Origin of the sequence: Aliidongia dinghuensis, from assembly GCF_014643535.1 — a bacterium.
Taxonomy (GTDB): Bacteria; Pseudomonadota; Alphaproteobacteria; order ATCC43930; family CGMCC-115725; genus Aliidongia; species Aliidongia dinghuensis.
On sequence record NZ_BMJQ01000012.1, the window covers coordinates 166,739 to 222,564 of the forward strand.

Consider the following 55,826-nt stretch of genomic DNA (forward strand, 5'->3'; position numbering starts at 1 on the left):
GGCCAGACCGAGCTCGCCGGCGCCTACACGATCCATCGCAGGGGCGAGGTCGATTTCGACACGGTCGGCGTCGCGTTCGACGAGACGATCGAGGTCGAGATCCGCGAGCCCGACCAGAACGGCGTCGGCGAGATCGTGACGCGCCATCCGAACATGTTCATGGGCTATTGGAACCAGCCGGAGGAGAGTGCAGCGGCGCTGCAATCCGGCTGGATGCCGACCGGCGATGCCGGCTATTGGAACAAGGCGGGCCAACTCGTCGTCATCGACCGCATCAAGGACATCGCGACGACCGCGGGCGGCGACCGTTTCTCGCCGCAGTACATCGAGAACAAGCTCAAGTTCTCGCCCTTCATCGCCGAGGCGGTCGTGCTGGGCCACGGCCGGCCACACCTGGCCGCCATGGTGTGCATCCGCTTCGACATCCTCTCCAAATGGGCGGAGAAGCACCGCATCGCGTTCACGACCTACAGCGATCTCTCGGCCAAGCCGGAGATCCGCAGCATGATCCGGCGCGAGATCGAGGCGATCAACCGCGCGCTGCCGGATGCCCAGCGCATCCGCCGCTTCCTCCTGCTCTACAAGGAGCTCGACGCCGACGACGGGGAACTGACGCGCACGCGCAAGGTCCGGCGCGGCGTCATCGCCGAGAAATATGGCTCGATCATCGAGGCGATCTATCGCGGCGACCCGTCGATCCCGATCGACACGACCATCACCTTTCAGGATGGCACCAAGCAGCGCATCCGCACCACGCTCACGGTCGAGAACCTGGCGCCCGAGCCGGTCTCGACGCTGGCGGCCGAATAGGGGGCCCCATGGACCTTCACCTGCTGCTGCAGCTCTCGATCAACGGGCTCATCGTCGGCACGCTCTATGGCGTCGTCGGCATGTGCTTCGTGCTCATCTACAAGGCGTCGCAGATCGTCAATTTCGCGCAGGGCGAGTTCCTGCTGATCGGCGCCTGGGTGTGCTGGTGGTTGCTCACCAAGTACCACCTGCCGTTCGTCTGGGGCTTCCTGGTGACACTCGCCTTCATGGTCGCCTTCGGCTTCCTGCTGCAGGTGGTGGTGCTCCGGCCCATGATCGGCGAGCCGGTGATCTCGGTCATCATGATGACGATCGGGCTCTCGATCTTCTGCCAGGCGCTGATGAAATGGATCTTCGGCGTCCTGCCGCAGCCCTATCCGCAAGTGTTCGCGGTGAAATCGGTCAATATCTTCGGGCTCGAGGTGCAGACCGTCTATCTGATGGCCATGGCGATCAGCCTCGTCATCATGGTGGGCTTCGCCTGGTTCTTCAAAATGTCGCGCACGGGCCTCGCCATGCGGGCGACCTCGTTCGACCAGCAGGTGGCGCAGTCGCTCGGCATCTCGGTCCGGCAGGTCTTCGCGGTCAGCTGGGCGATCTCGGCCATGGTCTCGGCGGTCGCCGGAGTCGTGGTCGGCGTCGTCAACGGCGTGTCGAGCGCACTCTCGTTCTTCGGCATCAAGGTGTTCCCGGCCGTGATCCTGGGCGGGCTCGATTCGATCGTCGGCTCCGTGCTCGGCGGGCTCGTCATCGGCGTGCTCGAGAACTGGGCGCAGTTCGTCGACAGCCAGTTCCTGAAATGGGGCAATCTCTACGAAGTGGCGCCCTTCTACGTCCTGATCGTCATCCTCATGATCAAGCCGTACGGCCTCTTCGGCAAACGCGACATCGAGCGGGTCTGACGCCATGGCCACTGCGACGCTCCGCCCGTGCGGCGACTTCAAGTCGCGCTATGCGGCCGACCAGACGATCTTTCCGACGGTCTGGTCGCGCAACTTCTGCATCCTGGGCGTCGTGCTGGTCGCGGCGGCCCCGTTCCTTGTCGACCGGTATGTGCTGAACCTGCTGATCCAGATCGGCTATCTCGGCATTGCCGCCTTGGGTCTCAATATCCTGGTGGGCTTCACCGGCCAGATCTCGATCGGCCATGCCGTATTCTTCGGCTTCGGCGGCTTCGCCTCGTGCTTTCTCAACAGCAACGCCGGCATCCCGCCCGTGCTGTCGATCCCACTTGCCGGGGTGATGACGACCGCGGTGGGATTGGTGTTCGGCATTCCGGCGGCACGGCTCAAGGGGCTCTATCTCGCGATCGCGACGCTTGCGGCGCAGTTCATTCTGCTCGACTTCTTCGGCCGGGCCGAATGGTTCACCGGCGGGTCGAACGGCACCGTCGCGGATCCGGTGAGCCTGTTCGGCTTCAAGTTCAACCACGACGAAAGCTACCTCTACGTCGTGCTGTTCTATGTGGTCGTGCTCTACGTCGCGGCCGCGAACCTGATGCGGACGCGCGACGGCCGGGCCCTGGTCGCCGTGCGCGACTATTACCTCGCGGCCGAGATGATGGGCGTGAACCTGACGAAATACCGGACCTTGTCGTTCGGCATCTCGTCCTTCTACGCCGGCATCGGCGGCGCCCTCTATGCGCACTACCTGGGCTTCATGTCGATCGAGGGGCTCGACATCAGCTTCTCGATCCAGTTCCTCGCCATGATCATCATCGGCGGCCTGGGCTCGATCATGGGCACGCTCATGGGCACTGCGTTCATGGTGCTCCTGCCGCAGCTCGTGAATTTCCTCGCCCGCTCCTTGGACGGCAGCGCCATCGACCATGCGCTGGGCCTGCACGAAGGCCTGCCGTTCCTGCGCGAGATGACGATCGGTGCGGCGATCATCCTGTTCCTGATCTTCGAGCCCGACGGGCTCGCCCACCGCTGGAAGCAGATCAAGGCGTACTGGAAGCTCTACCCGTTCAGCTACTGACAAGAACAAAGCACGTCCAAGGGGAGGAAACCGAAGCCATGAAGATGCTGAAACTGACGCTCATGCTGGCCGGTGCCGCGGCACTGGTTCCCTCGCTCGCGCGCGCCGATTATCCGATCGGCCACCTGAACGATTTCTCCGGCGGCACGGCCGACGTCGGCAAGCCCTACGGCCAGGGCGTCGACGATGCGCTCGCCTACATCAACGCCCATGGCGGCATCAACGGCACGAAGCTTGCGGTCGACGCGACCGACTACGGCTACCAGGTGCCGCGCGCGCTCGCCGCCTACAAGAACTGGACCGGGTCCAACAAGGTCGTCGCCATCATGGGCTGGGGCACGGCCGATACCGAGGCGCTGGTCAAGAGCGTGACCGACGACCAGATCCCCTTTGTCTCCGCGTCCTACGCCGGCACCTTGACCGACCCGACCGGCAAGGGCGGCCCGGCGAGCGAGCGGGCGGCACCCTATAACTTCTTCTATGGCCCCTCATATTCGGACTCGGCGCGCGCGCTCGTGCAGTGGGCGGCCGAGGATTGGAAGAAGAAGGGCGGCCAGGGCAAGCCCAAGTGGGTCCACATGGGCGCCAACCATCCCTATCCGAACGCCCCGCGCAAGGCTGAGGAAGAATACGCCAAGGAACTGGGCTTCGAGGTGCTGGACCCGGTCGTCTTCGCTCTCACCCCCGGCGACTACACAGCGCAATGCCTGACGCTCAAGCAGTCGGGCGCCAACTACGCCTATCTCGGCAATACCGGTGCCTCCAACATCGCCGTCTTGAAATCGTGCGAGACGGCCGGCGTCAAGGTGCAGTTCGTCGGCAACGTCTGGGGCATCGACGAGAACTCGCTCAAGGCCGCGGGTTCGGCCGGCAACGGCGTGGTGTTCCCGGTCCGCACCGCCGCCCTCTGGACCGACAACGTGCCGGCGCTGTCGCTGTTCAAGGAGATCGCCAAGAACTCCGACCCGTCGGGCAAGGAATACAAGGCCGTGCATTACCTGGCCGGCGTCTGCGCCGCCTTCTACCTGAAGGAGGCGATGGAATGGGCGGCCGCCAACGGCGGCGTCACCGGTCCGACCATCGCCAAGGGTTTCCAGGCCAAGGCCAACTGGGTCCCGAAGGGTACGGAAGGCGTGTGCAAGCCGTCGACCTGGACCGCCGAGGATCATCGCCCGACCTTGTCGGTCGAGCTCTACCAGACCCAGGTCACGGGCCCGACCGACAGCGGCACGGTGAGCGAGCTCATCGCCAAGGGCACGATGAAGCTCAACAAGGTCGCGACCATCGAGCTGCCGCGCAAGAAGGAATGGATCGGCTACTAGCCGGTCCGGAGCGAGGGACTTGGGGCAGATGAGCGCCGCCACCGCAGAGATGCCGACGATCGCGACCCCGGCCGAGCCGGCGCCGCTCCTGACCGTCAACAACCTGGAGGTCGTCTATAACGACGTCATCCTCGTGCTGCGCGGGCTCAACCTCAAGGTCCCGGAGGGCGAGATCGTGGCCTTGCTCGGTGCCAACGGCGCCGGCAAATCCACGACCTTGAAGGCGATCTCGGGCTTGCTCAAGGCCGAGGACGGCCAGATCACTCGCGGCGATGTCCTGTTCCGGGGCGAGCGCCTGAACGGCCTCGACCCGGACCAGATCGTCCGGCGCGGCATCTTCCAGGTCATGGAGGGGCGGCGCATCGTCGCCGACATGACCGTGCACGAGAACCTGCGGCTCGGCGCCCACACGCGCCGGGACGGCGGGGTGCGCGACGACCTCGACCGGGTCTACGGCTATTTCCCCCGGCTCAAGGAGCGCACGGGGTTGGCGGGCTATCTCTCGGGCGGCGAGCAGCAGATGCTGGCGATCGGCCGGGCGATCATGGCGCGGCCGAAGCTCATCCTGATGGACGAGCCGTCCATGGGCCTGTCGCCGCTCCTGGTCAAGGAAGTGTTCCTGATCATCCGCCGGCTCGCGCGCGATCTGGGGCTCACCATCCTCCTGGTCGAGCAGAACGCGCGGCTCGCCCTCGAGGCGGCGAGCTACGGCTACATCATGGAGCAGGGCAAGATCGTGCTCGACGGCACCGCCGACGCGCTCAAATCGAACGAGGACGTGAAGGAATTCTACCTGGGCCAGGGCGAGGCCCGGAAATCCTTCAAGGGCCTCAAATCCTTCAAGCGGCGCAAGCGTTGGCTTTAGTGAGCTTCGCCTGAGTGAGTTAAGCCTGGCGGCACGACCCTCACCCCAACCCTCTCCCGCAAGCGGGAGAGGGAGGGACCCGCGGCAGCGGGAGGGTGAGGGCGGTGCCGCGGCATCCAGTCCAAGGGTCCGGGACATGACCGAGTATTACGACGCGCTGGAAACCCGGCCGCCGGAGGTGCGGGAGGCGGCTTTGTTCGCGGCCCTGCCGGCGCAGATCGCCCATGCCCAGGCGCGGGCACCCGGCTTCGCCCGGCTCCTGGCCGGCGTCGAGGCGGCGGCGATCACGAGCCGGGCGGCGCTTGCCCAGCTGCCGCTCGTGCGCAAGTCCGACCTCATCGAGGCGCAGAAGGCGATGCGGCCCTTCGCCGGCTTCAACGCGATCGCGCCCGGCCGGCTCGCCCGCATCTTCCAATCGCCGGGACCGATCTACGACCCCGAAGGGCGCGGCACCGACTGGTGGCGGCTCGCCCGCGCGCTCCATGCCGCGGGCTTCCGCCCGGGCGAGCTCATCCACAACACGTTTTCCTATCACATGACCCCGGCCGGCTCGATCTTCGAGACCGGCGCCCATGCCTTGGGCTGCGCCGTGTTCCCGGCCGGCGTTGGCCAGACCGAGCAGCAGGTGCGGGCGATTGCCGACCTCGGACCCGTGGGCTATGCCGGCACCCCGTCGTTCCTGGGCCTGCTCCTCGACAAGGCGCGGGAGATCGGCGTCGCCATCCCGTCGCTGACCAAGGGGCTGGTCTCGGGCGAGGCTTATCCCGAGACGGCGCGTGCCCGTTTCGCCGAGGCCGGCATATCGGTGCTGCAATGCTATGCCACGGCCGACGTCGGCCTCATTGCCTACGAGACGCGGCCGCGCGGCGGACTGGTGCAGGACGAGGGCGTGCTGGTCGAGCTGGTCCGTCCCGGCACCGGCGATCCGGTTGGCGAGGGCGAGGTCGGCGAGGTCGTCGTCACCAGTTTCAATCCGGACTATCCGCTGATCCGCTTCGCGACCGGCGACCTGTCGCAGTTCCTCGACGGGCCGAGCCCGTGCGGCCGGACGAACCGGCGCCTCAAAGGCTGGCTCGGGCGGGCCGACCAGACGACCAAGGTCAAGGGCATGTTCGTCCATCCGAGCCAGGTTGCCGAGATCGTCCGCCGCTATCCGGGCATCGAATGCGCGCGCCTCGTCGTCGAACGCGAGGGGGAGAACGACCGCATGACGCTGGTGTGCGCGCTGGACCCCGGCGCCGCCGAGCCGGCCGTTGCGGCGCTGCAGGAGACGATCCAGGCTGTGACAAAATTGCGAGGCGCGGTACGTTTCGTCGCATCGGGCGGCCTGCCGAATGATGGCAAGGTAATTGACGACACGCGTGCCTAGGCCGACGGCACGTGTTTGCCGCTAATGCGCGCAATCACACTTTCGCCATAATTATGCCCGGCCGGCGCCGCAATTGAATTGTGGACTGTGGGAGCCGCGCCACCGTCGAGACGGCGGTCGCGGCATCAGCGTAGCCTTGCGCATGCCTTCAGTCGGCGCTCGGGCGGCCTTTGGATCCGGACGGATCGGGGCCGCCCGTTTTTCTTCAAGAGGGCCGCAGGGCCCTGAGCGCCGCGCGATCCGCGCGGGCAAGCGTCACGACCCGCGTGAGTTCGCCATACGGCCGCTGGATCAGCCCCTGGAGCGTCGCGAGGCTGCGGCCCAGATGCTCGTCGAGTAGCGCGATCTCGGCCGGGCTCCAGCCGACGAGCCATTCCTCGAGCGATTTTGCCGGCTGCGGCCGGCCCGCCTTGGGCCGCACGGGTGCCGTGGCCTGCAAGCCGGGGCGGGCGATCCGACGGGAGCCCTGGCGCGCGAGCCAGCCGTCGAGCGAGCCCGGCCCGTCCCATTCGGGCCCATCCCATTCGAGCCCACCCGAGTCGAGGCCGTCCCCGTCGAGTGCCGCCGCCAACCCCTCAACCAGGAGCGGGCTCGGCCGCACGGCCTCCGGATCACCGTTGCGCTTCATGCGGCAGCGCGGCCAACTCAGGTGGAGCCGCGTTTCCGCCCGGGTCAGTGCCACATAGAACAGGCGGCGTTCCTCGGCGCGCGCCGCGGCGTCGGTCGCGCGATAGTGCGGCAGCGCGCCCAGGACGAGGCCGGGCAGGAACACGGCCTCGAACTCCAGGCCTTTCGATTCATGGATGGTGCGGAACGCGACGCCGGGCTTGTCACTATCCTCGATCGGGATGCGCTGCCGGCGCAGCGCCGCCCTGACGGTCTCGATCACGGTCTCGGCCGCGGGCCGCGCGCGATAGAGCACGGCGATCCGTTCGGGTGGCAGCTCCTCCTCGTCGACGAGGCGGGCGATGCGCCGCGCAATCCAGCGGCCCTCGGCCTCGGCATCCTCCGCCTCGTGGGCCACGACCTGGCCGGGATTGAGCCAGCCGTCACCGTCCCGGCGCTCGTCGAGGGCGATCGGCCGCGTGCCGCGGCGCCGGTCGCCGGCGATGACCGCACGCGCGAGGCCGGTGATCGCCCGGCCGCAGCGCAGGTTGGTGCCGAGCCGATAGGTCCGGGCGCCGGGGAAATCGCGGCCGAAGCGGCGGATGCGCTCAACCTCGGCATGGCGGAAGCCGAAGATCGCCTGGTCCTCGTCGCCGACCGCCCAGAGGCGCCCGCCGCCCACGAGGAACAGCTGGAAGAACGCGACCTGGGCCGCGGTCACGTCCTGGTATTCGTCGACGAGCAGGTCGGTGAAGCGCCCGAACAGCTTCTGCGCCAGCGCCGGCTCAGCCTGGCAGCGTGCGATCACGCGGTGCTGAATCTCCGCATGGTCGTAAAGCGCTGCCTTGTCCATGGCAGCGCGATAGTCGCCGTAGCAGCGGGCCGCCCGGCGCCACACGTCACCGACGTCGGCCGACTGGGCAAGCCGGCCGATCTCGGCCTCGCCCATCAACCGGGCGCGCAACCCGTCGAAGGCACCCAGCAGGTTGGTGCCGTCCTCGTCGGCATCGAGTGCCGTGCGGCCGAACAGGCGGACCGCGAAGCCCTCGCGGCTTTCGCCCGGCCGTTCCTCGTCCCCACGTCCCTCATTGGCGCGCCGGCGCTCATCGACCAGCAGCCCGAAGTCGGCCGTGACGCCGAACGGACCGGCGGCGGCGCGCAGGATCGCTTGCGCGAACCCGTCGATCGTGCGGACGCGCCGCTCGAGCGCCCGGCGGTCCTGGGTGAAGGTCTCGAGCCGATCCAGCATCTCGGCGGTCGCGCGCCGCGTGAAGGTCACGAGCGCCATGCGATCGGGCTCGGCGCCCGCCTCGCGCCGGTGGAGATAGCGGGCGACGAGCGTGCGCGTCTTGCCGGCGCCGGCGCAGGCGTCGACCAGCGCATGGGCATGCGGTGCCGTCGCGGCGGCGAACTGCTCGTCGGTCAGATCGAGCGCCGGCCGGCCGGCGTAATGGAGGAGCGGCATTCAAACCAGCCGATCATGCAGCTCCTCTTCGCCCCATTGGGGCGGAGAGGGGCTTTTACTCAAGCAGCGAGGCCGCGCTCGAGGCAGCTGGCGAGCCGCTTGGCGAAGGCGACCGGGTCGGGCAGCGCCTCGCCTTCGACGATGCGGGCCTGGTCCAGCAGCAGCCAGGCGGCGTCCTCGAGCGCCGGGCCGGTGCCGAATTGCCCCAGGCGCTCGGCCAGGCGCTGGATCAGCGGGTGGCGCGGATTGACCTCGAGCACCCGCTTCGCCTCCTCGCCCAGCTGCTTGTGCTGCTTCAGCAGGCGCGCCAGGTGCATGTCCATGTCGCCCTCGTCGGCGACCAGGCACACGGCGCTCTCGGTCAGGCGGTCGGTCGAGCGGACGTCCTTGACCGCATCGGCGAGCGTCAGCTTCAGAAGCGCTACGAGCTCGGCCGTGCCCGCCGGCGCCGGCGGCTCGGCCGGCTTCTGGCCGTCCTTGGCCGGACCTTCGATCGCGCTCAGGTCCGCGCCGCCGCGCGTGACGGAGCGGAACTCGTGCTCCTTGTACTTGGCGACCATCGGCAGCCAGAACTCGTCGACCGGGTCGGTCAAGAGCAGCACCTCGACGCCCTTGGCGCGGAAGCCTTCGAGCTGCGGGCTCCTGAGCGCTGCCTCCGGGCTGTCGGCGGTGATCGTATAGATCGCGGTCTGGCCGGGCTTCATGCGGCCGACATAATCCTCGAGGCTGACCAAGCCCTCGGCCGCGGTCGAGCGGAAGCGGGCGAGGCTCAAGAGTGCCTCCCGCTGCTCGAAATCCTCGTAGAGGCCTTCCTTCAGGACCGCGCCGAAATTGTCCCAGAACTTGGCATAGTCGGCCTGGGCGTCGGCTGCCTTCTTGGCGAGCTCGCCCAGGACACGCTTGGTGACGCCCTGGCGGATCTTGGCGATGAGCGGGCTCGCCTGCAGCGTTTCGCGGCTGATGTTGAGCGGCAGGTCCTCGCTGTCGACCACGCCCTTCAGAAAGCGCAGGTACGCCGGGACCAGCTCGGCGCAATCGTCGGTCACGAATACGCGGCGGACATAGAGCCGGACCGAATGCTTGCGCGCCGGGTCGAACAGGTCAAACGGCTTAGCACCCGGCACGAACAGCATGCTCGTGTATTCGATGACGCCTTCGGCCTTGTAGTGCAGCGTCAGCCACGGGTCGTCGAAGGCATGGGCGACCGTGTGATAGAATTCCTTGGCCTGCTCGGCCGTGACCTCGTTCTTGGGCCGTGTCCAGAGCGCCGACGCGCTGTTCAGCGTCTCTTCCTTGCCGTCCTCCTCAAGCAGGATCGGCAGGGCGATATGGTCGGCATAGGTCTTGACCACATGCTTCAGGCGCGGCGCCAGCATGTAGTCCTTCTCTTCTTCCTTGAGATAGAGCGTGATGCGCGTGCCGACCTCGCTCGCGTCCACCGGTGATACGGTGAACGAGCCCTTGCCGTCGGATTCCCATCGATGCGCCTGGCTCTCGCCCGCCTTGAGCGAGACGACCTCGACCTTGTCCGCGACCATGAAGGCGGAATAGAAGCCGACGCCGAACTGGCCGATCAGCGTCATGTCGCGCTTGGAATCCTGGCCCAGGCCCTTCAAGAAGGCCGAGGTGCCGGAGCGGGCGATCGTGCCCAGGTTCTCGATCAGCTCGATCTCGCTCATGCCGATGCCGTTGTCGATGACCGACAGCGTCTTCGCCGCCGGATCGGGCTTCAGCACCACGCGATACTTGCCGTCCGCGGCCCCAAGCGCCGGCTCGGTCAGTGCCAGGTAGCGCCGTCGATCGCAGGCGTCCGACGCGTTCGAGATGAGCTCGCGCAGGAAGACCTTCTTATCGCTGTAGAGCGAGTGGGCGACGATATCGAGCAGCCGGGAGACTTCGGCCTGAAAGCTGCGGGTTTCTGCCATCCTTTGAACCATTAACCAGGTTGCCTAAAACTGGCCCTCATATGTAGGAGGGCCGCCGGGACCGCAAGAGCGGAGAGGCGCCGGCCTGGCAGTCGGCGGGCGGTGCTTGCATTTGTGCATCATCCGCCCGATCTTGCCTGCATGGGATCGACCCTCGAGCACGGGCGGGTCACGGCGGTATTGGGGCCGACCAATACCGGCAAGACCCATCTCGCCATCGAACGCATGCTGGGCCACGCCTCGGGCATGATCGGTTTCCCGTTGCGCCTCCTGGCGCGCGAGAACTACGACCGGATGGTGCGCGCGAAGGGGGCCCGGGCCGTCGCGCTCATCACCGGCGAGGAAAAGATCCTGCCGCCGAACCCGAGCTGGTTCGTCTGCACCGTCGAATCCATGCCTTTGGACCGCTATGTCGATTTCCTTGCGATCGACGAGATCCAGCTCGCGGCCGATCCGGAGCGCGGCCATATCTTCACCGATCGGCTGCTGCATGCGCGCGGCCGGTACGAGACCATGTTCTTGGGCTCCGACACGATCCGGCCGCTCATGCGCAAGCTCGTGCCCGAGGCCGAGGTCATCTCGCGCCCCCGCTTCTCGACCCTGACCTATACCGGCCCGCAGAAGGTGACGCGCCTGCCGCCCCGGAGCGCGGTCGTCGCCTTCTCCGTCTCCGACGTGTTCGAGCTGGCCGAACTGGTGCGGCGCCAGCGCGGCGGCACCGCCGTGGTGTTGGGCGCCTTGAGCCCGCGCGCGCGCAACGCCCAGGTCGCGATGTACCAGGCGGGCGAGGTCGACTACATGGTCGCGACGGACGCGATCGGCATGGGCCTCAACATGGACCTGGACCATGTCGCCTTCGCGCGGCTCATCAAGTTCGACGGGCGCGGGCCTCGGCGCCTGACCGCGCCCGAGATCGCGCAGATCGCCGGCCGCGCCGGACGGCACATGAACGACGGCACGTTCGGCACCACGGCCGAAGTCGGGCCGCTCGACGAGGAGCTGGTCGAGGCGGTCGAGGCCCATCGCTTTGACCCGCTGCAGGCGCTCTGGTGGCGCAATTCTCGCCTCGACTTCCGCTCGGCCGGGCTGCTCTTGAAGAGCCTCGAGGCGCGGCCGCCCTCGCCGGTGCTGCTGCGCGCCGACGCCGGTGACGACCAGCTGGCGCTCGAGGCGCTCGCCCGCCAGGCCGACATCGCCCGCCAAGCGACCAACCCGGGTGCTGTCCGCCTGCTGTGGGAAGTCTGCCAGATCCCCGATTTCCGCAAGGTCATGTCCGAGGATCACGCCCGGCTGCTGGCCCAGGTCTACCGCCACCTGACCGGCCCGGACGAGCGCCTGCCGCCGGACTGGGTGGCAAGCCAGATCACGCGCATCGACCGGCTCGACGGCGACATCGATACGCTGGTGCAGCGCATCGCCCATATCCGCACCTGGACCTACATCACGAACCGCGTCGGCTGGCTTGCCGACGGCGCCCATTGGCAGGAGCGCACGCGCGCGGTCGAGGACAAGCTGTCAGACGCGCTGCACGACCGGCTGACCCAGCGTTTCGTCGATCGCCGCTCCGCCTTCCTGGTGCGCAGCCTTGCCGAGGCGCGCGAACTGCTGGCCAGCGTCAACGACGCGGGCGAGGTCTGGGTCGAGGGCCATTTCGTCGGCGCCATGACGGGCTTCTCGTTCCATCCCGACCCCGCGGCGTCGGGAGAGGGGGTCCGGACGCTGATGGCCGCGGCCAATCGCATGCTGCGCGGCGAGGTGCAGGCGCGCGCGCGCCGGCTGGCTGCGGCCGACGACACCGTCTTTACGCTGGCGCCGGATGGGACGCTCGGCTGGGAAGGCGAGGCGGTCGCACGCCTCGTCGCGGGCGACCAGCCGCTTGCCCCGCGCGTCGAGCTGCGCCCGGTCGATTTCCTCGACGGCGAGCTGCGCGATGCGGTCAAGCGCCGGCTCGAACGTTTCGTCCGCACGGCGATCGAGCATACGCTGGCGCCGATTCACGCGGCGTTGGCGAGCCCGCTGCCGGCCGCCGCGCGCGGGCTCGCGTTCCAGCTGGGCGAGGGGCTGGGTTCGCTCGATGCCGAGCCGGTCCGGCCGCTCGTCGCGGCGCTCGATGCCGACGATCGCAAGGCGCTGGCTCGGCTCGGCATTCGTTTCGGAACAGAAACGATCTATTTCGATCGGCTCCTGAAGCCGGCGGCGGTAGCGTTGCGCGCCCTGCTCTGGGCGATCCACCAGGGCACCGGCCCCTTGGCCGTGCCGCCGCCCGGGCGCCTGTCCGTGGCGCGCGACAACCTGCCTGTCGCCTATTTCGACGCGATCGGCTATCGGCCGGTCGGCCCGCGCGCGATCCGGGCCGACCGGCTGGAGGCGCTCGCCGCGGCCTTGAGGGCCAAGGCGCGCGACGGCCGTTTCGGGCTCGACGGCACGCTTGCGGCCCTCGTCGGCGCCCCGCTCGCCGAGCTGCCGGACGTCGTGACGGCGCTGGGCTATCGCGGCGTGGTCGAGAACGGTGCCGTGAGCTTCCTTGCCAAGCGCCGCGCCGTCCGGCGCAAGGAGGCCCGGTCGAAGGAGGCCCGGTCGCCGGCCCAGAAGCCGACGCCGTCGGCCGATCATCCGTTCGCCAAGCTCGGCGCACTCAGGGGCCACGCTTGACCGACGACGGCGCCACACTCCGCATCGACAAATGGCTGTGGCACGCGCGCTTCGCCAAGACGCGGTCGCTCGCCGCCCGGCTCTGCACCTTGGGCGCGGTCGAGCTCGGCGGCCGACCGGTGGCGAAGCCCAACCAGGCGGTGCGCATCGGCAGCCAGATCACGGTCGTGCATGGCCGCCAGCGTCGCCGGGTCGAGGTGCTGGGCCTGGGCACGCGGCGCGGACCGGCCACCGAGGCGCAGATGCTCTATCGCGAACTCGCCCCGCCAGAGCCGCTCACACGCATCCCGGACGACTGGGAACCGCTGCTGGCCGAGGACGAAAGCTTCCGGGATTAGGGCTTCCGCGCGACGACGCGGCGGATCCGCTTGCCGGACGACTGGCTCACCGGCTCGTCGTCGAACAGGATCGCGGCATCGCCCAGCCCCTCGAATACCTGCGCGGGGTCGACCGCGGCATAAAGGCGGCCGTATTCGTCACGTCGCTCAGCGCCCTCGGTGACGCGCCAGCTGAGATAGAGCGTGCCGCCGGAACGCAGGATGTCGATCAGACGACCGACCGCGGCGGCCACCGTCGCCGGCGCCAGATGCATGATCACGGTTTCGCAGAGCACGTTGGCGAAGCTGGCCGGCGCAATCCCGTCCAGCGCCGGCAGCGCCGCCTTCTCGAACCGCAGCGCCGGGTGCCGCCGCCGCGCCTCGGCGATGAGCCCGTCGGACGCGTCGTAGCCGATCGCGGGAAAGCCGTTCCGGTCGAGCCAAGCCGTGTCGCGTCCCGCGCCGCAGCCGATGTCGGCGGTCGGGCCGGGCCCGAAGAAGCGGTGAAGCAGCGCCTGCATGTCGGCCGGCGCCGGCTGCGCGTTCCATTCCTCGGCGAAGGCGGCGGCGGCGCGGTCGTAAGCCCCCAGCGTTGCGTCATCCATCGGTCGCTTCCAGACGTTCGTAGCCAGGGAGATGGCCGGCGCTGCGCCAGGCCGGCGGCGGCTCGGCCGTCGCCCAATATTCCACGATCTCGCGGATGAGCACACCTTCGACCCGGAACAGCGAGGTCGCGAAAAAGCGCTGCGGCGGGTGCTCGACCCGCACCAGGCTCAGGATCCGCCCGTCGGCGAGCGGAGCCACCTCCTGCACATGGATCGACCAGCCCTCGGGATAGGCCGCGTTGACCGCGATCGCGGCATCGCCGCCGTGGAAGCGTTCGCCGCTGCAGGGCCAGGTCATGACGGCGTCATCGGCGAAGAGCGCCCGTGCCGCCGCCCAGTCGCGCCGCTCGAACCGCTCCCAGAGCGCGCGGACGATGGCGACGGCAGCGTTGTCGGCCGTCATCGCCGGCGAAACACCAGGCTCAGGTTGTTGGCCGGCATTTCGACGATCTCGTCGAGCGCCAGGCCCGCGCCGTCGGCGACCTCGACCACGGCCTCCAGGTCGCGCACGCCCCAGGCCGGGTCCTGCCGGCGCAGGTTCTGGTCGAACGCCTCGTTGCTGGGCGCGGTATGGCGTCCGCCGCGCTTGTAGGGGCCGTAGAGCACGAGGGGTGCTCCCGCCGTCAGCACCCGTGCGGCACCACCCAACAGGCCGACGGCGGCCGCCCAGGGGGCGATATGGATCATGTTGATGGCGATGACCGCGTCGGCCCGGTCGACGGGCCAGTTCGGCTGCGCCGTGTCGAGCGCCACGGGGGCGAGCACGTTCGTGAGGCCGGCCTCCGCCGTCCAGGCGACGATGCTGGCGCGCGCCGCGGCGTCGATGTCGCTCGGCTGCCATGTCCGATCAGGCAGGTGGCGGCCGAAGAAGACCGCGTGCTCGCCTGTGCCGCTTGCGACCTCGAGCACGAGGGCGGCCGGCGGCAGGACACGGGTGAGCAGCGCCAGGATCGGCCCGCGATTGCGCTCGGTGGCTGGCGCGAACCGGCGCGGATCGATCGGCGGATCGGCCCGCGTATCGTCCGGGCGAGTGGGATCGGGCGCGGAGGTCATGGCCCGCCGAGGATAACAGCGGCCGGCCGGGCGACGCCATGCTTGTTGAATGGGTGCGCTGCTCATGCTAGGCACCCGCGTATGTTCGACCGCATCCTCGATCTGCTGATGCCCGGCGACGCGCCGCGAGCCGCGATGGAGGTCCCTGTGGCGGTCGCGGCCCTGCTGGTCGAGGCGGCGCGGATGGACGATCGCTTCGATCCGGCCGAACGGACGGCGATCCGCCGGCTGCTTGGCCAGCGCTTCGACCTCGACGCCGCCGCGATCGACCGGCTGATCGACGCGGCGGAACGGGCGGTCGAGGGATCGAGCGCGCTCTATCGCTTCACCCGGGTCGTGGCCGAACGGTTCGACCCGGCGGCGCGGATCAGCATGATCGAGATGCTGTGGGAAGTGGCCTATGCCGACGGCGTGCTGGACCCGGAGGAGGATGCGCTGATCCGACGGATCGCCGGCCTGATCTTCGTCGAGGATCACGAGCGCGGGGCCGCGCGCCGGCGGGTGCTGGCCCGGCTCGGACAAGGACCGGGCCATGAGCCCGAGGCGGGGCAGAGGCCGGGGCAAGGATCGAAGCGCGGGCCATGGGGCTGAGGCGCTGAATTTTGGACTTGCGGGAAGATCGCCCGCGCTCTTTCAATGCGGGCGGCTGCGGCCGCGGACAGGATCGCGGCCGCGCCGCCGTAACACGGGGAAACAAGATCGATGAGCTACGTCGTCACCGAAGCCTGCATCAAGTGCAAGTACATGGACTGCGTGGAGGTCTGCCCGGTCGATTGCTTCTACGAGGGCGAGACCATGCTGGTCATCAACCCGGACGAATGCATCGATTGCGGCGTGTGCGAGCCGGAATGCCCGGCCGAGGCGATCGTGCCCGACAGCGACGGCCAAGCCGAGAAGTGGCTGCAGCTCAATCGCGATTACTCGGGCAACTGGCCTAATATCACCCGCAAGGGCGAAGCCCCGGCCGACGCCGATGCCTGGAAGGGCGTCGAGGGCAAGTTCGACAAGTTCTTCTCGCCCGAGCCCGGCAAGCGCTGACTTAGGCAAGCGCTGACTTAGGCAAGCGCCGATTTCGGCAAGTTCGGGGCGGAACTCCCGCCGGTAGCGGGGGCGTTCTACCCCGGGCTGCGGCGAAAGGCCGCCTGCGCGGCCGTCTGCTTCATGGTTGCCATGCCGACGCCGTATGGCGTTGGGCTGGTAATTGTCGTGACTTTTGTGTTACTGTTCTTTTCGAACGGAGCATTGAAGACGTCTCGGCACAGTCTGAACTTCCGGGCATCTTCGGTATGCGGCCCGCTCACCCCCATCCGTATGGTCGGATTGCATCCCTCGGTGCTGGCGAGGCATCTTTTTCGCGGGCAGCCGGGGGTTGTGACGAGCGCCTTACCGACCTGGCCACAGGCTTTTGAGAGAATCGGATGTCGGAAAAGTTAGCTTTTGCTGAGGGCGATTTCGTCGTCTACCCGAGTCATGGCGTCGGCAAGATCATGGGCATCGAGGCCCAGGAGATCTCCGGTTATCGGCTGAATGTTTTCGTGGTGCATTTCGACAAGGACCGCATGACGCTCCGCGTTCCGGTCACCAAGGCCAAGGCTTCTGGCCTGCGTCGTCTGTCGACGCAGAAGGAGATGCAGGTGGCCCTGGTCAAGCTCAGGGGCCGGTCGAAGGCGAAACGCACCATGTGGAGCCGGCGCGCCCAGGAGTACGAAGCGAAGATCAACTCCGGCGATCCGGCGTCGATTGCCGAGGTCGTGCGCGACCTCTATCGCAATGCCGGCCAGCCGGACCAGTCCTACAGCGAGCGCCAGATCTATCAGGCGGCGCTTGACCGGTTGGTGCGCGAGTTCGCGGCCGTCGAGGCGATCGACGAGACCACGGCGACCGAACGCCTCGAGGAGATGCTGAACGCCGCCTGACGCCTGACGGACGGATCGGCACCGATCCGTCCGATGCGCCTGGGTGACCAAATGACAAGGCCGGCCTGCGGTCCCCGATTCGTCGGGGGCGCACGCCGGCTTTTGCGTTTGTTCCCGTGTCGTGCCTCTGGCGCGATGTCGGGGGCCCGCGCTAAGCTCGCCCATGATGAGCCAGCCGCGCACCCCGCCCCGTCGTCGTTTCGGTATCCTGGTTGGCCGGCGTCGCGTCTGGGCGATCTCGTCGATTCACGCCGACGTCGGTCGGCTCCGCACCATCCATGGCGCCATCGAACGGCGGCTGCAGCCGGGCGATGCGCTGGTCTATCTCGGCAACATGATCGGCCGCGGCCCCGCCGTGCGCGAGACGATTGCCGAGCTCCTGTCGTTCCGCAGCTTCTTCATCGCCCGGCCCGGCGCCTTCGCAAGCGATCTCGTCTACCTGCGCGGCAGCCAGGAAGAGATGTGGCAGAAGCTCCTGGAGCTGCAGTTCGCGCCCAACCCGGCCGAGGTCTATCGCTGGATGCTCGACCATGGCCTCGCCGCGACGCTCGACGGCTATGGCATCGATCGCCAGCAGGGGCTGACGGCGAGCCGTGACGGGCCGGTCGCCATCACGCGCTGGACGAACGCGGTCAGGAGCGCCGTCAACGGGGCGCCCGGCCACGGCAACCTGCTGACGGCGCTCCGGCGCGCCGCCTACACTGCCGGCAACGAGCTCCTGTTCGTCCATGCCGGCATCGATCCGACCCGGCCCTTGACCGCCCAGCACGACAGTTTCTGGTGGGGCGGCGGTGGCTTCCTCGACCTGACGGAGCCCTACGGCGGCTTCGTCAAGGTCGTGCGCGGCTTCGACCGACATCACGGTGGGCTGCAGCAGGCGCCATTCGCCATCTCCATGGACCGGGGCTGCGGCTTCGGCGGGCCGCTCGCCGCCGCCTGCCTGACGCTCGACGGCCAGGTCGATGAGGCCTACGAGGCCTGAGGGCCGCGATCACCAGTAGATTGCCCAGCGCGAGAGGAGCACATGGCGGCACGGGCGACGCGGTGGCAGATGGCGCTGGGGCAGATGGCGCTGGGGCTGATAGCGCTGACCGGCGGCATCATGCTTGGTCCGGGAACCGCCATCGCCCGTTCACGGACCGTGGCCGATGCACCGCCCGACCTGCCCGAGATCGCCGCCGGCACCGTCGCCTCAGTCGAGGATGGCGCGACGCTGACGCTCGACGATGGCCGCGTGCTGCGCCTCGCTGGCCTGCTGGCGCCTGCACCGCCGCTGGCGCTGGGCCCGGACACCGCTTGGCCCGCGGCTGATGCTGCCCGCCGGGCGCTCGCCGACCAGGTGCTGGGCCAACCGGTCAGCCTGCACGCGGCCGCCGCGGCGCCCGACCGGCACGGCCGGCTCCTGGGCCAGCTGGTGCTCAGCGACGGTACCTGGCTGCAGGCCGCCCTCGTCCGCGCCGGCGCCGACCGGGTCGAGCCCGCCGCCGCAACGGCGCCGCTGGCACCAGCCCTGCTCAAGGCCGAGGCCGATGCCCGGCGCCACCATCGCGGGCTCTGGCGCTTGCGCGCCTATGCCGTGCTGACGCCCGAGCGGCTCGCCGCGCGCGATACCGGCACTTTCGTGCTGGTCGAAGGCCGCGTGCTCAGCGTCGCCGCCACCCACGAGGCGACCTTCCTCGATTTCGCAGCCGACTGGCACCACGGCTTCACCGTGCGTGTGCCGCATGCGGTGCTGGCGAGGGCGCCGGCGTTCGACCCAGCTGCGTTCGAAGGCCGGCGGGTGCGCGTGCGCGGCTGGCTCGTGTGGGAGGGCCGGCCGATCCTCGAGCTTGCCGACCCGACCGCCCTCGAACCGCTCCCCGGCCGGCGCATGGCCACCCAACCCGCGTCAAGGCTTCCCGCTGACGAGCGCTCTGCGCTATAACGAGCTCACGTCTCCGTAGCTCAGCAGGATAGAGCATCGGTTTCCTAAACCGGGGGTCACAGGTTCGAATCCTGTCGGGGACGCCATCGATCCATTTTCGTTGATTTTCAACGGCTTATAGCCGTTGCCCTGACGCCTCTCCCTGACAGTTCCAGGTGGGTCGCGGCATCGACCTGCCTACTTGCCTGCGACACAATAGCGCGGGGTGGATGCCCGCCGGCCAATCGCGCCAGCGGGCGCGCGATCCTCATCCCGATGTCGAGAGCGGAACCCCAGCCGCAGTAAGAAGCGCATTGAGTTCCTTCGGCGATCCCGCGGCGCCCAGCCGCGTCAGGATCTTGCCATCCTCATAGATCCAGATCGACTGGCATTGGTAGCAAAGCAAGAAGTCGTACGTGTGTTCACCGTACAAGACCCTAATGGCGTGGCGCGGGTCGAAACACGCCGCGGCCGACCCGCCGACCCAGTCGCCGATCGCTGACCGAAACGCTTTCACGGCGACTTCCGCGTCTTCGTCGGATAGCGCCGTCTTTCCTAGGACCTGGAAGCCGAGTAGCCCCTGATCGCCCTTCACGCGCGGTGCCCGCGGCTCAAGAGAGTAGAGAATAGGGCTGTTGTGCGCCGTAAGAGCCTGCTCGGCCGCGGCAGGCAAGGCTTGAAACGAGCGGGCGCCAGCATCCTGGCGAGGGGATGGGCCTGCTTGACAGCCGGCCAGCGTCACCATCAGTGCAAGAAGAACCGCGCGACCCGTTCCCAATATGCTCCTCCCCGGATTGCGCATCGATCCAAAGGTTGTATTGGCGTATGCTTATGCGCCTCTGGATGGTATATGCCAGAAGTCCCTGGAGTACACAACGTTGACCAGGATACGGCGGAAGCGCACGCTGAAGCTCTGGCCAAGGATGTCTTGGGTGACGTCGTGACCCGACCTAGACGTAGCACTTGCCCGTCTCGAAACCGCCATCGAGCGCGCATCGCGGAGGTTGCGCTTTGCGAAGGTGGTTCAGCTGCGCTTCGCGCCCTTTGAGGCGAGCAAGGACCGCGGCTTCTTCCTGAGGAGTGGCGGCTATGGCCAGAAGTTTCTCAGGGACACCCTCGAATGCATTGCCCAAGGCCATCCTATCAATCGAAATGGGAATTGATGTCCTGGGCGACCGGCCGAAAAGCAAATTAGATGACCATATTTGATCAATTAATTTCGGGAAAAATAAATAATAAGCACAAGTTTGTTCTTGTATACGGCGCGCTTGACTTTGGATGCGTTTCCTCAATAATATTCATATTGCTTGCCGGAGCGTGGAAGTCCCTATCAGAGATGTTGCTAATTTTCTTTATATTTCTACCTGCGGGGTATCTCTGGGGATGGGGGATGTGGGTTTATCTATATTGGGCAAAACGCGGCATGCGAACCTTGGCCAGCAAGCTGTCCCGATCGAAGAAATAAGTAAGCAATCGACCAAAATCCCAATGAACACAGACTGTTTTTCGATCATGGTTAAAGGCCACGATATTGGCCGGACGCGCACGTTACGGTCGCACCTCAGCTCTTTGCTGATGGGCACTCCGGTATTGTGGCGGTACCTATGTCAACGTGATCCGCATGGCCGATAGCGTTCCCAATCAGAGAGGTCTCTAAGCTCCTGCAGAGCGGCCATCACTTGTTAACAGCCGATACACACTCGCTCTGCCGATCCCGAGCTTTGCCGCGATCTCCGTCGCCCCAACGCCGGCCGCGTGCAGCTCGCGCACCTCATCCGCCTTTGCCCGCGCAGTCGGCTTCCGGCCCTTGTACTTGCCCTCGGCCTTCGCCTTGGCGATGCCCTCGCGCTGCCGTTCCAGCATGATCTCGCGCTCGAACTCGGCGATGCCTCCTAGGACCGTCAGCATCGCCTTGCCGGTTGCTGTGCCTGTGTCGATCCCCAGGTTAAGGATGCGCAGCGCGGCGTTCTTGGCGCGCAGCGACTCGACAATATCGAGCAGGTGAGCAACCGACCGCGCCAACCGGTCGAGCTTGGTGACAACCAGGGTATCGCCCTCGCGGACAAAATCTAGCGCGGCGGCGAGCTGGTCGCGCTGCTTCACGTCGACTGACGAGACCTGCTCGCGGAATAAGCGCGGTGTCATGCTGGCGGACGCAATTGCGCGCTTGGAGCTTGGGCGTCACCATGGACGTAACCGAATATTGAGGAGGCGACCTTGAATTGTGGCTGCTATGTCAGGCAGGGATTGGTCTATCTCCCGACTTGGGCCAAGACAGTGGACGGGGTCTACCTTGCCCAGGAGCCTCTGGCGGTCGTTTCGGTCCGGGATACTCCCGAGCTTGAGCTTGCCTTCAAAGAAAAGTTCCTTCACGGCAACCCCCGGATTCCGCGACCAGATTTCCGGGCCCTGAAGCCGATCTTCGAAACCCATGCCGGCGTAAAGAGCTGGTCGTCTTTCGAACGCGGCGCAGCATCCTGGTCGGTCACCGAAAGGGACGGGATATATGAAATCTGTATCGGCCGTCGCTGTCGGAACGGCGGATGGGAGGACGATCACGAACGGAAGGTGATCTTTCCGCCCGGAACGACCCTTGACGAAGCGTGCCGGCGCATTGTCGAGATTATTCAAGCCGAAGCCGGGGCGATCCGACCCCGCTCGATCCACCCAGGATCGTGAACGCCGGTGGCTCAACCTGTTGCGCGCGTGAACGGTTGCTCCGCGACGGTACTCGGCAGCTGCCAGTTATCCAGAGACAACGATGACTGCACACCGACCGGTCGGCTTGTTCGTCCTTTCGGCCCAGGGAAATTGACAAAGGCCAGTTCGCGCCTTCATCGCCATCGAAACGTAGCTCTGACACGCTTCGATACTGGTCACGTTCGCGGCGATCTCGTGTCGCCTGTTGCCTGAGCGTCCATTGCCCAAGCGGCAGCGTCAGGCCAGCGGCATTTCGCTTCGAAGCAGTGCGGACACTTCGTCGAGTGCGATCGGCCGGCTGAAGAAATAGCCTTGGGCGTGATCGCAGTCGCGCTCGCGCAGCAGCGCGTACTGCGCCTCGGTCTCGACACCTTCCGCGATCACTTCCATGCCGAGGCCGTGCGCCATGGCGATCAGCGTTTCGATCAGACGTACCGAATTGTCGTTGTGGCTCGAGGCGACGAATGTCCGATCGATCTTCAAGATGTCGAACGGGTAGCGCTGCAGATAGGCGAGCGAAGAATAACCCGTGCCGAAATCATCGATCGACAGGCGCACGCCCAGCGCGCACAGCCGGTCGAGATTGGCCGTGATCTCCGCCGTGTCGTCGAGCAGCACGCTTTCCGTGATCTCGAGCTCCAGGCAGCGGGCGGGAAGGTCGTTGCGGCGGAGCGCCTGCTCGACGAAGCCGGCGAAGCCAGGCACCTGGAGCTGGCGCGGCGAGACATTGACCGCGACGCGGGCGAGTGGCGTGTCGCCCAGAAGATGCTCGCGCATCTGGGCGCAGGCCGTCTCGATCACCCAATTGCCGATCCCGGTAATGAGGCCGGTTTCCTCGGCGATCGGCACGAAATCGTCGGGCGTTGCGAGCGCACCGTCCGGCTGACGCCAGCGGATGAGCGCCTCGACCCGCCCGATGCGGCCGGTCGGCAGGTCGACGATCGGCTGGTAATGCAGAACGAATTCGTTGCGCTCGACAGCGCCGCGCAGCCGGGCCTCGACGGCGAGCCTCGCCTGCATCTGCTGATCGATCTCGCGGGTGAAGAACCGATACCCGTTGCCGCCCTGCTCCTTTGCCTTGTACATGGCGACATCGGCATTGCGCAGCAGGGTCTCGCTGTCCTTGCCGTCGCGCGGATAGAGCGTGATGCCGATGCTGGCCGTGACGAAATGCTCCTGGCCATTGATCAGGAAGGGCTGGGCGAAGGCCTCGACGATGCGGCCGGCAATCCGTTGGGCGCCGTCATCCTCTTCGACGGCCGGCAAGACCACGATGAACTCGTCGCCGCCCATGCGGGCGAGCGTATCGGTTTCGCGCACGCAGCCGCTGAGGCGTTCCGTCGTGAGCTTCAGCAACCGATCGCCTGCGGCATGGCCGAGCGTGTCGTTGATGTCCTTGAACCGGTCGAGGTCGATGCACAGCAGGGCCGCCTGGCGCCGGTCGCCGGTCGTCGCGGCGATCGTCTGGCTGAGGCGCTCATGCAGCAACAGGCGGTTGGGCAAGCCGGTCAGGCTATCGTACTGCGCCAGCCGCAGCAGCTGCTGTTCGTAATCGAGCCGCACGCGGATATCCCGCTCGAGCTCGTCCTTGGCCTCGCGCAGATCCTCATAGGCGCGCTTGAGCCCGGTCGACATGTTGTTGAAGGCGCCGACGACGTGATCCAGCTCGTCGTCGATCTTCGGCCTGCGGCGGTTCAGGCGCAGGGGCGGCGACGGCGCGCGGAGATCATATTCATCGACGAAGTCGGCAATCTCGAACAAGTGGCGGGTGATCAGCCGGTGCACGATATAGAGAATGAACAGCGAAACGAGGAACGTCTTTACTCCCTGCGTCAGCAGCAGGACGATCGCGGTATTGCCGAGCCGCCGATAGATTCCTTCCAGCGTCGCCTCGGCACGCAGGACACCGATCGCCCGCGTCTGGCCGCTCTCGGTCCGGGTGAGCGGCACTTCGCGGACAATCACGCCGCGGGCGCGGCTTGATCCGACGGAAACCACGAGCGGCTTCGCTCCCTCGGCCGCGGTCTCGCGCACTTCCAGCGACTGCATGTCCGGCAGGCGCAGGATGCCTTCCAATTGCAGCCGCAATTGACCGACATCGAGATTCCAGAGACTGCCGGCGAGGCTATCGACATAGCCGTTCTCGATCTCGGTAAGGCGGCTCACCACGGTCCGGGTCTCGTGGCGATAGTCGAGATAGAGCTGCAGCCCGGTGGACACGAACGTCACCGCCGAACTGAACAGCACGATGAGCGTGAGCAGCCTGCACGCGACGCCCTGCCGGCGGCGCGCGAAGGGCGACAGAGGGTTCTGGACCAAGGCGCTTCGATGCGGTCCCGCCGACGCTATCCTGTCGTCGGCGACCCGTGCCGCCGTGGCCCTCTTCAGGTCCGCGGTGAAGGTCAAGCTGCCGAGCCATCGCATCCATGGATGGGAAGGGAGGCTCGTGAAGGGTGCGGTGTCTGTCATCGCTCGCTCGCTTCGGTCCCGGAATAGATCTTCGATAAAGGTTCGTCAAAATCGCCGTTTGGTGACTGCGTCGTATTGGACGCGGGTTTTCTGCAATATTGAATATTCGATATTTTGTTACTCAATAATTCTGATCGGATCTCTCGATCAGCGCGCCATATCGCGCGCCGATCGTCAGTTGCGCTGGAAGTATCCGACCAAGTCTGCCCGATCACTTCTCGAAGATCGGCAATATCGCGCAACAAAAATACAATATTGAGTTGACGGTACCGGGCTCCGGTTGACGAAGGGTGAACTATGGGGCGACGGCTTCGCCGATGACTCGCCTTGGTTGCAATGCCGGTGCCGGCCTCTTGCGGCCCGGCTCAACGCCGGCGGTCCGCCGGGGTGCCGCCGACACCCCCGAAGCGCCCCATTGCGGCGAACATCCGATTTGGAAAATTCGATTCGAGTGACCGGCTGCACCATTTTTCATGGATTTTCAACTTTTAGTTGAATAATCGACCGTCAAAGGGCCGCCATCGGCGCTGCTTTTTCAGAGATCCATGGAGATATTGCCGTGATCAGGAAGACAAGCATCTATACGAAGCGCCTCTCCGACGCCGAGCGCGCGATGTTGCTCGACGCAGTCTCCGGAATTATTTATCCGGCGGGCAATTATCGGAAGTACTTGGAGGAGATCGCGGCAGCCAGACGCCGGGTTTCCGGCATCTTCTCCGACCTCATCGCGCGCGATGACCTGAGCCGCTCTTACCCACATTACGTGGGTGCGATCAAGATCGAGAACCTGCCGGTCGACGCGAATCCGCCGATGCCTCCAACCCAAGGTGGTGGCCTCAAGTGGATCGAGAAGCCGAGCTACATTTCCGAGAACGTGCTCGTCCTCGTCGCGTCACTCTTCGGTCATCCCTATTCGATGTTCTGCGAGGGCCGCGGGCTCGTGAACAATCTCGTGCCGACCCGCACGACCTCGACCGAGCTGACCGGCCTCGGTGCCGCGTCTGATCTGCGCTTCCACATCGAGAATGCGGCGCTCCGCTTCCTCACCGGCTATGATTGCTCGCCGAAGGCCCTGTTCCTGACCGGCGTCCGGCAGGACGTGACGCCGCCCTTCACGCGGCTTAGTGATGCCCGGCCGGCGCTCGCCCTGCTGGGGCCAGAGGATCGCAAGGCGCTCGCCACCGCCTCCTACCGGCTGCGCCTGCCCTATCGCTGGCGCGGTTTCCGCGATGGCTACGACGAGCTGATCACCGCACGCGTGCCGCTTATCCGCGCGACGCCGGACGGTCTCCTGGTCAATGCGGTGCTCTACGGCGACATGATCGCCGATTGCGGCACCGCGGCGGGCGAGCGAGCGGTCAGGAATTTCGAGGCGGCGCTTGAAGAGGTGGCGCTGGATGAGGTCGTCCGGCCGGGCGAACTGCTGTGCATCGACAATCGCGTGACGCTCCACGCCCGCACGCCGTTCAAGGCGAGCTTCGACGACGAGGGGCGGGCCTATCGTTGGGCGCAGCGCGTGTTCGTGACCGAGAGACTCGAGAATTTCCGGCGCTGGAACGAGGTCGACGACAATGTCTTCGCGCCGACTTTCGCAGGCGCCCAGCGCGACCTCCAGCAGGTCGGATGATCCGGCCATGGACATCCCCGCGCATCTCGACCAAGTGGGCCTGCTGTTCACAGCCTCGTCGCTGGCGGGGTTCATCGACGCGATCGCCGGTGGCGGCGGGCTGATTACGCTGCCCGCCCTGCTGCTGATGCCGATCGCGCCCATCCAGGCGCTCGCTACCAACAAGCTGCAAGGCAGCTTCGGGACGCTCACCGCCAGCCTTACCATGCTCCGCAGGGGCGTGGTGACGGTCGCGGAGGTGCGCCTGCTGTTCGTCGCGAGCCTGCTCGGCAGCACGCTCGGCGCCGTCCTGCTGCTGCTGATCGATCCGAAGTCGCTCGACCTCCTCGTTCCGGTCGTGCTGGTCGGCGTGGCGCTCTATTTCCTGCTGTCGCCCCGGACCGGAGACGGCGGCAGACCGCCACGGGTCGGGACGACCGTCTACCGATTGCTGGTCGTCCCCGGCATCGGCTTCTATGACGGCATGTTCGGACCCGGTTCCGGTTCGCTCTTTTCGGCCAGCGGCGTGTTCCTGCGCGGACAGAGCCTGCTGCGTGCCACCGCGACGGCAAAGGTGCTGAATTTCGCCGCCAACCTGGCGTCCCTGGTCGTTTTCGTCCTGGGCGACCAGGTGCAATGGGGCGTGGGGGTGGTCATGATCGTCGGCAACATGCTGGGCGCGCGCCTGGGGGCGCTCGCGGCCATCGGCGGCGGCGCCAGGCTGATCCGGCCGATGATCGTTCTCATCTGCCTGGCGATGCTGGTGCGCTATGCATGGCAGAACGGCCTCGTCTGACCCGGGCGTCCCGACAAAGGATCAGCGCTGGCTGCCGTATTTCTCCATGATGCGGTCGATCGTGCCGTCGGCACGCACTTGTTCGATCGCGGCATTGACGGCGGCCATCGTCGCGGCGCTTCCGGCGCCCTTGGCGATGGCGAGATAGTTGGGGTCCTCGATGATCGGCACCGGCAGAATGGTGAACGCCGCCGGGTCGAGGCCGGCCCCTTGGACGGCCAGTCGGAGGCCCGCGGCGCCGGAGCTGATCACCGCCGCGTCGATCCGATCGCGCAGCAGCTTGCCGACCCGCGCCACGGCGTCGGTATCGTCTTCGACGGTGAAGGTCTTGACCGCACTGCTCCAGTCCCCGCCATAGGCAACGCCGCGAAGGGCACCCACGGTCTTGCCGGCCAGATCGTGGACCGAGGTGAACGGAAACTCGTGGCCCATCTTCACCACGACGACGATGCGGTCGTAGACCAGCGGCTCGGAGAAGTCGAACAGCTGCTCGCGCTCCGGCGTCTTGGAAAAATGGGTAATGATGCCATGTCCGGCCCGCGCGTCCTCGACGGCGCGAGGCCAGGGCTCCAGCTTGACATTGACCTGAAATCCGGCGCGCGACAGGACTTCGGTCGCCGCGTCGACCGCGTAGCCGCGCGGCGTCTCGCCATCCTGCCAGGCCTTGGGCGGCAAGCTGTCGGAACCGAGCAGCGTCACGGGCTCGCCCGCGACCGCGGCAGTCCCGAGCAAGCTGGCGCCGAGCAAGCCGGCCCCGAGCAGAATGCACAATGACCACAGGACGATGCCGACCGACGAAAAAATGCGCATCGTGCGCCTCCGTGCCACCCGGTTCAGCATATCAGCTTATGCGTGTACCGCCATGCGCCATGAGGCGGCGCGGCATCAGGCGCGATGATCTGCGCTAGGATCCGCTCAAGGCCCGCCTCGAAGAAAATCCTCGTGCCGTCGTGGTTCCGCGTGGAGGATTGGCGGCGTCGCGCCGTAGAATCGGGCGCATCTCCTCCCGTGCTGCGGCGTTCTCGCGCGGCGCTCCCCGCCCACGACCAGCTTGATCGAGACCGAAGCCGATGATGCAGCTCTTGTTCGGCGTCACGCTCTTCACGGGCGCGGCACTTCTCTTCTGGATCCAGCTCGTCGTGTCGAAGATGCTGCTGCCGGTACTGGGCGGCAGTGCAGCGGTCTGGAACACCTGCATGGTGTTCTTCCAGGTCGCCCTGCTGCTGGGCTACCTCTATGCGCACGGCAGCATCCGCCGGCTCAGCGGCCGATTCATGGTCTTCCTCCATCCGGTCCTGCTCTTGGCCGCCGCTTCGTTGCTGCCGGTCTCCGTCGCCGGGCTCGGCGACCCGCCTGATGATGCCAACCCGATCCCGTGGCTGCTGCGCGCGCTCGTCATCACGGTGGGGCCGCCGTTCGTGGTGCTGGCCGGGACGGCGCCGCTGCTGCAGGCCTGGTTCGCGCGGCTCGGCACACGGTCGTCGCGCGATCCCTACTTCCTTTATGCCGCGAGCAATCTCGGCAGCCTCGTGGCCCTCGCGTCATATCCGACGCTCATCGAGCCGCATCTCTCTCTGGTCGATCAGAACCGCGGCTGGACCGCAGCCTATCTGCTGTTGACCGTGCTCACCGCGCTCTCAGCCGGTGTCGTCTGGCACAAGGAACGTGTCCAGCCCGCCGCCGGCGTTAAGCCGACCGACGTCGACTCGACCGTAACCGAGGCCGCGCCCGGGACGGTGCCGGCACTCCTCCGGCTGCGCTGGATCGTGCTTGCCTTCGTGCCGTCGAGCCTGCTCCTGGGCGTCACGACGCATCTCACGACCGACGTCGCGGCGGCGCCGCTGTTCTGGGTCATTCCGCTGATGCTCTATCTTTTGAGCTTCGTGCTGGCGTTTCAGCGGGTCGTGGCACTGCCGGAGTGGCTGACGAGCCAGGCGCAGGCGCTGTTGATGGTGGCGCTTGCGGTGACGCTCCTCACCCAGCAGAGCGGCGAGGCCATGCCGCTCTTCGTCCTGCATCTCGCGGCCTTCTTCGTGACGGCATTGCTCTGTCATCAGGAAGTGGCCCGTCTGCGGCCACCGGTCGCGCAATTGACCGAATTCTATCTCCTGGTGTCGGTCGGCGGGGCGCTCGGCGGCATCTTCAATGCGCTTCTGGCGCCCGTCGTCTTCACCGGCGTCGCCGAATATCCGCTGGTATTGGTGCTGGCCTGCCTGCTGCGGCCTGGTCTCCGGCTGCGGCGTGACTGGCTCTGGCAGGCGGCGGGCGACGCGCTGCTGCCGGTGGCGCTGCTGCTGTTCGTGGTGGGCGTGCCGCGCTACACCGGGCTCGACTGGACGGACGGCAACAGCACGATAACGCTCATTCTCGTGATCCTGCTGGCGCTCGTCGTCTTCGGCTTTGCGGCGCGGCCGATCCGCTTCGGCCTCGGCATCGCGGCGCTGCTCCTCGGAAGCACGCTCGGCGCGGACAGCGATCAGCTGCTGAAGCACGTGCGCAATTTCTACGGCGTGCTCAAGGTCGTGGCGCAAGAGCAGCCGCCGCTGCACGTGCTGTTCCACGGCACCACGACGCACGGCGCCCAGAGCCTGGACCCGGCCCGCCGCCTGCAGCCCTTGAGCTACTATCATCCGGACGGGCCGCTGGGTCAGCTGTTCGATACGGTCGGCGGCAGCTCGGTCACCGCGAATGTCGCGGTCGTGGGCCTCGGCACCGGTACCGTCGCCTGCTACGCCCATACGGGCGAACATTGGACCTTCTTCGAGATCAACCCGGCGGTGGTTTCGATCGCCCGCGACCCGTCGCTCTTCACGTTCGTCAAGGATTGTCCCGCCGCGCCCGCGATCGTGCTGGGTGATGCGCGCCGGTCGCTGGCGGCGGCGCCCGACGGCGCCTACGGCATGATCATCCTCGACGCCTTCACCTCGGACGCGATCCCGATCCATCTGATGACGCGCGAGGCGGTGCGGCTCTATCTCGCCAAGCTCAGGCCGGGCGGGCTCATCGTGTTCCATATCTCCAACCGCTATCTCGATCTGGCGCCGGTGCTGGCCGACATCGCGGGCTCGCTCGGCCTCGCCGCGCGCCACTGGTCCGACGAGGACAGCACCGACGACGCCGACGACGACGCGGCGTCCGCTTCGTCCGGCGAGGCCTCGACGGACGAGAAGGACGCGTCCGAATGGGTCGTCGTCGCGCGGGCGCCGCAGGACCTGGCCGCCATCGCGGACGACAATCGGTGGCAGGCGCTCAAGCCGGCCGCCGGCCGGCGCGTCTGGACCGACGATTACTCCGACCTAATCGGAGCGCTCGCCCATTGACCCCGCCGGTTCTGTGCTAGGCTCGCCCTGTAATTTTCGATCGGGAGGAGAGCCAAGATGTCCAAGGGTCTGCGCAAGGGATTGACGAGCTACGGCGACGCGGGGTTCTCGCTGTTCCTGCGCAAGGCGTTCATCAAGGCCATGGGCTATTCCGACGATGCGCTCGACCGGCCGATCGTCGGCATCACCAATACCTACAGCGACTACAATCCGTGCCACGGCAATGTGCCCGTGCTGATCGAGGCGGTGAAGCGCGGCGTCATGCTGGCGGGCGGCATGCCGATGGTGTTCCCGACCATCTCGATCCACGAGAGCTTCGCGCACCCGACCTCGATGTTCCTGCGCAACCTCATGGCGATCGACACGGAGGAGATGATCCGCGCCCAGCCGATGGACGCGGTCGTGGTCATCGGCGGCTGCGACAAGACACTGCCGGCGCAGATCATGGCGGCGGCAAGCGTCGACCTGCCGACGGTCGTGGTGCCGGTCGGGCCGATGGTCGTCGGCCATCACAAGGGCGAGGAGCTTGGTGCCTGCACCGATTGCCGGCGGCTGTGGAGCGCCTATCGCGCCGGCGAGATCGACGAGGCCGAGATCGATACGGTGAACGGGCGCCTGGCCCCCTCGGTCGGCACCTGCATGGTCATGGGCACGGCCAGCACCATGGCCTGCGTGACCGAGACGCTGGGCCTCTCCCTGCCGATGAGCGCCACCATTCCGGCGCCCCATGCCGAGCGCGTGCGGCTCGCCGAGGCAAGCGGCAAGCGTGCCGCCGAAATGGCCGTCACGGGCGGGCCGAAGCCCAGCGAGCTCCTGACCCCGGCCGCGTTCCGCAACGCCGCGACCGTTCTGCAGGCGATCGGCGGCTCGACCAACGGCTTGATCCATCTGACGGCGATCGCCGGCCGCGTTGGCCATGCGCTCGATTTCGCCGAGTTCGATCGGCTCGGCCGCGAGGTGCCAGTGCTGATCGACCTGAAGCCCTCGGGCCAGCATTACATGGAGCATTTCCACCATGCCGGCGGCCTGCCGCGCCTCTTGGCACAGCTGGGCGACCGGATCGATCTCGACTGCCGGACCGTCGCCGGCGGCACGCTGCGCGAAGTGGCCGCCGCGGCCGAGATCGTGCCGGGCCAGGACGTGATCCGCTCGGTCCAGGACCCGATCAAGCCCGAGGGCTCGATGGCGGTGCTGACCGGCAACCTGGCGCCGCGCGGTGCGCTCATCAAGCATGCGGCCGCCTCGCCTCGGCTCCTGCAGCATACCGGCCGCGCGGTGGTGTTCGACTCGGTCGAGGACCTGGCGGCGCGCATCGACGCGCCCGATCTCGACGTCGGGCCCGACGACGTGCTGGTCCTGCGCAATACCGGCCCCAAGGGTGCGCCCGGCATGCCCGAGGCCGGCTACCTGCCGATCCCGAAGAAGCTCGGCCGCCAGGGCGTCAAGGACATGGTGCGCATCTCCGATGCCCGCATGAGCGGCACGGCATTCGGCACGATCGTGCTGCACGTGACGCCGGAATCGGCGGTTGGCGGACCGCTGGCGCTCGTGCAAACCGGCGATCAGATCCGGCTCGACGTCGCGGCCCGGCGCATCGACCTGCTGGTCGACGAGGCCGAGCTGGAGCGGCGCCGGGCGGCCCTGCCGGCAACGGCCAAGCCCGACTGGGCGCGGCGCGGCTATGCCCGGCTGTTCCACGACAGCGTGCTGCAGGCCGACGCGGGCTGCGACTTCGACTTCCTGGTTGACCGCGACGGGGCTGAGGAGCCGGCTTAGGCAGCCGCCCCCGACCGGCGCGCCTCGCCCGGCCTGATGCCGAAGCGGCGCTGGAAGGCGCGGCTGAACGTGCTCTCCGACTGATAGCCGACCTCGGCCGCGATCGCGGCGAGGGTCGCGGTGCCGGCCAGGAGCTTGTGCCGGGCGAGGCCGAGCCGGAGCTCGGTCAGGACGGCGAGCGGCGCCATGCCGGCAGTCTTCTGAAACAGGCGCACCAGGGTCGCGCGCGAGGCGCCCGCATGGGCCGCAAGCTCGTCGAGCGCCCAGTCGTGCGCCGGCGCCTCGAGCATGGCGGCGAGCGCCCGCGCCGACTGGCGCTGGCCCAGGAGCGCCAGCAGGCCCGGATGAGCGGGCTCGCGCGCCAGATAGGTGCGCAGCACCATGACCAGGAGCGCGCTCGCGAGATCGGTCGCAATCGCGACGGCACCCGGGCGTGCTCCATCGAGCTCATCGCGGATCGCCGCCATCAGCTGCCGCAGCTGGTCGCTGTCCGGATCCTGCCGGGCGCGCAGCACGATGACCGGCGGCAGGGTCGCCAGGATCAGGTTCTGGTGCGCCTGCTCGAACATCAGCCGGCCGCACACGATTTCCGTGTCGGGCTCGTCCTCGACATTCGTCTTGAGCAGGATCGCACCGGTATGGCCGAGCCGGAGTGCGGCCGCCCGCTGGAGGCTTGCTGGCGTCGTCGGGCCGCGTAGCGAGTGGGCGCCGCCATGAGGCAGCACGGCGACATCGCCGGCCTCGAGCGGGATCGGTGCGAGGCCGGCCACCTCGATCCCGCAGCTTCCGCGCGCCACCAGATGGAACGGTGCCCAGCCGCCGGTCGAGATCTCGTGCGGCGAGGCCCATTGCGCGCCGAACCGGCACAGGCTTTCGAGCTCCGGCCGGACGCGCAGCAGCGGCGCGAGCCCGCTCAAGGCATCGGGCGATCCGGACGGCGTCATGTCGGATAGCGCTCCTCCTGCGCAAGATCGATCCGTTGGGCCATTTCGCTGATCCTTGCTGCCATCGGGCGTGACGAGGCTCGGCCTTACCTTCTGTGCATCGGCCGCTGGGCCAGGCCAAGCGGTTCTGAGAACAGGAGATTTAAGATGTCCATGCTCGATTGGAACACCTATCGCCAGCAGCTGACCGTCAAGGTCGGCGAGATCGCCAAGCTCAGCCCGGACACGATCAAGGGCTATCAGGCACTGAGCGCCGCCGGCCAGAAGACCGACTTGCTCGGCGCCAAGACGCGGGAGCTGATCTCGCTCGCGGTTGCGGTCGCGATCCGCTGCGACGGCTGTATCACGGTGCACACCAAGGCGGCGATCGACCAGGGGGCGACCCGCGAGGAGATCGCCGAGGCCTTGGGGGTCGCGACCGCGATCAATGCCGGCGCCGGCATCGTCTATTCGGCCCGCGTGCTCGACGCCTACGCCCAGGCGACCAACGCCTGAACCCGCTCTCCCAACCCGTGCTTGCGAAAGGAGTCTGGATCATGCGCTCCCTTGTCGACACTGTGCTGGCCCGTCTCGGGGCCAGCGACCGCCTGGGCCTCGCCCTCATGCGCGTTGCCGTCGCGGTCATCTTCCTGTGGATCGGCGCCTTGAAGTTCGTGCCGTACGAGGCCGACAGCATCACGCCGTTCGTCGCCAACAACCCGGTCATGTCGCTGTTCTACAAGCATCCCGACCAGTATCGGGCGCATCTGACCCGCGAGGGCCAGCTGGTGCCGGCCGAGCGCGCCTGGCAGACCGAGAACAACACCTACGGCTTCTCCACCGGCTTGGGCGTCGTTGAACTGACCATCGGTACGCTGGTGCTGCTTGACCCGATCTCGGTGCCGCTGGGCTTCCTGGGCGCGCTCTTGGCGTTCCTGACGCCGTTCGTCACGCTCTCGTTCCTGGTGACGACGCCCGAAGCCTGGGTCCCGGCGCTGGGCGACGCGGAGCATGGCTTCCCCTATCTCTCCGGCGCCGGCCGGCTGGTGCTGAAGGATACGGCGATCCTGGCGGGCGGCCTGCTCATCCTGGCGGACTCGGCCCGCTCGCTCAGGCGGAAGCTCGCCGCCCGGTCACAGAAGCGAGGGGCGGTCGAGACGAAAGGGGTGACGGTGGCAGCCGAATGATCTTGGCCGTTCCCCTCGATCCCCAAAAAACCATTCGAGCGCCCTTCCGATCGGGAGGGCGCTCGAACGTGTCGAACGACGTCGTCCGGGCCGCCGTCCACTTCTGCGAGAGGTGGCGACCGTTTCTACTTGGACCGTCCTGCTCAGTGCGTTTGCAGTGCCGCTACAGCCAGAAGTGGCACCAGAAGAGCGAGGGTGAACAGGCCGCAGAGCGCCGAAATGCGCTCAAACCACGTCCATTTTTTCCAGTCTGATTGAAGATCCTGCATGATAAACACTCGCAGAACTCTCTGAATGTTCTCGCAATACCGGCCCTTCATCGAAAGTGTCGTGTACAGCTTTCAGAATGATGGTGGCGGCATTGAGAGTGCATCAGGAATGGTTCAGATATTGCTAACAGCATAGAAAGCCGGTCGATTTTTCAGAAATTATTATCCGATATTTGTTTCGTATTTTAGATTCTGTTGTATGGCATTTTATCGATCGAGGAGCCGTGCCGATCTGCCGCACCAGATCGCGCTGGAACAGCGGGCATCGGATCTGAGTTAATGGGTCAAAGAGGCCCGCCGGAGCACCACCATGGGTTCGCCGAGGATTCTCGTACGCCGGGATCCGCGCGTCGATCTGTTGCGCGGCATCGCGCTGCTGACGATCTTCGTCGATCACGTGCCGGGCAACCTACTCGGGTATCTGACGTTCCGTAATTTCGGGTTCAGCGACGCGGCCGAGCTGTTCGTCGTGCTCGCCGGCTTTTCCTCGATGATGGCCTACGGCAGCTGTTTCGAGCGCGACGGCACCATGCCGGGGCTGCGCCGGATCGGCGCCCGCTGCCTCAGGCTCTACCTGGTCCAGATGGGGCTTCTGGTCGCGACGCTCGGCATCGTCTGGGCTTGGGGGCGGCGCTTCGGGCTCGACATCTCGCCGATCCAGCCGATTCTCGACCGCGGCATGCGCAGCGGCATGACCCACGGGCTGATCCTCGAGGCGCTGCCGGCCTATCTCGACATCCTGCCGCTCTATATCGTGCTGATCGGCGTGTTCCCCGTCGTCTATCTGCTGATGCGCAGGAACCCGATCGCCGCCCTCGGCCTGTCCGCCGGCTTGTGGCTGCTGACCAATCTCCACCCCGCGCTCAACCTGCCCAACACGGTCTATCAGCGGCGCTGGTTCCTCGATCCGTTCGCCTGGCAGTTCCTGTTCGCGATCGGCATCGGGCTCGCCATGGTGATGCGCCGGCGCGACGGCCGCCTGCCGACCGTTCCGGGCCTCAGCGCCGCCGCCTGGGCCTACCTGCTGTTCGCGCTGCTGGTCGCCGCCCCCTGGCACACCTGGGGCCTGTGGGACGTCCAGTTCATCGCGGTGCCGCTGACCGACAAGACCGTGCTGGCACCGTTCCGGCTCATCAACATCTTGGCCGTCCTCTATCTGGCGCTCACCTCGGGCTGGTTCCGGGCTTTGGCCGAGCGGCCGCTGGTGAAGCCGGTCATCGCCTGCGGCAAGCATTCGCTCGAGGTGTTCGCCGTCGGCACGCTTCTGTCGCTGATTGGGCGCCTGTCGTTCGAGACCTTCGGCACGCCGCTCTGGCTGCAGATCGCGGTGAACGGCATCGGCTTCCTGGTGTTGTTCCGGCTCGGCCGCCTGCTCGAGGCCGGCCGGACCGCATCTCGGCCCGCCCAGCCGGTTTCCCGTATCCATCTCAGCCACTGAAACCCTGGCCACTTCGGCCCCCAGCCACATCGGCCCCAACCACTTCGGCAATGCAATTTTAAGCAAAGCCGGGCATGCTGGGCCCATGACGTTCCTCCCAAGCCTTGGCGGCGGTCGGGTGGTCGAAGGATCCCGGACCCGCCGCCATTTTGTTGCCCCCGTCCTCGCCCTCGTGGCCGCGACGGCGATCGGTACCAGCGCAAGTCGCCCGGCGGCGGCCGACGCCATCCGGCTCGCGACCTCGCCGCTGGCGCAGCCGGCAGCCGCCTTGCCGCATGTCGCGGCCCGTCTCGCCCATCGCGCGCCGATCACCATCGTCGCGTTCGGCTCCTCCTCGACCGAGGGCATCGGCGCCAGCTCGCCGAGCCATGCCTATCCGGCACGGCTCGAGGCGGACCTGGCGGCCCTGGTGCCGGCGGGCGAGGCCGTCACCGTGGTCAATCGCGGCATCGGCGGCGAGGATGCCGACGACATGCTGGCCCGCCTGCAGAAGGACGTGATCCAGCGCAAGCCCGACCTGGTCATCTGGCAGACCGGCACGAACGATCCGCTCCGCAAGGTGCCGCTCGACCGGTTCGAGACGCTGACCCGCGACGGCATCGCCCGCATGCGGGCGGCCGGCATCGATGTCGTGCTGATGGAGCCGCAGGATTGCCGGATGATGCGCGCGACGCCCGGCGCCTTTGCGTTTCGTGACGCGGTCCGCCGCATCGGCGCGGACACGGCGGTGCCCGTCGTGCGCCGCTACGACCTGATGCATCGCTGGCTTGCCGAGGGCAAGGTGACCGAGACGCAGCTCATGGCGGGCGACGGCCTGCACATGGCGGACGCGGGCTATGAGCAGCTGGCGGCCGAGGTCGCGCGCGAGCTCCTGGCCGATGCCCGCCGTCCGGCCGCCGCCGCGGCGCAGGCCCCTGACGAGGCGAGACGCGCAACGTTGCAGCCGTGATTCAAACCTACGCCTGGGTGGCGCTCGGCGGCGCCATCGGCAGCATGGCCCGTTTCTGGATGGCGAACGTGGTCGCGGTCCTGACCGGGCCGGCCTTTCCCTGGGGCACGCTCGGCATCAACATCATCGGCTCGTTCGTGATCGGCCTCGTCGCGTCGCTGACCGGGCCGGACGGAAGCTACGACGTGCCGTCGGACGCGCGCATCTTCCTGATGGTCGGGATCTGCGGCGGCTTCACCACCTTCTCGTCCTTCAGCCTGCAGACCCTGGTGCTGCTGCAGGCCGGCGAATTCCTGCGTGCCGGCGGCTACATCCTGGGCTCGGTGGCGCTGTGCCTGATCTTCGTCTGGGTCGGCTACGTGCTGGGCATCACCCGCTGATGGCTTGACCCGGCGGCGGGGATGCCCGCTGCCAGGTCTTGCGTCGTCAGGCGGCGCGGATCTGGTCGAGGAATCCCGCGACGTCGCCCTTCAAGACATCGGCCTCGGTGCCCATGGCGTGGGCCGCTTCGCCGACCTCGCCCGCGACGGTGCTCGCCTGGTCGACCGAGGCGGAGACGCCGTTGATGCTGGCCGAGATCTGGTCGGCCGCACGCGCCACCTCCTGGACATTGCGGGCGATCTCGCTCGTGGCCGCCCCCTGCTCCTCGACCGCGGCCGCGATGCCGGCGGTGATGCCGCCCATCTCGCGGATCACTTCCGAAATCGCGCGCACGCCCTCGACCGCGTCATGGGTCATGCCCTGGATCTGGCTGATCTGCTGGGTGATGTCCTCGGTCGCCCGCGCCGTCTGGTTGGCAAGGCTTTTCACCTCCGAGGCCACGACGGCGAAGCCCTTGCCGGCCTCGCCGGCCCGCGCCGCCTCGATCGTGGCGTTCAAGGCCAGCAAGTTGGTCTGGCTCGCGATGCTGCTGATCAGCGTCACGATCTCGCCGATCTTCTGGCTGGCCGCCGCCAGGCCGGCGATCGTCGTGTCGGTCTTGCCGGCCTTGTCCATGGCGTCGTTCGAGATCGCGGTCGACTGGCTCATCTGCCGGCTGATCTCGGCGATCGAGCTCGACAGTTGCTCGGCCGCGGCCGCGACCGTGTTGACGCCGGCCGAGGCCTCGTGCGCCGCGGAGGCGACCGTCCCGGTCTCGGCGGCCGAGCGGCCGGCGGCCGTCGTCATCGCCTCCGACGAGGCCATGAGCCGCGCCGTCGCCTGGCCGACCGCGGCCAGGCTGGCACCGACCTGGCCGTCGAAACTGCGGCACAGCGTCTCGATCGCCGCGGCGCGCCGGGATGCTGCCGCCTGCTCCTCGATCCGGGCCGCGACGGCAAGCTCGTGCTGGCGGCCGTTCTCGCGCAGCAGGATGAGCGCCTGCTGCATGCGGCCGATCTCATCATCGCGCGTCTTTTCCGGGATCTCGACCGCGAAATCCTGCTGGGCCAGCCGGTCGATGGTTGCGGTCAGCTCAAGGATCGGCCCGCTCACCCGCCGACGCACGATCACGAACCCGGCCGCCGCCAGCCCGACCGCAACCAGCAGCAACAGCCCGTCCAGCACCAGGGTGCGCGTCGCCAGTCCAGCCTCGGGATCCGCCCGCGCCACCATCTGGTCGAGCGCCACGTTCAGCACGTCGACCGCATAGCCCGTGTATTCGGTGTTGAGCCTGCGCAGATCATCGATCGGCATGGTCGCTTTCTGCCCGGCGGCAAGCGCATCGACCAGCGCCTTCTGGCCGTCGTAAATCGAGCCGGAGAAATTGCCGTTCGCCTTGGTCACGGCCACGACCAGTGCCGGCGGCGCATCCTTGCGCGCCGCGGCCTCGGTTACGACGACCCAGGCGGCCGATGCGCGCGCCGTGTCCTGGTACCAGGCGAGCGCGTCGGCCGGCGACAGGCTCTGGTTCGAGGCCACCGCCGATTGCGTCAGCAGCGCTGCCAGACCGAGATTGAGCCGGGTCGCCCAGGCGGCGCGCTTGACCGACAGATAGTGGTCGACCACCGGATCGACCAGCTTCAAGGACGCCTCGAGCGGATCGCTGGCGCCGAGAATGCCGTCGAGCAGGGCCTGCGTGATTTTCGGCCAATCCTGCACGAGCTGGGCATCCCGCGCGGATTTCGGCTGATGGATCGCGGCGTCGACCTTGGGCCGCAAGGCGGCCACGGCGTCGTGGCTTGAGACGAGCCGGGCGATCGGGTCGGCAAGCTCGGGCAGGGCCAGGTCCTGCAGCGCCTTGAGACCGTCGGCATAGCCTTGCTCGGTCGCGGCGCGCAGCTTGGCGATATCGGCCTCGGTCGTGCTGCTGACCGGGGCATCGCCAAGCAAGCCGCTGATCTCAGCGCCGCGCTCGTTGCGCATATTGATGAGCGCCTTGAACAGATGCCGGGAAGTGAGGCTCGCCGTTTCGACCCGATGGGCGTTGGCGCTCCGCTCGACCGCATCCGAGAGCGCCACGGCGCTCGCGATGACCAGCAGCAATCCCATGGTGCCGATGACGAGGCCAAGGATCGTGCGGATCGACAGATTGTTGAGGCGGAACATAAGGGTGCTCCCTGTGGGGCGGTTTTTGCTTGGGCCGGATCGCATTCTTGCGCCGGGCTGTCGTGGCCACGGGCGTCGTTGCGGCGATTGTTGCTTGCCTTGGTTAGGGAATCGTAACGGCCGGGCACAAACCACGTGCCTTATGGGCAATCTTCATGCTGCGAATGATATTGAAAATCATTCGCAATATCGCTTAGTCTCGCTCGACCTGGAACTACGGGAGACGATGATGTCCGGACACACCCCTCACCATCCGACGAGCCTCAGCGAACTCGAGCTTGCCGAGCGGCTGGTCGTCTGGTCGTTCCGGCGCTGGGTGTCCGGCACGGAGAATTGGGCGCTGGTCGAGCGCGAATTCCGGCGGCAATTCGCGGATACGGCCGCCCAGGGCGCGCTCCGCTCATTCGCCATGTTCGTCGAGGCGCTGCGCTGCCACGCGCGCCGGGTCATCCGGTATCACCAGCCCGGCTGCCCCTGTCTCGGTTCCGACGAGGTCTGCGTCCTGACCCTGGTGACGGCGACCCAGGCCGGCGACATGAATCTCGCGACCGCGACCGGCCGCTGGCTGGTCCGGCCCGAAGGCCTGGACCGGCTGGTCGAAGCAGCGGCGGCGCTCGGCCGCGCGATGGCGTGCCAGGATCTCCTTCTGCCGCGCCGCCTGGGCGACGACGTGCGGCCGGTGCGCCCGGCCGTGCCGTTCGACGGCACGATCACAATTCACTAAGCGCGCCTATCCCGCGAGGCAGGTGAGCCCGCCGTCGACCGGCAGGCAGACGCCGGTGATGTAGCGTGCCTCGTCGGAGGCGAGGAAGAGTGCCGCGCGCGCCACGTCCCAGGCGTCGCCCATGCGGCCCATCGGGCTCCTGGCGTTGCGCGCGGCGATCATCGCCTCGGTATCGGCATAGCTGCCGGCGATCTGGCGATGGATGAGCGGCGTGTCCATGAGCCCGGGCATGATCGCGTTCACCCGGATATTGTCCTTGGCGTAACGGATGGCGAGCGCGCGGGTCAGGTGGTTCAAGCCGGCCTTGGACGCCGAATAGGAATAATAATGGTAGTCGTTGATATGGATTGCGGCGGTCGACGAGATGTTGACGATGGCGCCGCCGCCCTGCTGCAGCATCGCCGGCACGACCGCCTTGGACGCCAGCATCGCGCCGGTCAGGTTGATGTCCATCACCCGCTGCCAGCGTTCCTTGGTGATGTCCTCGAGCTCGCCGATGTCGGTGATGCCGACGTTGTTGTGCAGCACGTCGATCCGGCCGAAGCGGGCGAGCGTCTCGGCGACGATCGCCTGGATCTGGGCCTCGTCGGTGACGTCGCCGGCGAGCGCCAGCGCCTCGCCGCCCTCGCTCGCGACGATCTTGGCGGTTTCCGCTGCCGCCTCCGCCCGCACGTCGACTGCGACCAGCTTCGCTCCTTCGCGGGCATAGAGCACGGCGGCGGCCTTGCCGTTGCCCCAGCCCGGGCCGGACGAGCCGGCGCCGAGCACCAGGGCGACCTTGTCGCGCATCCGCAAAGCCATGGCGTCCCCCTGTTTGACTATTTGATTAGAGACGGATTCACGGATTGAGTGGATCGCTGCGCGATTCCACTCAATCCGATCCGGCTCTAGGCGACGCGGTCGCCCTTCTTGACCTGGACCGTGCGATTGTCGACTCCCGGCAGCATCTTGGCCGGATCGCGCGTCACGACCAGGTCGATCACCGTCGGCCCGCGCTCGGCGAGGCCCACCTCCAGCGCCGGACCCAGGTCGCCCGGCCGCTCGACGCGGATGCCGCGCACGCCCAGCGCGTCCGCGACCCGGGCATAGTTGGTCTCGGCCAGATCGGACGCGTGATAGGCGCCGCTGCCGTACATCAGGTGCTGCAGCGCCTTGACGTAGCCGGAGGCCGCATTGTTGACGACGATGATGGTGAAGGTGAGCCCGAGCCGGCGGGCGGTCTCCAGCTCGCCCAGCATCATGTTGAAGCCGCCGTCGCCGGTCAGGCTGACGACGGGCCGGCCGGGGGCGGCAAGCGCCGCGCCGATGGCACCGGGCAGGCCATAGCCGATCGAGGCGAAGCCGCGGTCCGGCACGAAGCCGCGGCCGGGCCGCTTGGTGTCGAACAACAGGCCGCCCCAGTGCGCCGCGAAGCCGCCGTCGGCGATCAGGATGCCGTCGGGGGCCAAGCGCTGATTGAGCTCGCCCATCAGCCGGCCCATGGAGACCGGCACCTCGTCGGACGTGTATTTGCCGACGACGCCGGCCTTCCAGGCAGCATGGCGGCGCGCCACCTCGACGGCATAGGGCATCTGGCGCTGGCGGATGTCGCCGGCCTGGGGCGCAAGCAGCCGGTGCAGCTCCGCGATCGTCTCGCGCACGTCGCCCCAGAGCGCCAGTTCCGGCTCGTTGGTCCGGCCGAACTCCTCGGGCAGCAGGTCCAGATGCACGATGCGGGCGCCCTTGGGCGGCACGGTGAAACGCTTGGTCGCGATCTCGCCGAGCTTGCAGCCCACGACGAACACCAGGTCGGCCTCGGCGATAAGCGCGTTGGCGATCCGGTCGTAGCGGCCGAACAGGCCGGCACTCAACGGATCGGTGCAGGCGATCGCCCCTTTGCCGGTCATGGTATGGGCGACCGGCAGGTTGAGCGCATGGGCGAACGCCGCAAGTGTGTCGGCCGCTTGACTCAAATGCACGCCACCGCCCGCCAGCAGGATCGGCCGCCGGGCCGCGGCCAGCAGGCCTGCCGCCCGCTCGACCGAGGCGACATCCGGCCGGCAGCGCACCGCCGGCGCCGCCTCGGTTGCAGGGTCGCCCGAGAACGCATCGGGCTCGAAGCCGTAGGTCGCATGGCACACGTCCTCCGGCACGTCGACCACGACCGGGCCCGGCCGGCCGGAGGTCGCGACACGGAACGCCCGGCGCATCAGCTCCGGGATGCGCTCGATCTGCTCGACCCGGATCACCTCCTTGGCGGCGGGCCTGAGGATGTCGATCTGGCGCGATTCCTGGGTCATGTTCTTCCAGGAATGGCCGCGATGGCTGTCGCCGACGAGCACGACCATCGGCGTGCCGGCGTTCAAGGCCTCGACCAGGCCGGTGACGAGGTTGGTGGCGCCAGGCCCGAGCGTCGCGTCGGCGAGGCCGACCCGGCCGGTGAGCTTGGCATAAGCGTCGGCGGCAAAGACCGCGGCGCGCTCGTCGTTGATCAGGTGATGCTCGAGCGAGAGGCGCCTGGCCGCGTCGTAGAACGGCAGCAGCTGGAAGCCACCCATGCCGAACATCGGGCCGCCGTGGAAGGCCTGGATCATGCGGGCAAGCGCTTCGCCACCGGTCATCTCGTTCGGGGTCATTTCATTCGTTGGCATCTAGCTTCTCCCGACCATGTCCCGAACGGCCTCGACGATCGCCGGGGCCGTGACGCGCACCGCATTCTCGAGCGGCGGCGCATAGGCGATGAGCGTGCGCGGCGCGCCCAGGCGGCGGACTGGCGCCTTGAGCCGCTGCCCGAGGTGCTCCGCGATGGTCGCCGCGACCTCGGCGCCGAAGCCCGCAACCGCGACGGCCTCGTGGGCGACCAGCAGGCGGCCGGTCTTCTCCACGCTCTCGAGCACGCGCGCCTTGTCCCAGGGCCAGAGCGTGCGCAGGTCGATGAGCTCGACCTCGATGCCCTCACCCGCGAGCTTGCGCGCCGCCTCGACCGCGACATGGACCTGGGCCGACCAGCTGACGATCGTCACGTCCCGGCCGGGCCGGATCACCCGCGCCTCGCCGAACGGCACCAGGTGCTCGCCGTCCGGCACCTCGTCCGTCAGGCCCCACAGGTTCTTATGCTCCATGAACACGACCGGGTCGTCGGACCGGATCGCGGTCTTCAGCAACCCCTTGACGTCGGCCGGGGTCGACGGGCAGGCGACGACCAGGCCCGGCACATGGGCGTACCAGGCCTCGAGCGACTGGGAATGCTGGGCGGCGGACGAGCGCCACATGCCGATCGGCTCGCGCACGACCAGCGGCACGCGGGTCTGGCCGCCGAACATGAAGCGCGCCTTGGCGGCCTGGTTCACGAGTTCGTCCATGGCGCAGAGCGCGAAGTCGGCAAAGCGCATCTCGACGACCGGCCGTGTGCCCATCATCGCGGCTCCGACCGCTGCCCCCAGGATCGCCGCCTCCGAGATCGGCGCGTCCGAGATGCGCTCCGGCCCGAATTCCTCGACCAGGCCCCGGTACTGGCCGAACACGCCGCCGCGGCCCAGGTCCTCGCCGACGGCCCAGACCAGGGGGTCGCGGCGCATCTCCTCGGCAAGCGCCGCGCGGCCGGCCTCCATATAGGTCGCAGTCGCCATCAGAACGCCTCCCGGCGGGGATCGCCCGCATCCTGCACGTCGGTGAAGGCCGTCTCGGCCGGCGGGAACGGGGCGGCGAGCGCCTTGCCGTAGGCCGCACGCATCTCCTCGATCGCGGCCCTCGCGTCGGCGGCGAGTTCTTCGCTCAGCACGCCGGCGGCGCCCAGGATCTCGGCGGCGCGCCCGATCGGCTCGCCGCGGCGGCGGGCGGCGACCTCGTCGGCCGAGCGATATGTGGCGGCATCGGCGCCGGTATGGCCGGTCAGGCGATATGTCCGGGCATGGAGGAAGCGTGGGCCCTCGCCGGCACGGATCGCGCGGACCGCCTCTGCCGTCGCCGCGTCGACCGCCAGCACGTCGTTGCCGTCGAGCTCGAATGTGGGAAGCCCGAGCGCCCGGGCGCGGGCACCGGCGCCGGCACCTGCGGTCATCGTGTGGGTCCGGGTCGTGGCAGCGAAGCCGTTGTCCTCGCACACGAACAGCACCGGCAGCTTGAACACGGCGGCCCAGTTCAACCCCTCGAGGAACGGCCCGCGATTGATGGCGCCGTCGCCGAACAGGCAGCAGACGACATGCGGCTCGCGCTTCAGCTTGATCGCATGGGCGGCACCGGCGGCGATCACGATATTGGCCGCGACAACGCCGTTGGCACCCAGCATGCCGACCGAGAAGTCGGCGATATGCATGGAGCCGCCCTTGCCGCCGCAATTGCCGCCGACCCGGCCCAGGAGCTCGCACATCATCGCGGTGCTGTCGGCACCCTTGCCCAGCGTGTGGCCATGGCCGCGATGGGTCGACAGCAGGATGTCGCTCGGCGCCAGGTTCGCGGTGACGCCGGCCGCCACCGCCTCCTGCCCGATCGAGGGATGGATGGCGCCGAGGACGACCTTGTCGTCCAGGCCGCGCAGCGCCTGCTCCTCGAAGGCGCGGATGCGCCACATCATGCGGTGATGGGCGCGCAGGCGTTTGATGTCGAGATTGTCGCCGGGCGACGGACCGGTCATCGGAGCTGATCTCCCATCGAGGGGCTATGGACGAGACTGCCGGAAGTGGCGTCGAGGGCGAGCGGCGGCAGGCGGCGTTCGAGTTCCTCCGCCTCCGCGTGCAGCAGCGCCACAAGTTCGGCGCGCCGGTCGGGCGTCATGCGGTCGCGGATCGCGGCGAGGCTGAGCGCGAACAGCGGCCGGCCGTCGGCGTCGTGCACGGCGACCGCGACGGCGTTCATCGCCGGCACGATCAGCCCGTCGTTGAAGGCGTGGCCGTCGGCCCGGGTACGTTCGACCAGCCGCAGGATCGCGTCGGCGGTGAAGCCGCTGAAATCCTTAAGCCAGTCGGCGTTGCGCACCAGGATCAGGCGGATTTCCGCATCCGGCAATGCTGCAAGCAAGGCCAGGCTGCCGGCGCCGACGCCCAAGGGCCGACGGTCGCCGACGTCGAGCGTGAGCGTGCGGATCGGAAAGGCGCCGACCGCCCGGCCGATGCAGATGGCGGCAAGGCCCTCGCGCACGGAGGCAAAGCTCGTGTCGCCGGTCGCGGCGGCGAGACGGGCGAGCGCGCCGTCGGCCAGCTGCGCGACATCCTGCTGCAGTGCTGCGCGGCCCAAGGTGGCGACGACGGCGCCCAGGCGATAATGTTTGGTCGGCAGGTCCTGGCAGGCGAAGCCGACATCGGTCAGCGCGGCCAGCAGCCGATGGGTCGTCGCCGGGCCGAATCCGGTCGCCTTCGCGATGTCGGTCAGGCTCAAGCCGCCGGCGCCCTGGCCGGCCAGCACGCGCAGCAGTGCCGCGATCCGATCGACGGTCTTGACGGCCGTTTCCGGCACCGAGCCCCCTCCCGTTCCAGATTAGCCGGGTCTTCTCGCCTGCTTTTCCAAAATCGCCTATTATCTAGGTCGAATTTTGGAAAGAAGGTCAATCCCCGGGGACCGAGCCATGGTCGATGTCGTTGTCGCACCCACCGTGACCAAGCTCGGACCGGAGGCGTCGGGCGCGGTGCTGGTGACCGGATCGCACGGCGGGCTCTATCCGGGCCGGCTCGCGGTTGCGGCAGGCGTGCGCGCGGCGATCTTTCATGACGCGGGCCTGGGGCGCGACGAGGCCGGCGTCGGCTCGCTCACCCTGCTCGATGGGCTCGGCATCGCCGCAGCGGCCGTATCGCACCTGAGCGCGCGCATCGGCGACACCGACGACATGCTGGCGCGCGGCCGGATCAGCCGCGCGAATGGCGCGGCCCAAGCGCTGGGCGTTGTGGCCGGCATGGCGTGTGTCGCCGCCGCGGACCTGCTGAAGGCGGCGGCGCACTCTCGCCACACGATCGCGAAGGGCAGCGAGGTACGCCTCGTGCTGGTCCGGCCGCGGCGGCCGATCGTGCTGATCGATTCCGCGGCCATGGTCGATCCGGTCGCCGACGTGGGTGCCATCGTCGTGACCGGCTCGCACGGCGGGCTTGTCGGCGGCGTGCCCGCCATGGCGCTCCGGGTCGAGGGTTTCGCCGGCATCTACAACGATGCCGGCATCGGCATCGACGAGGCTGGTGTCGGCCGGCTGCCGGCGCTCGACGCCCGCGGCATCGTCGGCCTGACGGTCTCGGCATCCTCCGCTCGGATCGGCGAGGCGCGCTCGACCTTCGAGGATGGCGTCATCTCGCGCGCCAACCGCACCGCTGCGGCGTTGGGTGCCGCGCCGGGCCTGCCGCTCAAGCCGCTGCTCGAAGCCTGGGCCGGTGGTCACAGTTAATAATTCGATATTTCTCGAAAAGTCGTTGACTCATCTGGCGCGCGATGATATTTCGATAATCGATGGAATATGGAAATCAGCTGATGAATGCGAAGCAGGTGATTGCGGCGCTCGGCGCCTTGGCCCATGACACACGCCTCGCCGCGTTCCGGCTGTTGGTCGAGCGTGGGCCCGATGGCCTGCCGGCGGGCATGCTCGCCGACGCGCTGGGCGTGCCGCCCTCGTCGCTCACCTTCCACCTGCAGCAGCTCGTCCATGCCGGGCTCATCACGCAGCGACGGTCGGGGCGCCAGCTGATCTATGCGACCGATTTCGCGGTCATGAACGGCCTCATGGCCTATTTGACCGAGAATTGCTGCGGCAACGCCGACACTTCGACCCCCGTCTGCTGCCCGCCCGCCGCCGCGGCGGCCGACCCTACCGACAGGAGATCCGCATGAAGCGCCTGCACGTCCATCTGGGCGTCGAGAATCTCGACAGCTCGATCCGGTTCTACACCGCGCTGTTCGCAGCGGAGCCGACCGTGCGCAAGCCCGACTATGCGAAATGGCTGCTCGATGATCCGCGCGTCAATTTCGCGATCTCCGCGGGCCACGGTGCCGCCGGCATCCAGCATCTCGGCATCCAGGTCGAGGATGCCGACGAACTGACCGAAGTCTACGGCCGGCTGAAGCAGGCGGACGGGCCGGTGCTCGAGGAAGGCGCCACGGTCTGCTGCTACGCCCGGTCGGAAAAATCCTGGATCTCCGATCCGCAGGGGCTGGCATGGGAGACGTTCCTGACGCACGGCGACAGCACGGTCTACGGCGGCGGCCTGCCGGCGCCGGGCGGCAAGACCGACACGGCCGCGCCGCGGGCGCAGACCGCGTGCTGCGGTCCGGCCTCCGCGGCATGATCCACCGGGCTGCAGTCGTCGAATTCATCGCCACCGGCTTCCTGCTGGTCGCGATCGTCGGCTCGGGCATCATGGCTGAACGGCTGAGCGCCGGCAGCGTCGGGCTCGCCCTGCTGGCGAATGCGCTCGCGACCGGCGGGGCGCTTGCGGCACTCATCCTGGCGTTCGGGCCGGCATCGGGCGCACATATGAACCCGATCGTGACACTCGCGGCCGCGGCGACGGCCGACCTCGACTGGCGGGCCGTGCCGGCCTATCTGCTGGCGCAAGTGGCCGGTGCCGTTGGCGGCGTCTGGCTCGCCCATGTCATGTTCGACCTGCCCGTCTGGCAATTCTCGACCCATGGGCGGACCGGCACCGGGCAATGGGTCGCGGAAGCCGTCGCAACGTTCGGGCTGCTGATGGTGATCTGGGGTTGTCGCGCCCATCGCGCACCGGTCACGGCCATCGCCGTGGCCGGCTATATCACGGGCGCCTATTGGTTCACCGCGTCGACGGCCTTCGCCAATCCGGCCGTGACCTTCGCCCGCATGCTGACCGACAGCTTCGCCGGGATCCGTCCCGCCGACGCGCCCGGCTTTCTCGCCGGCCAGACAGCCGGGCTGCTGCTGGCTTTGCCGCTGCTGCGCGGCGGCTGGCTCGAGCCTCGAAGGACCGAACCATGAGCGTCACGATCTATCACAATCCCGACTGCGGGACCTCGCGCAACACGCTCGCCATGATCCGCAGCACGGGCGTTGAGCCGCGCGTCATCGAATACCTGAAGACACCGCCGAGCCGGGATGAGATCCGGCAGCTGGTCCAGGCCATGGGCGTGCCGCTCGTGACCGTCATGCGCCGTAAGGGCACGCCGTTCGACGAACTCGGGTTGGGCGCCGACGGGCTCCCGGAGGACGCACTGCTCGACGCCATCGCCGCCCATCCGATCCTGCTCAACCGGCCGATCGTCGCGACGCCGCTGGGCGTGAAGCTGTGCCGGCCGTCGGAGCTGGTGTTCGACTTGCTCGACGGGCCGCGTCCCGCCGTCTTCGTGAAGGAAGACGGCGAACGCGTCGTGCCCTCCGCTTAGCCTTCTTCGAGGGTGAAGCCGATCTTGAGCGTCACCTGGTAATGGGCGACCGCGCCGTCCTCGACGCCGCCGCGAATTTGCACGACCTCGAACCAGCGCACGTTGCGGATGGTCGTGGAGGCGCGGGCGATGGCGTTCTGGATCGCGTCGGAGATGCTCTCCGACGAGGAACCGACAAGCTCGACCAGCTTATAGATGTTCTCGGTCATGGTGTGCGCTTCCTTCCATGGACGCGGGGCCGCCCGGGCTCGCTTGGAGATGAAGCGGGGGCGGCTCAGCGGGACGCTGAAGGCGAGAAGACGCGGATGCTCAAGCGGTGCGACAGCGCCTGTCACGAGTGGCGCCCGGAAAGTGTAACGCGGATCTCGATCGATTGACATGGGGGCGGCTGGGCGCCGCCGGTGGTTAGTCCCGTCCGAGGATCGAGTCGAGCCGCCGCTTGAGATCGGCAGGCGACACCGGCTTCACCAGATAGCCGTTGACGGCGTGTTCCTTGGCGAACTCCACGACATTCTGGTGCGCGTCGCCGGTCAGGAACACGATGGGCGTCTGGCGGATTGCTGGCAATTTCGATTCTCGCACCGCCCTGAGGAACGCGCGGCCGTCGACCGGCTCCATATGCACGTCGCAGAACACGATATCGGGCCGCGTCCGCATGACCTCGAGCAGACCGCTTTGGCCGTCCGCCGCCTCGACGACCGACCGGACGCCGACCTGCAGCAGCATCCGCTTGATGAGCGATCGCGTGTGCGGGTTGTCCTCGACGATGAGTGCCGTGGCGGCTTCGTAGCTGGTCATGTTTCCCTCATCAGGCGACGCGGAGCAGCGCGGTTGCCTCGCGCAGTTCGGCTTCCGTCGGCGACAGCAGGTCGGCGAGCACGGCAGCGGTCTCGGCATCGCTCGCGTCGATGCAATCCTGCACGTCGCCGGCGATTCGGCCGAGACGCACGGCGCCGATCGAGCGCGCGGCGCCTTTGAGCGCATGGGCAGCGTCGCGCGCCCCCGCCATGTTGCCGGCGCCGAGCGCGGCGGTGATCTCGCTCACCATGCCGGGCACGTCGTCGAGGAAGCCCGCAAGGAAGCGTCTCGCCTCATCGTCGAACGCACCGAACGCTTCGGCCAGCCGGTCCACGTCCAGGATCTGCGGATCGATCAGCGCCGCCGCGGCGCGCTCCGGTGTCGGTGCCGCCGGCTGGAGCGCGGTTTCGATCGACCGGCGCAGCGGTTGGGCCTGGGGCAGGAAGCGCTCGAGCGCGGCCGCGAGCGCCTTGGTGTCGATCGGCTTCGTCAGATAGCCGTCCATGCCGCTGTCGAGGCACTGCTGCTCGGTCCCGGTAAGCGCGTCGGCGGTGAGCGCGATGATCGGCAGACGGGGTGCCGCCGAATTCTCTGCCTCGGCACTGCGGATCGCCGCAGTAAGCTGGAACCCGTCCATCTCCGGCATATGGAAGTCGGTCAAGAGCAGACCATACCGCTGGCGGCGCCATTGCTCGAGCGCGAGGCGGCCATGCTCGACGACATCGTGGGCGTAGCCGAGCTTCGCCAGGATGCGGCTGATCACGACCTGATTGGTCCGATTGTCTTCGGCGACCAGGATTAATGCGCCGGCAGCGAGCGCTTCGGCCCGCGACGGCGGCTGCCAAGCGGCGATCGACTTGTCCGAACCCGCCGCTGCCAATGTCGCCCGGCCGAGGGCTGCCGCGATGATGCTCCAGAGTGCCTGCCGCCGCAGAGGGCTGACGGCGGTCGCGAACAGGTCGGCGCGGTCCGTGTCGTCGAGCGTCGCGATCAAGCCGCGCGGCGCCACGAGTACGATCTTTGCGTCGCCGCAGGCGGGATCGGTGTGTATGGCCGCTGCCAGCGCAAGTGCGCGTTCGCTGTCGGCGCCGGCATGGACGAGCACGATCGGCGCTGCCGGTCCACTGACCGTCCGGCGGGCAAGCCCGGCCGGCACGGCGGTGGGCTCGTCGGTCCAAGCGACGTCGACGATACCGGCCGCCGCAAGCTGACGCCCGAGCGCCGCTCGGGCCCGGACCGGGAAATCGACCCCGACGACGCCGGCATCGGCGATCGCGACCGGCGGCGTCGCGACGCCCGGTTCGGCTATCGCGAGCGGCAGCTCGAACCAGAAGATCGAGCCAGTGCCGAGGATCGAGTCGACCCCGATCGCCCCGCCCATCATCCCGGTCAGGCGATGGCAGATCGACAGGCCGAGCCCGGTACCGCCGAAGCGCCGGGCGGTCGAGGCGTCGGCCTGGACGAAGGGCTGGAACAGCCGGGCGGCCTGCTCCTCGGTCAAGCCGATGCCGGTGTCGATGACCTCGAAGCGCACCGTCCGATTGGCGGCTCGGGTCTCGGTCGGCCGAACGACGAGCGCCACGCCGCCGCGCTTGGTGAACTTGACGGCATTGCCGATCAGGTTGAGCAGGATCTGGCGCAGCCGGGTGGGGTCGCCGGTCAGCCGATCGGGGATTGCGGGGTCGAGATCGACGACCAGTTCGAGCCCCTTCTCCTCGGTCCGGGTCGCGATCAGCTCGCCGATGCCCTCGACCATGTCCGACAGTGAAAAGCCGACATGCTCGATCTCGAGCTTGCCGGCCTCGATCTTCGAGAAATCGAGAATGTCGTTGATGATGGTGAGGAGCGCCGAGGCCGAGGTGTGGATCACTTGGGCCATGCCGCGCTGGTCGACCGTGAGCTGGCTCTGCTCCAGGAGCTCGGCCATCGCCATGACGCCGTTCATCGGTGTCCGGATCTCGTGGCTCATCATGGCGAGGAACGAGGATTTCGCCTTGGTCGCGGCCTCCGCCTCGTCCTTGGCGCGGCGCAGCTCGGCTTCGGCCTGCTGGCGCCGGGTGATGTCGCGGACGATGCCGGTCAGGTGGAAGCGCCCGTCGCTCTGCCAGCGGGCGAGCGACAGCTCGACCGGAATCTCGCGGCCGCCGCTGTCGCGCACGCTCGTGCGAAACGCATGCCCGATGAGATCCGGCAACTCGCCGGCGATGAGGCGTTCCAGGAACAGCGCGCCGCCGCCGGGCGTCCCGGCCGAGGCGAAGTCGACGAAATTGCGGCCGACGAGCGGCCCGCCGTCGGGGTCGAACATGCGCTGGGCAGCGGGGTTGGCAAGGATGATCCGCCCGGCGTCGTCGAGCGTCACCATCGCGTCGGCGGCGGAGCTGGTTACGGCCTGCATGCGCGCTTCGTTCTCGGCGAGCCGGCGCGCGTCGGCTTCGGCCCGCTCCTTGGCGTGAGCCAGAGCGCGCTCGGCCACGAGTTTCTCGCGCAACCCGTCGCGCAAGATGACGATCGCCCGCTGCAGCTTGGCGATCTCGTCGGCACTGCCGGTCTGCGACGGCTCGACCGCGAGATCACCCTGGGCCAGTGCTACGACATTGTCGGTCGCCCGGGTCAGCGGCCGGAGCAGCCGTCGGTTGATCAGCAGCAGGGCCGCTGCGGCCGCTACCGCGAGCGAGACGAGCGAGCTTGTCGCCATGGCGAAATTGAACAGGGCGCCATGTCGCTGGACGGTCAGGCTGTCCCGCACCAGGCCCAGCTCCAGATCGCGCGCCGTCGGTATCGTCGCCATGAGCGGGATGTAGAAGCGGTTGAAGTCGGCGACGCTCACGCTCGCCGCTCCGCCGCTCTGTCGTGCGTAGATCTGGTTCTCGATGAAGCCGAAGCCGTCGTGGAAATATTTCTGGTCGATCGCCCGATAGGCCTCGGCGAATTGGATGGGCAGATCGTCGACGAAGGCGAAGCCGTGCAGCAGGTCGCTCAATTCCCGGATGCGGCCGAGCGTCGTGGTGAGCGCGCGGTATTCGTCGTCGGTGACCGTGTGGCCGGTGACAATGGTCGGGATGAAATAGGAGCCGAGCCGCCCGGCCTGTTCGCGCAGCTCCGAGGCGAGGTCCGCCGCCACGAGATGCTGGAACACGCCCGGATCGATGCCGGAAAGCGCCAGCTCGCCACGCTGTGCCAGCGGCAGCAGCAGGTCGACCGCGCCGAACATCACGGCGGTCGTGCGTCTGATCCGCGCGGCCGAGCGATCGGCGAGCGGCAAGGCCGCGATGTCGTCGACGCCCGCGCGCGCCGCACTGAGCACGGCCGGCACCCGTTCGACAAGCTGGCGCAGATCCGGATCGTCGGCGGGCCGGCTCCGCTTGAACAGGGCGACGGCCGATGCCAGCGCCCGGTCGGACGCGGTACGCGCCTCGGCCAGATCATGGACCGACTGCGCCGGCAGCGGCGGGTCGGCTCCCATCAGTGCATTGGCGGGCCCGCGCTCACGGCCGATGGCATCGATCGCGGCCAGCACGGCCGCATGGCGCTCGAGCGATTCGACGGCATGCTTCGACTGGGCGACCGCGGCATATTCCTTGCCGATGATCGCGATCGACAGGATCATCGGCACCAGTATTGAAACGAGAATGAGCGCCTTGATCAGCGTGTAGATCTTGATGCGCATCACACGAAACCCCGCCAATATCGGGATTTGCAATAAATCTAGACGATCCGGCGCGTCCGACTACGCGTTCTCAAGTCTTTGATCACAGGCGGCGAGATCGGTCAAATCAATTGCGCTCTTAGGTTGCGGGCGGCATTGCTCGCGCGAGCGGACGGCGATGCCGTCCGGCATCGGGGGTGCTCAGAGCGGCGTCAAGGCCCCGAACGGCACGATCGGCAGCACGATATGCGACGGGTGTGCGGGATCGAGGTGGACCCGGTTGATGGCGACGCGCTTGAGGCGCCCGGTGCCTTCCGGCGCGCCCGTGTTCGGGTTGACGTCGTATTTCGGGAAGTTGCTCGACGAGATGTCGAGCCGGATGCGGTGGCCGCGCCGGAACAGGTTCGCCGTCGCGAACGGCTCGATCGTGATCTCGTAGACCCGGCCCGGCTCCATGAGCGTCGGCGCCTCGAACGAATCCCGGTAGCGGCAACGCAGGATGCCGTCGCTGAGGTTCATGGCGAATCCCAAGGGGTCGTCCGGCGTCGGCGGATGCACGTCGATGAGCTTCGCCGTGAAATCCGTGTCGGGCGCATCGGACGAGACGAAGAGCTTGACCGTGATCGGCCCGATCACCGCCAGGTCCTCCTCGAGCGGCGCCGTCTCGAACACCAGCACGTCGGCGCGCGCCGCGAGCGGCAGGCCGGGGCGCCTGCAGCCGAAGAAGCGCGCGTCCTCACGCTGGTCGAAGGCGCCGCCCTCGAACACTGGCTTGCCCGAGGTCAAGGCGCCGCCGATCGTCGGTACCGGGTCGGCCGGGTCGAATGGATAGGCGATCGGCTCAGAAGCTGCCGGCGGCGCCGGGTCGAGCCGGCCGTCGCCATGCAGGTGATAAGCGACGAAGTGCGTCTGCGGCAGCGGCCAATCCTCGGCTGCGATCCAGCGGCCGCCATGGTCGAGCCGGCCTTCCTTTGTGCGCCGGCCGCTGCCGCCGCCCATCAGGAACAGCCGCACGGCCGGCTCGCGGTCGACGCCGTTGTCGATCCTTTTCAGCCAGTGGTCGAACCAGCGGCGGCGGAAGGCGCGCCAATTCTCCGCGACATTGCCGTCGAACGGTGCCGCCGGGCCGAACTCGACGTCGCCCGCGTGGCTGAGGTTGCGGTCGCCGTGCAGCCACGGCCCCATGATGAGGCGCACGGCCGAGCGCTTCCTGGCCTTGAGAGCGATGTAGTTGCCGGTCGCGGTCGGGACGTAGGCGTCGTACCAGCTCGACATATGAACCTGCGGCACGTCGGCGAATTGGTCGTAGAAGCCTTCGGCATAGATGCCGAGCCGGCGCCAGAAATCGTCAAACGTGCCGTGGGTCCATTGCTCGAACAGATAGGCTTCGTATTCCGGCACATGAGCGATCGGCGAATGGCCGGGCCGCCAGGGCATGGCGGCGAACCAGGCGCGGATGTCCTCGGCCTCGAGCGCCGCCTTGACGAGCGGGTCGGCGAGCGCCTGCGGGCTCTCCTTCGCCTGGTTGAAGGCCCAGGTCGCCTGCTTCAGCTCGAAGGCGCCGCCCTGCCGGATGCCGCAGCGATAGGCGTTCGAGAAGCCGCCGGAATCGAGCACCATGGATGCCAGCGCCGGCGGCGCCAGGCAGGCGAGGGCTGCCTGGGTATGAGCGGCGTACGAGAGCCCCATGGTCGCGACCCGGCCGTCGCACCAGGGCTGGCGCTGGATCCAGTCGACCGTGTCGGCGCCGTCCTCGCCCTCGCTCAAGTATTTCGTGAAATGACCGCCGGAGCCGTACCGGCCGCGGCAGTCCTGATAGACGACGATATAGCCGTGGCGGACGAAGTCGGCTGCGACCTCAGCGCGGGAGAGCGGCTGGGTCTCGCCCCGATCCAGCTCGGAGCGCGAGGGTTCCGACTTGCCGTAGGGCGTGCGTTCCAGGATGACCGGAAAGGCGCCGGCGACAGGCTGGCCGTCCCGCGCCGGCCGGTGGATGTCGAGCGCCAGCGCGACCCCGTCGCTGAGCACCATGCGGACGTCGCTGTCCACGATGCTGTCGAATGGTGGGGTGGCGAACGGTGGGGTGGCGAACGGCGGGCTGGGCTCGGTCATCGCGAGATCCCGCTCAGCCGGTCGGCAGGAACTGATAGAGCCAGGTCTCGGTCAAGGCGGTCCCCTCGTGGCGCAGGTAGCAGCGCAGGTCGATCGGCTCGGTCCCCCCGTCGACGGCGAGATCGAAGGTCAGCCGCCAGGTCTTCGTGCCGACCACCGGCAAGGCATTGGGGTTGACGATCTTGCCGCGCGACGCGGTCACGACCGGCTCGACACCGTCGAGCCGGGTCAGCGGCTCGAGCGGGGGGCCGGCAAAATCGACGACGAACTTCTTGGCTGCAGGCGGGCGCGGCCGCCCGGGCACGCCGCCGACGCCAACCCGGGTCGCGATGACACGGCCGGCCTCCGGCGGATGCGGCTCGTCGGCGAGCCAATATTGCTGATAGGCGAAGCGCAGCACGGCGCCGGCCTTGATCGGGCCCTTCGGCACCCAGAAGGCGACGATATTGTCGTTGGTCTCGTCGCTGGTCGGCAGCTCGACCAGCTGGACCGCGCCCTCGCCCCAGGGCGCCAGCGGCTCGACCCAGACGCTCGGGCGCCGGTTATAGAACACGGCATCGTCCTGGTAGCGCTGGAAGTCGCGCTCGCGCTGCAGCAGGCCGAAGCCGCGCGGGTCCTTGTCCATGAAGGCGCTAACACGCGTGCTGGCCGGGTCGTTGAGCGGCCGCCAGATCCGCTCGCCGGCACCGGTCGCGAGCGCCAGGCCGTCGCTGTCGTGGATCTCCGGCCGCCAGTCGATGCCTTGGGTGCGGTTGTGCTTGCCGTACCAGAACATGCTGGTGAGCGGCGCGATACCCAGGCGCTGGATCTCCTTGCGGATGAACAGCACGCTCTCGATCTTCAGCACCGGCCGCGTGTCGCTCGACACCGCTATCCGGAACGCGCCCGAAAGGCTCGGCCCATCGAGCAGCGCGTGAATCAGAGCGTCGCCGCCCGGTGCCGCCGGCTCGGCGATCCAGAAGCTGGTGAAGCGGGGAAACTCCTCGTGTGCCGACGCCGTGTTGACCGCGACGCCGCGCGCCGACAGGCCGTATTGGTCGAGCTCGCCGGCGCTGCGGAAATAGCTCGCGCCCACGAACGACAGGAAATCCGTCCGCCCCCCCGGATGCATCAGGCGGAAGCCCGAGAAGCCGATGTCGTCGGGCAGCTTGCGCGCGAATTCGGCCGCGCCGAACTCGAACAGGCTCGGGCTGTACAGCACCTCGCGTGCCGTCGTGCCGGTCACCTGATAGATGCGGACCGGCGCCTTCGAGAATTTGCCGGGATGGGACAGCTGGACCGGAAAGGGCGCGCCCGATCCGGCCGGCCACAGCGCCCGGTCGGCACGGAAGCGGATCTGCTGGGCCGCGTCATAGTCGATCCGATCGAGGATCTCGGCGTGCCGGATCACCGGCGGCTGATACGAATGACCGGCCAGCGCCTTGGCCTGTGCCACGACCCGGTCGAAATCGAACGGCTGGCTCGGCCCGAGCTTGATCGGGGCGTCGGCGGC

The 55,826-nt window shown here is 67.8% G+C and carries 51 protein-coding genes and 1 tRNA gene (2 of these 52 running past the window's edge); 30 read left to right on the forward strand and 22 right to left on the reverse strand.

The annotated features are described in order from the left end of the window. From IEY58_RS22350 to IEY58_RS22375, 6 genes are all read left to right on the forward strand, one after another. Positions 1-810, forward strand: the 3' portion of a protein-coding gene (locus IEY58_RS22350) for a long-chain fatty acid--CoA ligase (protein WP_189049934.1). It extends 1,134 nt beyond the left edge of the window; 810 of the gene's 1,944 nt are visible here — the last part of the coding sequence; the start codon falls outside the window, past its left edge; its stop codon occupies positions 808-810. 8 nt (positions 811-818) lie between these two features. Next, the gene (locus tag IEY58_RS22355) at positions 819-1,712 is read left to right on the forward strand and encodes a branched-chain amino acid ABC transporter permease (protein WP_189049936.1); all 894 of its coding nucleotides are present in this window, start codon (positions 819-821) and stop codon (positions 1,710-1,712) included. A 4-nt stretch (positions 1,713-1,716) separates the two neighbouring features. Further along, positions 1,717-2,790, forward strand: coding sequence for a branched-chain amino acid ABC transporter permease (locus IEY58_RS22360; RefSeq protein ID WP_189049938.1), 1,074 nt, complete (start codon positions 1,717-1,719; stop codon positions 2,788-2,790). A 38-nt stretch (positions 2,791-2,828) separates the two neighbouring features. Beyond that, positions 2,829-4,112: an ABC transporter substrate-binding protein gene (locus IEY58_RS22365; RefSeq protein ID WP_407648425.1), complete on the forward strand. Its 1,284-nt coding sequence runs from the start codon at positions 2,829-2,831 to the stop codon at positions 4,110-4,112. Between the two features lie 28 nt (positions 4,113-4,140). Beyond that, positions 4,141-4,977, forward strand: a complete 837-nt coding sequence (locus IEY58_RS22370) for an ABC transporter ATP-binding protein (RefSeq protein WP_189049940.1) — start codon at positions 4,141-4,143, stop codon at positions 4,975-4,977. 136 nt (positions 4,978-5,113) lie between these two features. Further along, the gene (locus IEY58_RS22375) at positions 5,114-6,346 is read left to right on the forward strand and encodes a phenylacetate--CoA ligase family protein (RefSeq protein WP_189049942.1); all 1,233 of its coding nucleotides are present in this window, start codon (positions 5,114-5,116) and stop codon (positions 6,344-6,346) included. A 205-nt stretch (positions 6,347-6,551) separates the two neighbouring features. Here the strand turns inward: IEY58_RS22375 and IEY58_RS22380 are convergent, their stop codons facing one another. Next, a complete protein-coding gene (locus IEY58_RS22380) occupies positions 6,552-8,417 on the reverse strand; it encodes a UvrD-helicase domain-containing protein (RefSeq protein ID WP_189049944.1) in 1,866 nt (621 codons plus the stop codon). Positions 8,418-8,476: 59 nt separating this feature from the next. Continuing rightward, a complete protein-coding gene (gene htpG / locus IEY58_RS22385; RefSeq protein WP_189049946.1) occupies positions 8,477-10,342 on the reverse strand; it encodes a molecular chaperone HtpG in 1,866 nt (621 codons plus the stop codon). A 141-nt stretch (positions 10,343-10,483) separates the two neighbouring features. Between htpG and IEY58_RS22390 the strand changes: the two genes are divergently transcribed. Both IEY58_RS22390 and IEY58_RS22395 read left to right on the forward strand, forming a co-directional pair. Then, on the forward strand, positions 10,484-12,994 hold the full coding sequence (locus IEY58_RS22390) for a helicase-related protein (protein WP_189049948.1): 2,511 nt from the start codon (positions 10,484-10,486) through the stop codon (positions 12,992-12,994). Next, positions 12,991-13,332 (forward strand): RNA-binding S4 domain-containing protein, encoded by a 342-nt coding sequence (locus IEY58_RS22395; protein ID WP_189049950.1) that lies wholly within the window; start codon positions 12,991-12,993, stop codon positions 13,330-13,332. Before IEY58_RS22390 ends, IEY58_RS22395 begins: the two co-directional genes overlap by 4 nt. On the opposite strand, the gene IEY58_RS22400 is transcribed toward IEY58_RS22395, so the two are convergent. The 3 genes from IEY58_RS22400 to IEY58_RS22410 are packed head-to-tail and all read right to left on the reverse strand — an operon-like array spanning position 13,329 to position 14,969. Next, positions 13,329-13,916, reverse strand: coding sequence for a class I SAM-dependent methyltransferase (locus IEY58_RS22400; RefSeq protein ID WP_189049952.1), 588 nt, complete (start codon positions 13,914-13,916; stop codon positions 13,329-13,331). The genes IEY58_RS22395 and IEY58_RS22400 overlap by 4 nt on opposite strands. After that, positions 13,909-14,319: a nuclear transport factor 2 family protein gene (locus IEY58_RS22405; RefSeq protein ID WP_189049953.1), complete on the reverse strand. Its 411-nt coding sequence runs from the start codon at positions 14,317-14,319 to the stop codon at positions 13,909-13,911. The genes IEY58_RS22400 and IEY58_RS22405 overlap by 8 nt, the downstream gene beginning before the upstream one ends. Beyond that, the gene (locus IEY58_RS22410; protein ID WP_189049955.1) at positions 14,316-14,969 is read right to left on the reverse strand and encodes a DUF938 domain-containing protein; all 654 of its coding nucleotides are present in this window, start codon (positions 14,967-14,969) and stop codon (positions 14,316-14,318) included. Before IEY58_RS22410 ends, IEY58_RS22405 begins: the two co-directional genes overlap by 4 nt. 81 nt (positions 14,970-15,050) lie before the next feature. On the opposite strand from IEY58_RS22410, the gene IEY58_RS22415 reads away from it, so the two are divergent. The 6 genes from IEY58_RS22415 (at position 15,051) to IEY58_RS22440 (ending at position 18,895) form a co-directional block, all read left to right on the forward strand. Continuing rightward, positions 15,051-15,560, forward strand: a complete 510-nt coding sequence (locus IEY58_RS22415) for a tellurite resistance TerB family protein (protein ID WP_189049957.1) — start codon at positions 15,051-15,053, stop codon at positions 15,558-15,560. 111 nt (positions 15,561-15,671) lie between these two features. Beyond that, positions 15,672-16,007, forward strand: a complete 336-nt coding sequence (fdxA, locus tag IEY58_RS22420; protein WP_189049959.1) for a ferredoxin FdxA — start codon at positions 15,672-15,674, stop codon at positions 16,005-16,007. 380 nt (positions 16,008-16,387) lie between these two features. Beyond that, positions 16,388-16,885, forward strand: a complete 498-nt coding sequence (locus tag IEY58_RS22425; protein ID WP_189049961.1) for a CarD family transcriptional regulator — start codon at positions 16,388-16,390, stop codon at positions 16,883-16,885. Between the two features lie 163 nt (positions 16,886-17,048). Further along, the gene (locus tag IEY58_RS22430; protein WP_229743877.1) at positions 17,049-17,867 is read left to right on the forward strand and encodes a hypothetical protein; all 819 of its coding nucleotides are present in this window, start codon (positions 17,049-17,051) and stop codon (positions 17,865-17,867) included. 42 nt (positions 17,868-17,909) lie between these two features. Next, positions 17,910-18,809: a thermonuclease family protein gene (locus IEY58_RS22435; RefSeq protein ID WP_189049963.1), complete on the forward strand. Its 900-nt coding sequence runs from the start codon at positions 17,910-17,912 to the stop codon at positions 18,807-18,809. Positions 18,810-18,818: 9 nt separating this feature from the next. Further along, positions 18,819-18,895, forward strand: a tRNA-Arg gene (locus tag IEY58_RS22440). A gap of 161 nt (positions 18,896-19,056) precedes the next feature. Here IEY58_RS22440 and IEY58_RS34445 read toward each other — a convergent pair. After that, complete coding sequence (locus tag IEY58_RS34445) at positions 19,057-19,533, reverse strand: hypothetical protein (protein ID WP_229743878.1); 477 nt, start codon at positions 19,531-19,533, stop codon at positions 19,057-19,059. Positions 19,534-20,441: 908 nt separating this feature from the next. Continuing rightward, positions 20,442-20,933, reverse strand: coding sequence for a recombinase family protein (locus IEY58_RS22450; RefSeq protein ID WP_189049965.1), 492 nt, complete (start codon positions 20,931-20,933; stop codon positions 20,442-20,444). Positions 20,934-21,035: 102 nt separating this feature from the next. Between IEY58_RS22450 and IEY58_RS22455 the strand changes: the two genes are divergently transcribed. Next, positions 21,036-21,467: a hypothetical protein gene (locus IEY58_RS22455; RefSeq protein ID WP_189049967.1), complete on the forward strand. Its 432-nt coding sequence runs from the start codon at positions 21,036-21,038 to the stop codon at positions 21,465-21,467. Positions 21,468-21,725: 258 nt separating this feature from the next. On the opposite strand, the gene IEY58_RS22460 is transcribed toward IEY58_RS22455, so the two are convergent. Beyond that, positions 21,726-23,807 carry a putative bifunctional diguanylate cyclase/phosphodiesterase gene (locus tag IEY58_RS22460; RefSeq protein ID WP_189049969.1) on the reverse strand — a complete coding sequence of 694 codons (2,082 nt, stop codon included), beginning with the start codon at positions 23,805-23,807 and terminating at the stop codon, positions 21,726-21,728. A gap of 709 nt (positions 23,808-24,516) precedes the next feature. On the opposite strand from IEY58_RS22460, the gene IEY58_RS22465 reads away from it, so the two are divergent. Both IEY58_RS22465 and IEY58_RS22470 read left to right on the forward strand, forming a co-directional pair. Next, on the forward strand, positions 24,517-25,584 hold the full coding sequence (locus IEY58_RS22465; RefSeq protein WP_189049971.1) for a TauD/TfdA family dioxygenase: 1,068 nt from the start codon (positions 24,517-24,519) through the stop codon (positions 25,582-25,584). Between the two features lie 7 nt (positions 25,585-25,591). Next, entirely contained in the window at positions 25,592-26,359 is a 768-nt protein-coding gene (locus IEY58_RS22470; RefSeq protein ID WP_189049973.1) for a TSUP family transporter, read from the forward strand. A 21-nt stretch (positions 26,360-26,380) separates the two neighbouring features. On the opposite strand, the gene IEY58_RS22475 is transcribed toward IEY58_RS22470, so the two are convergent. Then, positions 26,381-27,169 carry a substrate-binding periplasmic protein gene (locus tag IEY58_RS22475; RefSeq protein ID WP_189049975.1) on the reverse strand — a complete coding sequence of 263 codons (789 nt, stop codon included), beginning with the start codon at positions 27,167-27,169 and terminating at the stop codon, positions 26,381-26,383. 260 nt (positions 27,170-27,429) lie between these two features. Here IEY58_RS22475 and IEY58_RS22480 point away from each other — a divergent pair, with 260 nt between their 5' ends. Together IEY58_RS22480 and IEY58_RS22485 are read left to right on the forward strand one after the other, a co-directional pair. Continuing rightward, complete coding sequence (locus tag IEY58_RS22480; protein ID WP_189049977.1) at positions 27,430-29,679, forward strand: spermidine synthase; 2,250 nt, start codon at positions 27,430-27,432, stop codon at positions 29,677-29,679. Between the two features lie 57 nt (positions 29,680-29,736). Next, positions 29,737-31,455 carry an IlvD/Edd family dehydratase gene (locus IEY58_RS22485; RefSeq protein WP_189049979.1) on the forward strand — a complete coding sequence of 573 codons (1,719 nt, stop codon included), beginning with the start codon at positions 29,737-29,739 and terminating at the stop codon, positions 31,453-31,455. Here the strand turns inward: IEY58_RS22485 and IEY58_RS22490 are convergent. Beyond that, a complete protein-coding gene (locus IEY58_RS22490; protein WP_189049981.1) occupies positions 31,452-32,399 on the reverse strand; it encodes an AraC family transcriptional regulator in 948 nt (315 codons plus the stop codon). The genes IEY58_RS22485 and IEY58_RS22490 overlap by 4 nt on opposite strands. 147 nt (positions 32,400-32,546) lie before the next feature. Between IEY58_RS22490 and IEY58_RS22495 the strand changes: the two genes are divergently transcribed. Both IEY58_RS22495 and rclC read left to right on the forward strand, forming a co-directional pair. Then, entirely contained in the window at positions 32,547-32,894 is a 348-nt protein-coding gene (locus tag IEY58_RS22495) for a carboxymuconolactone decarboxylase family protein (protein ID WP_456057527.1), read from the forward strand. A 41-nt stretch (positions 32,895-32,935) separates the two neighbouring features. Beyond that, positions 32,936-33,565, forward strand: coding sequence for a reactive chlorine resistance membrane protein RclC (gene rclC, locus IEY58_RS22500; protein WP_189049983.1), 630 nt, complete (start codon positions 32,936-32,938; stop codon positions 33,563-33,565). A 143-nt stretch (positions 33,566-33,708) separates the two neighbouring features. Here rclC and IEY58_RS34670 read toward each other — a convergent pair whose 3' ends face one another. Next, positions 33,709-33,834, reverse strand: a complete 126-nt coding sequence (locus tag IEY58_RS34670; RefSeq protein WP_268237591.1) for a hypothetical protein — start codon at positions 33,832-33,834, stop codon at positions 33,709-33,711. Between the two features lie 310 nt (positions 33,835-34,144). On the opposite strand from IEY58_RS34670, the gene IEY58_RS22505 reads away from it, so the two are divergent. From IEY58_RS22505 to crcB, 3 genes are all read left to right on the forward strand, one after another. Beyond that, complete coding sequence (locus IEY58_RS22505; protein ID WP_189049985.1) at positions 34,145-35,272, forward strand: OpgC family protein; 1,128 nt, start codon at positions 34,145-34,147, stop codon at positions 35,270-35,272. Positions 35,273-35,357: 85 nt separating this feature from the next. After that, the gene (locus tag IEY58_RS22510) at positions 35,358-36,221 is read left to right on the forward strand and encodes an SGNH/GDSL hydrolase family protein (RefSeq protein WP_189049987.1); all 864 of its coding nucleotides are present in this window, start codon (positions 35,358-35,360) and stop codon (positions 36,219-36,221) included. After that, complete coding sequence (crcB, locus tag IEY58_RS22515) at positions 36,221-36,601, forward strand: fluoride efflux transporter CrcB (protein WP_189050110.1); 381 nt, start codon at positions 36,221-36,223, stop codon at positions 36,599-36,601. Before IEY58_RS22510 ends, crcB begins: the two co-directional genes overlap by 1 nt. Positions 36,602-36,647: 46 nt before the next feature. Here the strand turns inward: crcB and IEY58_RS22520 are convergent, their stop codons facing one another. Beyond that, positions 36,648-38,747 carry a methyl-accepting chemotaxis protein gene (locus IEY58_RS22520; protein ID WP_189049989.1) on the reverse strand — a complete coding sequence of 700 codons (2,100 nt, stop codon included), beginning with the start codon at positions 38,745-38,747 and terminating at the stop codon, positions 36,648-36,650. 229 nt (positions 38,748-38,976) lie between these two features. On the opposite strand from IEY58_RS22520, the gene IEY58_RS22525 reads away from it, so the two are divergent. Continuing rightward, positions 38,977-39,471 carry a hypothetical protein gene (locus IEY58_RS22525; RefSeq protein ID WP_189049991.1) on the forward strand — a complete coding sequence of 165 codons (495 nt, stop codon included), beginning with the start codon at positions 38,977-38,979 and terminating at the stop codon, positions 39,469-39,471. 6 nt (positions 39,472-39,477) lie between these two features. Here the strand turns inward: IEY58_RS22525 and IEY58_RS22530 are convergent, their stop codons facing one another. From IEY58_RS22530 to IEY58_RS22550, 5 genes are all read right to left on the reverse strand, one after another. After that, a complete protein-coding gene (locus IEY58_RS22530) occupies positions 39,478-40,272 on the reverse strand; it encodes an SDR family NAD(P)-dependent oxidoreductase (protein ID WP_189049993.1) in 795 nt (264 codons plus the stop codon). Between the two features lie 86 nt (positions 40,273-40,358). Further along, entirely contained in the window at positions 40,359-42,101 is a 1,743-nt protein-coding gene (locus tag IEY58_RS22535) for a thiamine pyrophosphate-binding protein (RefSeq protein WP_229743879.1), read from the reverse strand. Next, positions 42,102-43,079 carry an alpha-ketoacid dehydrogenase subunit beta gene (locus tag IEY58_RS22540; protein WP_189049995.1) on the reverse strand — a complete coding sequence of 326 codons (978 nt, stop codon included), beginning with the start codon at positions 43,077-43,079 and terminating at the stop codon, positions 42,102-42,104. Next, positions 43,079-44,083: a thiamine pyrophosphate-dependent dehydrogenase E1 component subunit alpha gene (locus IEY58_RS22545; protein ID WP_229743880.1), complete on the reverse strand. Its 1,005-nt coding sequence runs from the start codon at positions 44,081-44,083 to the stop codon at positions 43,079-43,081. The genes IEY58_RS22540 and IEY58_RS22545 overlap by 1 nt, the downstream gene beginning before the upstream one ends. Beyond that, on the reverse strand, positions 44,080-44,901 hold the full coding sequence (locus IEY58_RS22550; RefSeq protein ID WP_189049997.1) for an IclR family transcriptional regulator: 822 nt from the start codon (positions 44,899-44,901) through the stop codon (positions 44,080-44,082). Before IEY58_RS22550 ends, IEY58_RS22545 begins: the two co-directional genes overlap by 4 nt. A gap of 109 nt (positions 44,902-45,010) precedes the next feature. On the opposite strand from IEY58_RS22550, the gene IEY58_RS22555 reads away from it, so the two are divergent. The 5 genes from IEY58_RS22555 (at position 45,011) to arsC (ending at position 47,778) form a co-directional block, all read left to right on the forward strand. Further along, a complete protein-coding gene (locus IEY58_RS22555) occupies positions 45,011-45,814 on the forward strand; it encodes a hypothetical protein (RefSeq protein ID WP_189049999.1) in 804 nt (267 codons plus the stop codon). An 83-nt stretch (positions 45,815-45,897) separates the two neighbouring features. Further along, the gene (locus IEY58_RS22560; RefSeq protein ID WP_189050001.1) at positions 45,898-46,254 is read left to right on the forward strand and encodes an ArsR/SmtB family transcription factor; all 357 of its coding nucleotides are present in this window, start codon (positions 45,898-45,900) and stop codon (positions 46,252-46,254) included. Then, complete coding sequence (locus IEY58_RS22565) at positions 46,251-46,709, forward strand: ArsI/CadI family heavy metal resistance metalloenzyme (protein ID WP_189050003.1); 459 nt, start codon at positions 46,251-46,253, stop codon at positions 46,707-46,709. The genes IEY58_RS22560 and IEY58_RS22565 overlap by 4 nt, the downstream gene beginning before the upstream one ends. After that, positions 46,682-47,374, forward strand: a complete 693-nt coding sequence (locus tag IEY58_RS22570) for an aquaporin (protein ID WP_229743882.1) — start codon at positions 46,682-46,684, stop codon at positions 47,372-47,374. Before IEY58_RS22565 ends, IEY58_RS22570 begins: the two co-directional genes overlap by 28 nt. Beyond that, positions 47,371-47,778 carry an arsenate reductase (glutaredoxin) gene (arsC, locus tag IEY58_RS22575; RefSeq protein ID WP_189050004.1) on the forward strand — a complete coding sequence of 136 codons (408 nt, stop codon included), beginning with the start codon at positions 47,371-47,373 and terminating at the stop codon, positions 47,776-47,778. Before IEY58_RS22570 ends, arsC begins: the two co-directional genes overlap by 4 nt. On the opposite strand, the gene IEY58_RS22580 is transcribed toward arsC, so the two are convergent. The 5 genes from IEY58_RS22580 to IEY58_RS22600 all read right to left on the reverse strand — a co-directional run. Next, positions 47,775-47,987 carry a dodecin gene (locus tag IEY58_RS22580; RefSeq protein WP_189050006.1) on the reverse strand — a complete coding sequence of 71 codons (213 nt, stop codon included), beginning with the start codon at positions 47,985-47,987 and terminating at the stop codon, positions 47,775-47,777. The two genes, arsC and IEY58_RS22580, sit on opposite strands and share 4 nt — an antisense overlap. Positions 47,988-48,183: 196 nt before the next feature. Then, the gene (locus tag IEY58_RS22585) at positions 48,184-48,576 is read right to left on the reverse strand and encodes a response regulator (RefSeq protein ID WP_189050008.1); all 393 of its coding nucleotides are present in this window, start codon (positions 48,574-48,576) and stop codon (positions 48,184-48,186) included. 10 nt (positions 48,577-48,586) lie between these two features. Continuing rightward, positions 48,587-52,243, reverse strand: a complete 3,657-nt coding sequence (locus IEY58_RS22590) for a hybrid sensor histidine kinase/response regulator (protein ID WP_189050010.1) — start codon at positions 52,241-52,243, stop codon at positions 48,587-48,589. A gap of 180 nt (positions 52,244-52,423) precedes the next feature. Next, positions 52,424-54,334, reverse strand: a complete 1,911-nt coding sequence (locus tag IEY58_RS22595; protein WP_189050012.1) for a CocE/NonD family hydrolase — start codon at positions 54,332-54,334, stop codon at positions 52,424-52,426. A gap of 13 nt (positions 54,335-54,347) precedes the next feature. Further along, on the reverse strand, positions 54,348-55,826 hold the 3' portion of the coding sequence (locus IEY58_RS22600) for a glucan biosynthesis protein (RefSeq protein ID WP_189050014.1). Its footprint extends 93 nt past the window's final position; only the last 1,479 of its 1,572 coding nucleotides appear in the window; its start codon lies beyond the right edge, outside the window — the gene reads right to left on this strand; its stop codon occupies positions 54,348-54,350.

Excerpts from the sequence above, each read along its gene's own strand:
- IEY58_RS22355 (WP_189049936.1), top strand. The coding sequence starts at position 819 with ATGGACCTTCACCTGCTGCTGCAGCTCTCGATCAACGGGCTCATCGTC.
- IEY58_RS22360 (WP_189049938.1), top strand. The coding sequence starts at position 1,717 with ATGGCCACTGCGACGCTCCGCCCGTGCGGCGACTTCAAGTCGCGCTAT.
- IEY58_RS22365 (WP_407648425.1), top strand. The coding sequence starts at position 2,829 with ATGAAGATGCTGAAACTGACGCTCATGCTGGCCGGTGCCGCGGCACTG.
- IEY58_RS22370 (WP_189049940.1), top strand. The coding sequence starts at position 4,141 with ATGAGCGCCGCCACCGCAGAGATGCCGACGATCGCGACCCCGGCCGAG.
- IEY58_RS22375 (WP_189049942.1), top strand. The coding sequence starts at position 5,114 with ATGACCGAGTATTACGACGCGCTGGAAACCCGGCCGCCGGAGGTGCGG.
- IEY58_RS22380 (WP_189049944.1), bottom strand. The coding sequence starts at position 8,417 with ATGCCGCTCCTCCATTACGCCGGCCGGCCGGCGCTCGATCTGACCGAC.
- htpG (WP_189049946.1), bottom strand. The coding sequence starts at position 10,342 with ATGGCAGAAACCCGCAGCTTTCAGGCCGAAGTCTCCCGGCTGCTCGAT.
- IEY58_RS22390 (WP_189049948.1), top strand. The coding sequence starts at position 10,484 with ATGGGATCGACCCTCGAGCACGGGCGGGTCACGGCGGTATTGGGGCCG.
- IEY58_RS22400 (WP_189049952.1), bottom strand. The coding sequence starts at position 13,916 with ATGGATGACGCAACGCTGGGGGCTTACGACCGCGCCGCCGCCGCCTTC.
- IEY58_RS22405 (WP_189049953.1), bottom strand. The coding sequence starts at position 14,319 with ATGACGGCCGACAACGCTGCCGTCGCCATCGTCCGCGCGCTCTGGGAG.
- IEY58_RS22410 (WP_189049955.1), bottom strand. The coding sequence starts at position 14,969 with ATGACCTCCGCGCCCGATCCCACTCGCCCGGACGATACGCGGGCCGAT.
- IEY58_RS22415 (WP_189049957.1), top strand. The coding sequence starts at position 15,051 with ATGTTCGACCGCATCCTCGATCTGCTGATGCCCGGCGACGCGCCGCGA.
- fdxA (WP_189049959.1), top strand. The coding sequence starts at position 15,672 with ATGAGCTACGTCGTCACCGAAGCCTGCATCAAGTGCAAGTACATGGAC.
- IEY58_RS22425 (WP_189049961.1), top strand. The coding sequence starts at position 16,388 with ATGTCGGAAAAGTTAGCTTTTGCTGAGGGCGATTTCGTCGTCTACCCG.
- IEY58_RS22430 (WP_229743877.1), top strand. The coding sequence starts at position 17,049 with ATGATGAGCCAGCCGCGCACCCCGCCCCGTCGTCGTTTCGGTATCCTG.
- IEY58_RS22435 (WP_189049963.1), top strand. The coding sequence starts at position 17,910 with ATGGCGGCACGGGCGACGCGGTGGCAGATGGCGCTGGGGCAGATGGCG.
- IEY58_RS34445 (WP_229743878.1), bottom strand. The coding sequence starts at position 19,533 with ATGGTGACGCTGGCCGGCTGTCAAGCAGGCCCATCCCCTCGCCAGGAT.
- IEY58_RS22450 (WP_189049965.1), bottom strand. The coding sequence starts at position 20,933 with ATGACACCGCGCTTATTCCGCGAGCAGGTCTCGTCAGTCGACGTGAAG.
- IEY58_RS22470 (WP_189049973.1), top strand. The coding sequence starts at position 25,592 with ATGGACATCCCCGCGCATCTCGACCAAGTGGGCCTGCTGTTCACAGCC.
- IEY58_RS22475 (WP_189049975.1), bottom strand. The coding sequence starts at position 27,169 with ATGCGCATTTTTTCGTCGGTCGGCATCGTCCTGTGGTCATTGTGCATT.
- IEY58_RS22480 (WP_189049977.1), top strand. The coding sequence starts at position 27,430 with ATGATGCAGCTCTTGTTCGGCGTCACGCTCTTCACGGGCGCGGCACTT.
- IEY58_RS22485 (WP_189049979.1), top strand. The coding sequence starts at position 29,737 with ATGTCCAAGGGTCTGCGCAAGGGATTGACGAGCTACGGCGACGCGGGG.
- IEY58_RS22490 (WP_189049981.1), bottom strand. The coding sequence starts at position 32,399 with ATGACGCCGTCCGGATCGCCCGATGCCTTGAGCGGGCTCGCGCCGCTG.
- IEY58_RS22495 (WP_456057527.1), top strand. The coding sequence starts at position 32,547 with ATGTCCATGCTCGATTGGAACACCTATCGCCAGCAGCTGACCGTCAAG.
- rclC (WP_189049983.1), top strand. The coding sequence starts at position 32,936 with ATGCGCTCCCTTGTCGACACTGTGCTGGCCCGTCTCGGGGCCAGCGAC.
- IEY58_RS34670 (WP_268237591.1), bottom strand. The coding sequence starts at position 33,834 with ATGCAGGATCTTCAATCAGACTGGAAAAAATGGACGTGGTTTGAGCGC.
- IEY58_RS22505 (WP_189049985.1), top strand. The coding sequence starts at position 34,145 with ATGGGTTCGCCGAGGATTCTCGTACGCCGGGATCCGCGCGTCGATCTG.
- IEY58_RS22510 (WP_189049987.1), top strand. The coding sequence starts at position 35,358 with ATGACGTTCCTCCCAAGCCTTGGCGGCGGTCGGGTGGTCGAAGGATCC.
- IEY58_RS22520 (WP_189049989.1), bottom strand. The coding sequence starts at position 38,747 with ATGTTCCGCCTCAACAATCTGTCGATCCGCACGATCCTTGGCCTCGTC.
- IEY58_RS22525 (WP_189049991.1), top strand. The coding sequence starts at position 38,977 with ATGTCCGGACACACCCCTCACCATCCGACGAGCCTCAGCGAACTCGAG.
- IEY58_RS22530 (WP_189049993.1), bottom strand. The coding sequence starts at position 40,272 with ATGGCTTTGCGGATGCGCGACAAGGTCGCCCTGGTGCTCGGCGCCGGC.
- IEY58_RS22535 (WP_229743879.1), bottom strand. The coding sequence starts at position 42,101 with ATGCCAACGAATGAAATGACCCCGAACGAGATGACCGGTGGCGAAGCG.
- IEY58_RS22540 (WP_189049995.1), bottom strand. The coding sequence starts at position 43,079 with ATGGCGACTGCGACCTATATGGAGGCCGGCCGCGCGGCGCTTGCCGAG.
- IEY58_RS22545 (WP_229743880.1), bottom strand. The coding sequence starts at position 44,083 with ATGACCGGTCCGTCGCCCGGCGACAATCTCGACATCAAACGCCTGCGC.
- IEY58_RS22555 (WP_189049999.1), top strand. The coding sequence starts at position 45,011 with ATGGTCGATGTCGTTGTCGCACCCACCGTGACCAAGCTCGGACCGGAG.
- IEY58_RS22560 (WP_189050001.1), top strand. The coding sequence starts at position 45,898 with ATGAATGCGAAGCAGGTGATTGCGGCGCTCGGCGCCTTGGCCCATGAC.
- IEY58_RS22565 (WP_189050003.1), top strand. The coding sequence starts at position 46,251 with ATGAAGCGCCTGCACGTCCATCTGGGCGTCGAGAATCTCGACAGCTCG.
- arsC (WP_189050004.1), top strand. The coding sequence starts at position 47,371 with ATGAGCGTCACGATCTATCACAATCCCGACTGCGGGACCTCGCGCAAC.
- IEY58_RS22580 (WP_189050006.1), bottom strand. The coding sequence starts at position 47,987 with ATGACCGAGAACATCTATAAGCTGGTCGAGCTTGTCGGTTCCTCGTCG.
- IEY58_RS22585 (WP_189050008.1), bottom strand. The coding sequence starts at position 48,576 with ATGACCAGCTACGAAGCCGCCACGGCACTCATCGTCGAGGACAACCCG.
- IEY58_RS22590 (WP_189050010.1), bottom strand. The coding sequence starts at position 52,243 with ATGCGCATCAAGATCTACACGCTGATCAAGGCGCTCATTCTCGTTTCA.
- IEY58_RS22595 (WP_189050012.1), bottom strand. The coding sequence starts at position 54,334 with ATGACCGAGCCCAGCCCGCCGTTCGCCACCCCACCGTTCGCCACCCCA.